Origin of the sequence: Chromobacterium vaccinii (genome assembly GCF_000971335.1) — a bacterium.
Classification (GTDB): Bacteria; Pseudomonadota; Gammaproteobacteria; order Burkholderiales; family Chromobacteriaceae; genus Chromobacterium; species Chromobacterium vaccinii.
Genome location: NZ_JZJL01000023.1, coordinates 1 through 56,406 on the forward strand (window position 1 = coordinate 1; position 56,406 = coordinate 56,406).

Sequence of the window (56,406 nt, forward strand, 5' to 3'; positions counted from 1 at the left end):
CGCGCCGGCGGCGCCAGGCCCGGGATATTGTGCGGCCGCCACGGCTCGCCCGACAGCACCGCCGCCTCCGCCGGCTCCACCGCGTAAACCGGCACGCCGGCCGGCGCCAGCGCTTCGGCGATGCCCATCAGCGACGCGCAGGTGCCGGCCGACACCGTCACCGCCGCCAGCCCGGGCGCCTGGCGCAACAGCTCTTCCCCCACCTCCCGGTAATGGCCGATCAATTCCGGATCGCTCAATTGCTCGACCACATGGCTGCCCGGCATGCCGCGATGGGCGTCCAGCAGCTCCTGCAACTGCGGATGCGGGCGGCGCTCCACTTCCGCGCCCAGCCAGCGCGCGTAATTGACCACGCTGTCCGGCGCGCCGTCCGGCATCAGCAACAGCGCCTTGCAGCCTATCTGGCTGGCCGCCCAGGCGACGCTGACGCCGGCGCTGCCGGCGGTCATGATCACCAGCGTCGCGTCGCGGCTTATCCGGCCGGCGCTCGCGCGTTCAAGCAGAGTCTTGGGCAGCGAGCGATGCTTGATCGACAAGGAGGGGTTCAGGTATTCGAGCTTCAAGCTCAGGCCGGGCAGCAGGCCCGGCGCCGGCAGCAATGGCGTCATGGAAAATCCCTCACAGATAGGCATGGACGGGCAGCGGCAGGTCGATGAAGCGCGGCACCTTGACGCCGTTGCCGCTGGCCATCTTGTCCCGTTTCAGCTTCTGGATCAGCTCCGACGGCACCAGGCGCAGTGAAGGCGCCACCGCCAGCCGCTGCAATAGCAACTCTCCGACCCGGCGGACGATGTCCGCGCCGCTGCCCGGCCCGGCGGACAGCCACACCTCCACCCGCTGGCCGCCCTGCTCGTCCGGACAGCGGACCACCAGTTCGTTGGTGATCCCATCCACCCGGCCCAGCACGTCGAAGATCAGGTCCGGGTAAACGGTCTGGCCCTGGATCTTCAGCTGGTGATCGACCCGGCCGATGATGGCGCCCAGCCGCGGGCTGCGGCGGCCGCAGTCGCAGGGGCTGTCGTCCAGCCAGCTGGCGATGTCGCCGGTGCCGTAGCGCACCGCGATGAAGCCCCGCGGCAGGGTCAGCGAAGTGACCACCACCTCGCCCGGCTGGCCCGGCGCGGCCGGCAGGCCGGTTTCGGGATCGATCAGCTCGACGTGGACCGCGTCGTCGTTGATGTGGAAGCCGCGATGCTGCAGGCACTCGTGGCCGACCGAGCCCAGCTCGCTGCAGCCGTATTCGTTGAGCGCGTCCTTCAGCCCCCACAGCTCCATCACCTTCTGCGCCACCGGCGTCGGCCGGTTGTCGGCGTCGAAAGCGCCGCAGGCGCCGAAATAGGCGTAGTCGGGCAGGCACTCCGGCGCCGGGAAGTCCGCGCCCATGGTCTGCGCCAGCTCCAGCATCACCACCGGATTGCCGACCACGAAGGCCGGCTGGTGGTAATGCACCACGTCCAGAATGCGCCGCGTGCGCTGCGGCGAGCAGCGGAACGGCCCCAGCCCCACTTTCTTGGCCGCCTGCAGCACCAGCGGCCCCAGCGTGAACATGTCGTTGTTGCTGAGCAGATGCAGCATGCGGTCGCCGGGCTTCGCGCCCAGCTCGGTCAGCACCCGCGCCACGCAATCCACCCACACCATCTCTTGCAGCCGATGCACCGGCAGTTCCACCGGCCGGCCGGTGGTCCCGGATGAGCTGACGACATCGGTGAAGTCGCCGTACTCCATCAGTTCGTCCCAATGATTGGACAGGTCCTGCTTGCGGATCACCGGCACCCGGTGATACTCGCCGTCGCGCAGCCATTGCATGATCTGGCCGCGCTCCGCGCCCCAATGGCGCGGATAGAACGGACGCAGCGACGCCTGCTCGACGACGCGAGCAATCCTTGCTACAGGCAACATGGTTCGTTTCCTCGTTGGACTTGCAATCAGACGCCGGCCGCGCGGGCCGGCCACGACGCCGCAGCGGCCGCTAAGTCATGGCGGGCCCCAGGCGGCTGTTCAGATAGCGCTCGCTGACGCGGCGCAGCGGCGTCGGCACGCAGGCCAGCCACTGGTTGAAATGGATGCCCAGCAGGGTGTTGTTGCCGGCCCGGCTGGCCACGGCCTCGGCCAGCGTGGAAAACCGGGGGTTGTCCGGCGCGAGATTTCCCGGCTCGGCCTGGGAGAACGCGTCGCCGCGGCCGTTCCAATCGCAGGCCGCGCCCTGCCCCAGGCCGAAGCCGCGCTCCAAGCCGGCCGCGCGCAAGCGCGCCCGCTGCTGGCGAAAGCCCGAGCGGTCGAAGATATAGCTGTCGATATTGAGCTTCTGGCCGCCCAGCCTGACCTGGGTGACTGCGTGGAACAGCTTGGACGGCAGGCAGAACAGCACCGGCGCCGGCACCGCGTGGCGCAGGATGCGCTTGTCCAAGGCGACGAAGCGCAGGCCGGCCTCGAAACCGGCGCCGCGCAGCAGCGCGCACAACAGGTCGGCCTGGGCGTTGCAATGCCCCCGCCCCAGCGCAAGCGTCTGCTCAGGCGTCACGCTTTCGAAACCGGTGGTGAAGCCGAAGCGCACCTGATCACGCACATAGTCGTGCAGGGCGACGCAGTACTCGCGGTCGTCGGCCGGCAGGGCCTGACGGCGCACCGTTTCCAGCACGCCGGCTATCGTTTTTCCGCTCATGCCCAAGCCCTTCTTCCGATGGCGACGGCGCGCCGTTTTAGCAGCAAGGCCGCGGCGGCCAGCAGCGCGGGAAGAGACAGCAGCGCGAAAAACAGCGGCAGGCTCAGATGGAACTTCAGCAGCGTCGCGCCCAGCAGGGCGCCGGCGATGCCGCCGAAGCGGCCTATCCCCATCATCCACGCCACGCCGCTGGCGCGGCCCGCGGTCGGATAGTAGGCGGCCGCCAGCGACGGCATCGACGCCTGCGCGCCGTTCATCGCGATGCCGGCCAGACAGATGGTCAATGCCAGCAGGCCGTGGTTGTCCAGCGCCTGGCCGATGCAGAACACCAGCGCGCCGGTCAGCAGATAAGCCAGCGCCAGCACCCGGTGCGCGTCGTAGCGGTCCATCAGCCAGCCGGTCAGCGTGCTGCCCAGCAGGCCGCCGAACGGGAACAGCGCGGTCAGCAGCGCCGCCTGCCGCAGGTCCATGCCGCTGTCGCTGATCAAGATGGGCAGCCAGCTGGTCAGCAGGTAGAAGATCAGCAGCCCCATGAAATAGGCCGCCGCCAGCAGCAGCGTGCCAGTCCGGTAATCGGCGGACCAGACCAGCCGCAAGCCCGGCGTCCGGTCTGCCTCGCGCAGCACCAGCCTGTCGCCGTCACCCAGCCGCACGCCGGGCAGCAGCCGCTTCAGGATGCGGCGGGCTTCGCCGTTACCGCCGCGCAGCAGCAGGAAGCGCAGCGACTCCGGCAGCAGCAGCCACATCGCCGGCAGCAGCAGCAAGGGCGCGACGCCGCCCAGCAGCAACACGCTGCGCCAGCCAGCGTGAGGCACCAGCCACGAAGCCAGCAGCCCGCCGCAAGCCGCGCCCAACGGAAAGCCGCAGAACATGGCGCTGACGATGAAGGCCCGCCGCGGCTCCGGAGAATACTCGGACATCAGCGTCACCGCGTTGGCCATCGCCGCCCCCAGGCCCAAGCCGGTGGCGAAGCGCAGCCAGGCCAGCGCCGACAGGTCGGCGGCGCCGGCCGCCGCGATGCTCATCGCGCCGAACAGCGACACCGCCCCCAGCAGCACGCGCTTGCGGCCGATCCGGTCGGCCAGCGGCCCCGCCAGCAGGGCGCCGGCGGCCAGTCCCCACAGCGCGGCGCTCATCACCGGCCCCAGCTGGGTGCGCGCCACGCCCCAGTCGCGGATCACGGCCGGCGCGATATAGCCGATGGCGGCGGTATCGAAGCCGTCGCACAGCACGATCAGGAAGCAGAGGATCAGGATGCGCCATTGCCGCGCGGAAAAGCGCTCGCGATTGATCAATTCGCCGACATCCAGTTGCCTGGCCGACATCAATTCCTCTCCCATATAATTTTAATTCATAAAAATATATTGATTTCAAATATATGGTGCGCAACAATGCCCGCCGAAGTCAAACGAAATATTCATTTTGGGAATAAGTTAATTGTTTATTTCCTTATGTCATTGATGTCGATCAAACCATAACTCAACCAGGACGCGGCCTACCGCGCAGCTCTGCCATGTCGCCAACAGGAAACAGACCATTTGAAAACCATATCGGCATCCTGACTTTCCCTGAGCCGCTGCGCGCCGAGCTGAAACCCATCGCCCTGGTCCGCGACGGCGAATGCCTGGGCCGGAGCCTGGATCTTGCCCGCCACCCTCTGGCCGATTGGCTGTCGCGGCAGCGCCACAGCGGCTGGCTGCTGGAGTCGATGCTGCCCGAGATCCGCACGTTGGCGATGCTGCTGGCCGCCCGACGCCCGCGCGTCAAGCCGACGCCGGCCCGCCTGAGCGACGAGGCCGATTGGCTGGCCGCCCGCATCTATCTGCTGCGGCTGGAAAAAGTGGAAATGGCGGAAGCTGAAAAAGACATCCTGGCGCGAGCCAACGATAGGCTGCGCGAACTGTGCGGCGCCGGCGCGCCCGCGGCGGCGGCCTGCCCGGCCCCTTCGCCCCAGCCGGCGTGGCTGCTGGCCGGCTGGGCGCCGTTCCAGCAAGCGGTGCGGGACATCGGCGGCGCCGCCGCGATGGCGTCCAACAGCCGCCGGCTGCGCCCGCAATGCCGGCAGCGGCTGGACGCCTTGCTGCCCATGCTGCGGACCGAAGCCGGCCGCTCAGGCCTCCAGCCGCGATAGGCCGGGCAAGGTCGCGAAGCTGCTGTCCCGCACCGTCTGCACGAAATCCTGCATATAGGCCCGATCGGCGTCGTCCTCGCGCAGCGCCGCGTACAACTCGCTGCGCAGCTTCTCCTCCCCCACCTGGCGGGCTACCACGTAGCCGCGCTCCAGATACGGCTGCACCGCCCAGTACGGCAGCACCGCCACCCCGCGCCGGCTGGCCACCAGCTGGATGATGGCGATGGTCAGCTCGGCGGTGCGGCGCGCGGGATTGACGCCGGCGGGCAGCAGCAGCTTGCGCAGCAGGTCCAGCATCTCGTCCGCCACTGGATAGTGGATCAGCGTCTCGGCGGCGAAATCCTCCGCCTTCCACGCCGTTTTCGCCGCCAATGGATGCTCGCGCGCGGCGATGCCCACCATCTCATAGGAAAACAACGGCAGATGGACCACCCCGGCCTGCGGCTCCGCCTCCGACACGATGGCGAGATCGGCGCGGTCGCTGAGCAACAGGCCGACAGGATCGGCGTGAAAGCCGGACACGATGTCCAGTTCCACCGCCGGCCAGTTGCGCCGGAACTGGTCCATCGCCGGCATCAGCCAGTCGAAGCAGGTATGGCACTCCACCGCCACCCTCACCTCGCCCGCCTCCCCCTGGCGGATGCGCGCCAGATCTCGCTCCGCCGCCGCCACCTGGGCCAGCAGATCCCGCGCCAGCCGCAGCAGCCGCTCGCCGGCCGGCGTGAAGCGCAAGGGCTGGGTCTTGCGCTCGAACAGCGTCAGGCCATAGGCGGCCTCCAGCTGCTTGAGCTGATGCGACAGCGCCGATTGCGTCAGGAATACCCGCTGCGCCGCCTGCGACACGCTGCCGGTTTCCGCCAATGCCAGCAGGCTCTTCAAATGCCTCAGCTCCAGCACGCTCATCATCGATTTCATTCATGTTGAACAGCAAAATAATGAGTTTGAATCATACACCTCAATGACAGATGCTTGTTCCATCACGACAAGACAAAACAGGAACGCACGCATGAGCCACCCCACCCACCTGCTAGGCTTCCCCCGCGTCGGCGCCAAGCGCGAACTGAAAACCCTGCTGGAAAACCATTGGAAGGGCGAGCTGGACGAGGCTTCGCTGCTACAGGGCGCGAAGGAGCTGCGCCAGAAGCACTGGCTGCTGCAGAAAGGCGCCGGCGTCGAACTGAGCCCGGTCGGCGATTTCTCGCTGTACGACCACGTGCTGGACGCCCAGCTCCTGGTCGGCGCCGCGCCGCCGCGCTTCGGCTTCGACGCGGCGACGCTCACCACCGCGCAATATTTCGAACTGGCGCGCGGCAACGCCGCCCAGCCGGCGCTGGAAATGACCAAGTGGTTCGACACCAACTACCACTACCTGGTGCCGGAATGGCGAGCCGACACCGCCTTCGCCGCGCAGCCCGAGCGCCTGCTGTCCCAGATCCGCGAAGCGCGCGCGCTGGGCGTGGCCGCCAAGCCCGCGCTGCTGGGGCCGCTCAGCCTGCTGTGGCTGGGCAAGGCCAAGGGCGAGCCTTTCGACAAGCTGTCGCTGCTGCCCGGCCTGGTGGCCGCCTACCGCGAACTGCTGGCCGCGCTGCGCGCCGCCGGCGCGGAATGGGCGCAGATCGACGAACCCATCCTGGCGCTGGACCTGGAGCCGGAATGGCTGGACGCCTTCGCGCCGGCCTACGCGCAATTGAGCCAGAGCGCACCCAAGCTGCTGCTGGCCACTTACTTCGGCGACGTGTCCGCGCACTCGGCGCTGCTGAAGTCGCTGCCGGTGGCCGGCCTGCACCTTGACCTGGTCCGGGCGCCGGAACAGATTTCCGCCTTCCTGCCGGACTATCCGGCCGACAAGATACTGTCCGCGGGCATCATAGACGGCCGCAACATCTGGCGCGCCGACCTGTCCGCCCTGTTCGCCCGCCTGCGGCCGCTGGCGGAAACGCTGGGAGACCGGCTGTGGCTGGCCCCCAGTTGCTCGCTGCTGCACAGCCCCTTCGACGCCGCCGCGGAAACCGCGCTCGATCCCGAATTGAAAACCTGGCTGGCTTTCGCCGTGCAGAAGCTGAACGAGCTGAAAACGCTGAAACGGGGGCTGGAGGAAGGGCGCGCCGCCATCTCGGACGAGCTGGCCGGCAGCGATTTCGCCCGCTCGCAGCGCCAAACCAGCCCGCGCATCCACAACCCGGCGGTGGCCGAACGGCTGGCGGCGTTGCCGGCGAACGCCGACCGCCGCGCCAGCGCCTACCCGGTCCGCGCCGAGCGGCAACAGGCCTGGCTCAAGCTGCCGCCGCTGCCCACCACCACCATCGGCTCCTTCCCGCAGACGCCAACCATCCGCGCCAGCCGCGCCGCGTTCAAGAAGGGCGAGCTGTCCGCCGCCGGCTACCGGCAGGCGATGGAGAAGGAAATCGAGCTGGCGATCCGCCGCCAGGAAGCGCTGGGCCTGGACGTGCTGGTGCACGGCGAGGCCGAGCGCAACGACATGGTGGAGTACTTCGGCGAACAGCTGGCCGGCTTCGCCTTCACCGCCGGCGGCTGGGTGCAAAGCTACGGCAGCCGCTGCGTGAAGCCGCCCATCATCTTCGGCGACGTCGGCCGCCCGGCGCCGATGACCGTCGACTGGGCGCGCTACGCGCAAAGCCTGACCGCCAAGCCGGTGAAGGGCATGCTGACCGGCCCGGTCACCATCCTGCAGTGGAGCTTCGTCCGCGACGATCTGCCCAGAAGCGAAGTCTGCCGCCAGATCGCGCTGGCGCTGAACGACGAGGTGCTGGATCTCGAGGCCGCCGGCATCCGCGTGATCCAGATCGACGAACCTGCGATACGCGAAGGTCTGCCGCTGCGGCGCGCCGACCGCGACGGCTACCTGGCCTGGGCCGGCGAGGCCTTCCGCCTGTCCAGCCGCGGCGTGGACGACGCGACGCAGATCCACACCCATATGTGCTACTCGGAATTCGGCGACATCCTGCCGGCCATCGCAGCCTTGGACGCCGACGTGATCACCATCGAAACCTCGCGCTCCGACATGGAGCTGCTGACGGACTTCGGCCGCTTCCGCTACCCCAACGCCATCGGCCCCGGCGTCTACGACATCCACAGCCCGCGCGTGCCGTCCGCCGGCGAAATCCGGGCTCTGCTGGACAAGGCGCTGAAGGTGATCCCGGCCGAGAGGCTGTGGGTGAATCCGGACTGCGGCCTGAAAACCCGCGGCTGGCCGGAGGTGGACGCCGCGCTGACGGCGATGGTGCGGGTCAGCCAGGAGTTGAGGGAACAGCTGGCGCAAACCGCGTAGGCCGCGGCGCGAAAGACGACGCCCCGGCAAAGCGGGGCGTCGGACAGGGACTGGGGCAAGGTTCGGGGTTCACGGCTCGAGCATCCCCGGCGTCAGCATCAGCTTCAGCCTGATCTGCTCATAGCCGCCGCGCTCGCGGCGGTTCAGCCACCATACCGAGCCCTTCTTCACGCTCCACATCTGCTGCTGCTCCGACAGCAGCCGCGCCGCCAGCCAGCCGATATAGGGCTGATGGCCGGCCACCACCACTGTGCGTCCCGCCTCGGGCCAGCCCACGGCCTGCAATACCTCGTCCACGCTCGCGCCGGGGTTCAGTTCCGGCATCACTTCGTAGCTCTTGGCCAGATAGGCGGCCGTCTGCTGCGAACGCCGGGCCTCGGAGGCCAGCAGCAGGTAATCGTCCGGCAGCCTGTCGCGCAGCCAGGACGCCATGCGGCTGGCCTGCTGCTGTCCGCGCCGGGTCAGCGCGCGCGCCAGATCGTCGATGCCGTCCTCGGCCTCGGCGTGGCGCCACAAAATCAGATCCATATCGTTCTCCTTATGACTGCGCGCCGGTCTGTTCCGATGCCGGGCCCTGCGCGCCCCCGCATGCTAACCGAGCCCGAGCGCCCGCACCAGCCATGGCAGCGCCAGCGCGGTGAACACGCCGTTCAGCCCCATCGCCAACCCGGCGAAGGCGCCGGCGGTCTCGGATAGCTGGAACAGCCGGGCGGTGCCGATGCCGTGGGCGGAAACGCCGGTGGCCACCCCCAGCAGCATGTCGTCGTCCCAGCCCAGCAGCTTGAACAGCGGCGGCGCCATCACCGCGCCGACGATGCCCGACACAATGACGAACATCGCCGCCAGCTCGGGCGAGCCGCCCAGGCCGCCGGCCAGGCTCATCGCGATCGGCGTGGTCACCGCGCGGGTGGCCAGCGCCACCAGCACCGGCTGATCGAAGCCCAGCCACCAGCCCAGGCCGGCCGCGCTGATCATGCCGACCAGGCCGCCGGCGGCGATGCTGGCCAGCAAGGGAAACGCCGCCTTCTTCAAGCGCGCCAGATTGCCGTACAAAGGCACCGCCAGCGCCACCGTCGCCGGCCCCAACAACAACTGGATGAAACGGGCGCCGTTCATGTATTGCGGATAGGTGCTGCCGCTCAGCAGCAGCCAGGCCAGCACGAACAGCACGCCCAGCAACACCGGATTGGCCAGCGGATGGCCATGCCCGCGCCGATGGCCGGCCAACGCCAGCCGGTAAGCCAGCAAGGTGACGAAAACGCCGGTCAGCGGCGAGTCCAGCCAGGCCGCCGTCAATGCCGCCTCCCCCGCAGCAGCAGTTTCAGGACCAGCCCGGTGGCCAATAGCGTGGCCAACGAGGAAGCCAGCATGATCAGCGCCAGCTCCCAGCCATGCGCGCGCAGCATCGGCGCGTAGGCCAGCAGCGCGCCGCCGGCCGGGATGAACAACAGCGACATGTGGCTGAGAAAGCGAGGCGCCTCGCGCTGCAGGGTCTCAGGCACCGCGCGGCGCAGCCACAATGTGGCGAACAGCAGCAACAGGCCCATCACCGGGCCCGGCATCGGCCAGCCCATCCAGCGCACCAGCACCTCTCCGGCCAGTTGGTAGCCCAGCAGCCATAACAGCAGATCCAGCATATGCCCTCCCGTCCAACGCGCTGCCAGCATGATAACGGCAAGTCTGCGCGCCGGGTATCGCCGCAGGCGACAAGCCCCCGCGGCTTTTGGCATAATGCGCGCCATGGTAAACGATGCCCTGTGGCGCGCCGCGCCCCCCGCCCTGCCCGACTCCCTTCTGGACTGCCTGACCGAGCCCGCCTCGCTGAGCCTGCGGCTGCAGGCCGGCGGCCGTCGCTTCGCGGTGACCGTGCTGAACCAGGGCGAGGACCGCGTCCAGGCCGACGAAGCCGAAGCGCTGGATTTGGCCGAAGGCGAGCCGGCATACGCCCGCCACGTGCTGCTGACCCTGGATGGCTCGCCGGTGGTGTTCGCCCGCAGCGCCGCCCGTCCCGACTGCCCGGCCTGGCTGCCGGTGCTGCGGCGCGGCAGCCGCTCCCTGGGCCTGACGCTGTTCGGCGAACTGCCCGAGCTCGTCCGCGAGCCGCTGCGCTACGCGCGGCTGGCCGACGGCCATCCGCTGGCCGCCGCCGCAGGCCGCGTCCAGCCGGCGGCCGGCTACCCGGCCCGCCGCTGCCGATTCCAGCTGGGCGGCTCCCCGCTGCTGCTGACCGAGCTGTTCCTGCCCGCCTTGGAGGATTTCCTGTGATCTCGATCGCCGCCGTCCGCGACCGCTACGAAAACTACCGGCAACTGATGCGCTGGGACAAGCCGATCGGCACCCTGCTGCTGCTATGGCCGACGCTGTGGGCGCTGTGGATCGCCACCCATGGCGCGCCCCACCTGTCCATCATCGCCATCTTCTGCCTGGGCACCTTCCTGATGCGCTCGGCCGGCTGCGTGATCAACGACTATGCCGACCGCGACTACGACGCCCACGTCGCCCGCACCAGCCAGCGCCCGTTCGCCCGCGGCGCGGTCAGCAAGAAGGAGGCGCTGCTGCTGGCCGCCCTGCTGGCCATCCTGTCTTTCCTGCTGGTGCTGCCGCTGAACAATCTGACCAAGCTCCTGAGCGTGCCGGCGGTGCTGATCGCGGCCAGCTATCCGTTCACCAAGCGCTTCTTCCCGATGCCGCAGGCCTATCTGGGCGTGGCGTTCTCCTTCGGCATCCCGATGGGCTTCGCCGCCGAAACCGGCGAAGTGCCGCTGCTCGCCTGGCTGCTGCTGCTGGCCAACCTGTTCTGGGTGGTGGCCTACGACACCGCTTACGCCATCGCCGACAAGCCGGACGATTTGAAGATCGGCATCAAGACCTCGGCCATCACCATGGGCGAGTACGACGTCGCCGGCGTGATGCTGTGCCACGCCGCCTTCCTGGCCCTGATGTGCGGCATCGGCATCCACCTGGAGCTGGCCTGGCCCTACTACCTGGGCCTCGCCGCCGCCGTCGGCCTGATCGCGCAGCAATACTTCGAGATCAAGAACCGCGACCGCGCCAAGTGCTTCAAGGCCTTTCTCGACAACAACCGCGTCGGCGCGGCGGTGTTCGCCGGCGTGGTATTGAGCTACTGGCTGGGCTGACAGACTGGCCCATATGCCATTTACAATAAATTACGCATCCGTCAGCATCATGGGATGAACTTCGCCAGCCGGCGCGGCTCATAGCAAGGCCGGGCGTCAGCCCGGCGCCATAGCTTGGCTTTCCAATACCAATAAGCGTCTTCCTGGAAGGTAAATACCATGAAAAAACTGCTGACCGCTCTGATCGCTGCCGCTTTCGCCACTTCCGCCTTCGCCGCGCCGGCCGCTTCCGCCCCGGCCGCCGAGAAGAAAATGGAACACAAGGCCGAGCACAAGAAGCACCACAAGAAAAAAGCGCACAAGAAACACGCCTCCGGCGCCGCGCATCAAAAACACAAGGCAGCCTCCGCCGCCAAGTAAACCGCCCCTGGCGCGAAAAAGCTCCCGAAAGGGAGCTTTTTTCATGGGGCCGGCCAGCGCCTTCAGCGCACGCGGAACGGCAACAGATACGCCGCCTTGCCCGCCTTCAACTCCACCTGCCAGTCGCGGCTGCCGCTGACGCACATCGGCAGGATCGCCCGGGCCTTCCATCCCCCGCCGTCGCGAACGAAGGTGTAGCGGTTGAAGCCCATGTCCATGTCCGGCATCGTGAAGTCGGCGGTCGGCGCCGCCTCCGCCGCCACGCCGTCCAGCCGGATCTCGAAAGGCTGGCCGTGGGACGGGCGGGCGGAAAAACGCAGCGCGCCGCCGCCCGGCAGCGCGCAGGCGCCGCGCTCGATGTCGCATGACAGCGCCTGCGCCGCCGGAGCGGCCGGCTGCCTGTTATGCAGATACCAGTAGTAGATCAGGCCGAATTTGACGGCCCCGAAGGCCAGCAGCGCCGCGCCCAGGATCAGCAGCTTGCGCTGCTTGGCCGTCACCGCCACGCCCCCCGCATCAGCGCCACGCCATGGGCGCCGCGCAGGCGGGCCAGATCCAGATCCTCGACGCTCATGCCGCCCAAGGCGTACACCGGCAGCGGCACGCCGTCGGCCAGGCAGGCGGCGAAACCGTCCCAACCCAGCAGCGCAGCGCCGGGATGCGTGACGGTGGGCGCCACCGGACTCAACAACGCGTAGTCCAGACCCAGCTCGCCGGCGCGCGCCAACTCGTCCGCGCCGTGTATCGACGCGCCCACCCAGTCGAACGCAGGCCGCTCCGTCAATGCGGCCAGGCGCGCGCCTGTCAGGTGCACGCCGTCCACCGGCCAGCCGGCCAGCCAGGCCGGATCGGCGTTGACCACCAGCTTGCCGCCGCGCGGACGGACGATGGCGGCGGCGCGGGCGACGAAATCGGCCAGTTCCTCGCTCCCCATCCCATGCTCGCGCACCTGCACCATGCCCCAGTCGCGCTCGGCCAGCCTAGCCAGCTGCGCCTTGACGCCGATCTCGGCGGCGCAGGTGATCGCATAGCAGGCCGGCAGCTCCAACGATTTCAGTATTGGCCCGTTGGCCGGCAGCATCGGCGCCACCGTGTAGCGGCCCGGCCGCTGCCAGGCGAAGGACTGCGCCTCGCGCGGCTGCGGCTCGCCCTGCCAGTCCCAGATGCGGAAAAATCGCAGGTGGACCGAGGCGTGCTCGTAATGGTGGATCTTGGTCAGCCACGGCGTCGCGGCGGTGACGACGATGCCCATTTCCTCGTGGAACTCGCGCTTCAACGCCTCCAGCGGCGTCTCGCCCGGTTCCACCTTGCCGCCGGGAAACTCCCAGTAACCGGCGTAGGGCTTGCCCTCCGGGCGGCTGCCCAGCATGAAACTGCCGTCCGGCCGCATCAGCGCGCCGGCTACCACGTCTATGATCTTGTCGCTCGTCATGTCTTCAATCTGTGTATGGGCGCATGCCGCCCGGGTCATTTCCTGCCGGTCTTCTTGGCCAGTTTCTGGCTGCCCGCCCAGTGGCAGGCGAACTGCCAGGCCACCCGGCCGGAGCGGCTGCCGCGCGACAGGCTCCACTGCAGCGCCGCCCGCTCGGCCTTGTCGCCGCACTTCAGGCCGAAATGGCTCAGCCATTCCTTGACCGCCGCCAGGTAGGCGTCCTGGTCGAACGGATAAAACGACAGCCACAGGCCGAAGCGGTCGGACAGCGACACCTTCTCCTCCACCGCCTCGCCGGGATGGATCTCGCCGTCATGCAGCCAGCCCTCGCGATTCTCGCTCATCTGCTCCGGCAGCAGGTGGCGGCGGTTGGATGTCGCGTACACCAGCAGATTGTCGCAGCGGCGGGAGAGGCCGCCGTCCAACGCGCTCTTCAGCGCCTTGTAGCCGGCGTCGCCGTGCTCGAACGACAAGTCGTCGCAAAACAGGATGAAACGCTCCCGCCGTCCGACCAGCAGTTCCACCAGTTGCGGCAGATCGGCCAGATGTTCGCGGTCGATCTCGATCAAGCGCAGGCCGTCGCGGCCGAACTCCGGCAGCAGCGCCTTGACCAGCGATGACTTGCCGGTGCCGCGCGCGCCGGTCAACAACACATTGTTGGCCGGCAGGCCTTCGACGAACTGGCGGGTGTTGGCCAGCAGTTGCTCGCGCTGGACGTCCACGCTGGCCAGCCGGCCCATCTCCACCGAATGCGGCTCATGCACCGCCTCCAGCCAGCCCGCAAGGCCCTGGCGATGCCAGCGGAAGGCCTGCGCGCTCCAGTCCGGCTCGCGCCGCGGCGGCGGCAGCATCGGCTCCAGTCGGGACAGCACCGCCTCGGCGCGGCACAGAAAATCCTGCAGGGCGTCCATCATGCGTTCCTTTCTGCCGATAAGAAAACAGCCTGCCACAAAGGCGGCAGGCCGTTAAAACATTACATAAGCCAGGCGTTTTGTCGGCCGCGCCCCAATCAATCGCGCAACGAGATCACCGGCCAGCCATGCTCCTCGGCATAAGCCCGCAGCTTGTCGTCGGCGTCCACCGCCACCGGATTGTCCACCAGCTTCATCAGCGGCAGGTCGTTGTGCGAATCGCTGTAGAAGAAGCTCTCGGCATAGCTGTCCCAGCTCTCGCCGCGCTCGGCCAGCCACTGTTCGATGCGGGTGATCTTGCCTTCCTTGAAGCTCAAGACGCCGGTCGGGCGGCCGGTGTAGTTGCCGTCGCCATCCTGCTCCAGCTCGATCGCGATCAGGTGCTCGACGCCCAGCTCGCGGGCGATCGGTCCGGTGATGAAGCGGTTGGTCGCGGTGATGATGACGATCTGGTCGCCCTCGGCGCGGTGGGCGGCCAGGCGTTCGCGCGCCCTGTTGGGGATCAGCGGCTTGATGTGGTTTTCCAGATAGTCGGCGTGCAGCTCGTCCAGCTGATGGCGCGAGAAGCGCGTCAGCGGCGCCAGGATGAACGCCAGATACTCGTGCATGTCCAACGTGCCGTTCTGATACTGGCGGTAAAAATAGCTGTTGCGCTCGTCGTACTGGGCGGCGTCCAGAATGCCGCGCTTGATCAGGAAGCGCGGCCATTCGAAATCGGAGTCGCCAGCGATCAGAGTGTGGTCGAGGTCGAACAGGGCGAGCCTGCGTTTGGCGGGAGTGGCTGTCGTCATGATTCCGGAGTGGCGGTTTGCAAAACGTTTTTCACCAGCGGCACGGTGATCGGGCGCCTCAGCGCCAGCGAGTAGCGGTCCAGCATGTCTATCATCGAGATCAGGCTGGTCAGGTCGCGCCGCCAGTGGGTGAGCAAGTAGCGGTAGACGTCGTCGGGTATCGACAGCTGGCGGTTGGCGGCGTGGCTGCGCAAGGCGGCCAGCTTGTCGTCGTCGGACAAGGCTTTCACCTCCAGCACCAGGCCCCAGCCCAGGCGGGTGCGCAGGTCGTCGCGCACCGACAACGCCACCGGCGGCTTGCGCCCTGCCATCAACAGCCGCCCCTCCCCGCCCTCCTTCAAGGAGTTGTAGAAGGAGAACAGCATGATCTGGTCGTCCGGCGCCAGGTCGTCGACGTGGTCCACCGCGATGAAGCTGGCCTCGCGCGCGAAATCCGGCAAGTGGTCGCCCTTGCCGTCCAGATAGATGGCGGCGCGCCCCAGCCGCTCGGCGTGGGCGATCCAGGCCTGCAGCAGATGGGTTTTGCCGCAACCGGGCTCGCCCCATAAATAGATGAAGCGTTCGCCTTCGGTGGCGGTCAGTGCGGTGATCACTTCACGGTTGCGCTCGGCCAGGAAATTATCGAAGGCCGGCAGCGGCGTAGGCGTGAGATCGAGTACGAGCTGGTCCAAAGTTTGCTGTGCTGCGTTGCGTGCTGACATCAATAAGCACGATTTTACGACGATACGGCCCGCCGTTGGAACCGCCATTTTCCCGGACAAGATTGATGACATCGGCAAATCGTGGCCGCAAAGGAAAAAGCCTGTCCGCCGCATCAGCCTTTTTGCCGATTTTCAGTTAAAATACAGTGCTTTCGCACCGGCGAAAGCTTGATGTAAAAATATTTCAAGTTTGCAGAAAGCGAGATTATCTTGAACACCACGTCCCTCAGTTACCGTGATGCCGGCGTAGACATCGACGCCGGCGACGCGCTGGTCGAAAACATCAAGCCTTTTGCCAAGCGCACCATGCGCCCGGAAGTTCTCGGCGGCATCGGCGGTTTCGGCGCACTGGTGGAAATCTCCAAGAAGTACAAGGAGCCGGTGCTGGTTTCCGGCACCGACGGCGTGGGCACCAAGCTCAAGCTGGCTTTCGACTGGAACCGCCATGACACCGTCGGCATCGATCTGGTGGCGATGAGCGTCAACGACATCCTGGTGCAGGGCGCCGAGCCGCTGTTCTTCCTCGACTACTTCGCCTGCGGCAAGCTGGACGTGGCCCAGGCCACCGAGGTGATCAAGGGCGTCGCCGCCGGCTGCGAACAGGCCGGCTGCGCGCTGACCGGCGGCGAAACCGCCGAGATGCCGGGCATGTACCCGGCCGGCGAGTACGACCTGGCCGGCTTCGCCGTCGGCGTGGTGGAGAAGAGCAAGGTGATCAGCGGCCGCGACATCGTCGCCGGCGACGTCGTGCTGGGTCTGGCCTCCAACGGCGTGCACTCCAACGGCTACAGCCTGGTGCGCAAGATCATCGACCGCGCGCAGCCGGAGCTGGACGCGCCGTTCGACGGCGACAAGACGCTGCGCGACGCGGTAATCGCCCCGACCCGCATCTACGTCAAGCCGCTGCTCAAGCTGATGGAGACGCTGCCGGTCAAGGGCATGGCCCACATCACCGGCGGCGGCATCACAGAGAACACCCCGCGCGTATTGCCGGACAACACCGTCGCCCAGATCGACGCCGCCAGTTGGCAGCTGCCGAAACTGTTCCAGTGGCTGCAGCGCGAAGGCAATGTGGACATCCAGGAGATGTACCGCACCTTCAACTGCGGCATCGGCATGGTGGTGGTGGTGGCGCCGGAACACGCCGAACAGGCGATGGCGCTGCTGCGCGAAGCCGGCGAAACCGTCTACCGCATCGGCCAGGTGCGCGAGCGCGTGGGCGACGAGCACCAGACCCAGATAGCCTGAGGCTTTTCCGCAAGTAGCGCCCCGCGCCGCTGGCCCCGCCGGCGGCGCTTGTCGTTTATCGCCGGGCGGATTGAACCAAGCCGGCGCAATCGCAACGAACAGGAATGGCAAGCCATTCCGGACAAGAGCCATGAAAAACATCGTCATCCTGATTTCCGGCCGAGGCTCCAATATGCAGGCCATCGTCGACGCCGGCATTCCAGGCGCCCGCGTCGCGGCGGTGATCGCCAACCGCCCGGACGCGGCCGGCCTGGCCTGGGCGGCCGAACGCGGCATCGCCACCGCGGCGCTGGACCACAAGGCCTACGCCAGCCGCGAGGCCTTCGACGCCGCGCTGGCCGAGGCCATCGACGCCCATGCGCCCGATCTGGTGGTGCTGGCCGGCTTCATGCGCATCCTGACCGAAGGCTTCACCCGCCGCTACGAAGGCCGGATGCTCAACATCCACCCGTCGCTGCTGCCGGCCTTTCCCGGCCTGCATACCCATGAGCGGGCATTGGAAATGGGCTGCAAACTGGCCGGATGCACGGTACACTTCGTCACCGCCGAGCTGGATCACGGCCCCATCGTCGCCCAGGGCGCGGTGAGCGTGCTGGACGGCGACACGCCGGACAGCCTGGCCGCGCGCGTGCTGAAACTGGAACACCAGCTGTACCCGGAAGCGGTGCGCCGCTTCGCCGCCGGCGAGATCGCCGTCGTGGACGGCAAGGTGGCCGGCGGCCCGGGAGCCGCCGCCAGCCTGCTGTCGCCCGTACCCTCAAGCAAGGCCTAAATGACCCGTCGCCGTCTGCTGCTGATCGCTCTTGCCCTGTCGTTGCTGCTGCACCTCGCGTTGCTCGGCTCCGACTTGCTGCCTGCGATCAGCGCGCCGCCGGCGGACGAGCCCAGGCTCGAGAAGATAGACGTCAAGATGCAGGCGATGCGGCTGGACGAGACGCCGCCGCCGCGCGATCCGGCCGCCGCCGGCGTGAGCCTGCAACCGGCTGAGACGGCGAAGCCAAAACCGAAACCCAGGCCGGCCCGCAAGCGCGAAGCCTCCAAGCCGGCGGAGCAGGCCAAAACGGATGCCTCTGCCCCGGCGGCCAAAACCGCCTCGGCGCCCCAAGCCAGCTCCGAACCCGCGGCGAAAGCCTCGCGGCAAGCAGCGGCGGAGCAGGCCTCCAGCGCGCCGGTCGCGGAAAGCGCGCCGCGCGAGAACAGCGCGGACAAGGCCGGCCTTATCCACCCGGACGCTCCGCTGCGGCAGCTCCCCGCCGCCGCCAAGATCCGCTACCAAGGGTACTGGAACAGCGCGATGCTCGGCTTCGGCGATCTGGACTGGCAGCGCAGCCAGGGCCGTTACCAACTGGACATCACGGTCAGTCCTTTCATCGGCCCCAAGCTGCGCTATCTTGCACTAGGGACGATAGGCAAGTCGGGGCTGCGGCCGGACAGCATGCAGTCATTCCGCGGCGGGGATCTGAAAGAGGCCGCCCGCTTCGACTACGACGCCGGCCTGCTGCGTTACGGCAGCGGCGAAGACAAGCAACTGCCGCTGAAGCCCGGCGCGCAGGACGCGTTCAGCCTGGCTTTCCAGCTGGCGCTGAAGGGCGGCGATCTGGGCCATGCGGCGATACAGATCACCACCGCCAAGAAGGTTTACGAATACCCGATGGCGCCGAACGGCGCCTTCGACTACGACACCGGCGCCGGCAAGATGCGCGTGATCGTGTTCCGCGCCCAGGGCGACGGAGACTTCACCGAATTTTGGCTGGCCCCGGATTTCGCCAATTTGCCGGTGCGCATCATTCGCGCCGACAAGGACAAGCGGATCGAGCTAAAAGCGATCCGCGTGGATGTGAACGGCAAGCGGCAGTGGGAATTGCCGCCGCAACCGACGATACGGAACAAGAATGCACATTAGCCATAGCCAACTGAAACACCTGGAAACCGTCATCGGCCAGATGACCCGCTTCGACCGCCCGGCCGACGCCGTGCTGTCCGCCTATTTCCGCGAGCACAACAAGCTGGGCAGCGCCGACCGCCACCTGATCGCCGAGACCGCGTTCGGCGCGTTGCGCCGCCTGATCCAGCTGCGCGCGCTGATCGCGCCGGAAAAGGCCACGCCGCGCCGCCTGGCGCTGGTGGCGCTGATGAAGTTCAACAAGCTGAACGTCAAGGAGCTGACCGAGGCCACCAGCGCCGGCGAGCGCGAATGGCTGGGCACGGTCAAGGGCAAGACGCTGGAAGACAGCCTGGAAATCCGCGCCGAGCTGCCGCAGTGGGTGATCGAGCGCCTGGGCGAGCAAACGCCGGAAGCGGTGGAGGCCCTGGGCCAGGGCCTGATGTCGATGGCGCCGCTGGATCTGCGCGTCAACACGCTGAAAATGAAGCGCGAGGAACTGCTGGACCGCCTGAACGCCGACGGCATCGCCTGCGAAGCCACGCCGTACTCGCCGCTGGGCATCCGCCTGAAAGACAAGCCGGCGCTGTCCAAGCACGAGCTGTTCAAGGCCGGCGCCTTCGAGGTGCAGGACGAAGGCAGCCAGCTCTTGGGTCTGATCACCGGCGCGCGCCGCGGCGAAATGGTGGTGGACTTCTGCGCCGGCGCCGGCGGCAAAACGCTGCTGCTGGGCGCGCAGATGTCATCCAGCGGCCGCCTGTACGCGTTTGATGTTTCTGAGAAGCGTCTGGCCAACTTCAAGCCGCGCCAGGCCCGCTCCGGCCTGTCCAACGTGCACCCGCAGCTGTTGGCGCACGAGAACGACTCCAAGGTGAAGCGCCTGGCCGGCAAGGCCGACCGCGTGCTGGTGGACGCGCCCTGCTCCGGCCTGGGCACCCTGCGCCGCAACCCGGACCTGAAATTCCGCCAGAACCCGGACAGCGTGGCCGAGCTGAACGCCAAGCAGACATCCATCCTCGCCTCCGCCGCGCGGCTGGTGAAGAGCGGCGGCCGCCTGGTCTACGCCACCTGCAGTCTGCTGCCGCAGGAGAACCAGGCCATCGTCGAAGCCTTCCTGGCCGAGCACGCCGATTTCAGGCTGGTGAAGATGGACGAGGTGCTGGCCGAGCAGAAGATCCCGCTGCAATGCGGCGACTACCTGGAGCTGAAACCGCATCTGCATAACACCGACGGCTTCTTCGCCGCAGTCCTGGAACGCAGCCAGGCCTAAGCGAAACAAGGGCTCTGAACCGCGGCCCGCTTGCCCTGCGCAGGCGGGCCGCGCTCGTATTCGAGGCTCGTTCGGAGTACATTAGACAAGAATGATTTTAAAACCGGCATTTCATGCCGCCCAGGAGCCGCCCGCCCGATGCAGGACCACCTACCCCGCCGTTCCAGGCGCCAGCGCGTCAACCGCCGCCTGCGCTATCTCTACCTGTCCGCCGCGCAATGGCGGCGCCAGGTGCCGGTCTGGATCGCGGCCATCCTGATCGGCCTGGTGGCCTATGTCTTCGCCCAGGGCAGCCACTGGTCGCACGACCTGTTCTTCAAGGCCTACGACGCGTCGCCGTACTGGAGCCTGCTGATCACCCCGGCCGGCCTGGCGCTGGCGATCTGGATCATGCACCGCTTCTTCCCCAGCTCCGCCGGCGGCGGCATTCCGCAGTCCATCGCGGCGCTGGAGCCCGGCATGCACAAGCTGCGCGAATACTGCTTCACGCTGAAAGCCGCCTTCGGCAAGGTGCTGCTGACCCTGATAGGCATCAGCTCCGGCGCCACCTTCGGCTACGAGGGGCCCATCGTCCAGGTGGGCGCGGCGATCAAGTACTCATTGAACCGCAAGGCCGCGCAGCGCCACGACGGCGCCGCCCGCAGCTTCATCCTGGCCGGCGCCGCCGCCGGCGTGGCCGCGGCCTTCAACGCGCCGCTGGCCGGCATCGTGTTCGCCATAGAGGAAATGGGCCGCACTTTCGACATGCGCGCCAGCTCCACCATCCTGCTGTCGGTGATCGTCGCCGGCCTCACCACTTTCGCCATCAACGGCAACTACAACTACTTCGGCATCGTCCACGTGGCGATGGACAGCAAGCAGGCCTGGCTGGCCATTCCCGTTTGCGGCGTCGTCGGCGGGCTGATCGGCGGGCTGGCCTGCCGCGTGCTGCTGACGCTGTCGCAACGGCTGCCCGGCCCGCTGCACGGCTGGCGCATCCGCTACCCGGTGCGCTTCGCCGCAGGCTGCGGCCTGGCGCTGGCCGTGATCGGCATCATCAGCCACGGCAGCACCTTCGGCACCGGCTACTTCCGCGCCCGCGACATCATCGAGGGCCACGGCGCGGCGCTGCAGGACTACGGCGTGCTGAAGCTGATCAGCATGTTCGTCAGCCACATCAGCGCGGTGCCCGGCGGCATGTTCGCGCCGTCGCTGGCCGTCGGCGCCGGCTTCGGCCTGAACATGTCGCAACTGATGCCCTTCCTGCCGCAGGCCATGGTGGTGCTGCTAGGGATGGTGGGCTTCTTCGCCGGCATGACGCGCGCGCCGATGACCGGCTTCGTCATCGTGATGGAGATGACCGACACTTCGGGCATGATCATCCCGCTGATGGCCACCGCGCTGGTGGCGGCCTCGGTGTCGCGGCTGGTGACCCGGCGCGCGCTGTACGAGGGCCAGGTGCGGCTGTTCCTGCCGCAGTGGCAGACCAAGGCCGGCCAAATTGACCAGCCTGCCGCCCGCACGTAAAATAACTTATTGAAATGATCGGGTATTTCCGGCGGAAATAGCGCCGGCCAACAGCAAGGATTCAATACATGTCGATTCAACAAGATATCCAGCAGACCGTCGCCGACAACTCGGTGGTGCTGTTCATGAAGGGTTCCGCCCAGTTCCCGCAGTGCGGCTTCTCCTCGCGCGCGGTGCAGATCCTGAAGGCCTGTGGCGTGGAAAACTTCCTGACCGTGGACGTGCTGCGCGATCCCGACATCCGCCAGGGCGTCAAGGATTTCTCCAACTGGCCGACCATCCCCCAGCTGTACGTGAAGGGCGAATTCGTCGGCGGTTCGGACATCATGTACGAGATGTTCCAGAACGGCGAACTGCAGGACCTGCTGAAAGACCTGTAAGCTTTTCCAGCAGCCCGGCCCTGGCCGGGTTTTGCGTTTTGGAGGCCATCCGCGTTAGAATGATGCCCCATACCATCCACGGCAGCCTTGCGGCTGCCGCTGTCATATGTATTGAAAGCTGTTTGCCGCGCCCGGCAAGCAGCTTTTTGCCAAGGTAGGGAGCCGAAATTGAACATCACCATCGTTGATCATCCGCTGGTACAGCACAAGCTGGGCCTGTTGCGCGAAGCCGATACCAGCACCATGAAGTTCCGCCAGCTGACCCAGGAACTGGCCCGCCTGCTCGCCTACGAAGCCACCCGCGACTTCGAGCTGGAAGCCGTCACCATCGACGGCTGGTGCGGCAAGATCGACGTCAAGCAGATCAAGGGCAAGAAAGTCACCGTGGTCCCCATCCTGCGCGCCGGCATCGGCATGCTGGACGGCGTGCTTGACCTGGTGCCCTCGGCCAAGATCAGCGTGGTGGGCCTGGCCCGCAACGAGGAGACGCTGGAGCCGGTGTCCTACTTTGAAAAATTCGTCGGCAACCTGGACGAGCGCATCGCCATCATCATCGACCCGATGCTGGCCACCGGCGGCTCGCTGATCGCCACCATCGACCTTCTGAAGCGCAATGGCTGCAAAACCATCAAAGCCGTGGTGATGGTGGCCGCGCCGGAAGGCGTGAAGATCGTCAACGACGCCCACCCGGACGTGCAGCTCTACGCCGCCTCGCTGGACAGCCACCTGAACGAGCACGGCTACATCATCCCCGGCCTCGGCGACGCCGGCGACAAGATCTTCGGCACCAAGCAGGCCTGAGCGCCATGCATCCCGATCAGCCGCCCGTTGCTCCCGCAGCCGGCGGCTTTTTTGCAAGCCCGCAAGGATGAAGGATGAACGTCATGGATGACCGCTACGCCGCGATAGACGCTGACTTCCTCGCCCGCTTCCCGGGCGGCTTCCAGGACCCGGACTGGCAGACGCTGGCGCGCAGGCACAAGAGCTACGCCAAGGCCGAGGCGCTGTGCCAGAGCGAGCTGGCCCGCGACAAGCTGGACGCGGCGCTCGCCAGCGGCAAGCTGGCGGATACCACGCACGCCTGCCGCCAGATCGTCTCGCTGGCCACCACGGTCAGCACCTTCGAGAAAATCGCCTTCCGCAACTACATGGACAACCGCGACCTGAACCTGCCCTTCATCCAGGCCTTGCGCGATGTGCTGCACGATTTCGGCCCGGACAGCTTCGCCGCCTATGTGGACACGCTGGCGATGGCGCGGATGGACCCCAAGGCCAATGCCGCCAAGTGGCCGATCGTCAGCTGTTTTCTGGCCTGCTTCGATCCGCAGCTGCACGTCTGCGTCAAGCCGACAACGGTGAAGAAAGTGGCGGCGCGGCTGGGCGTGGACATCCATTACCAAGCCAAGCCCAACTACGAATGCTATCAAGCGGTACAGCGGATGGTGCTGGATTTCCGCAGCCGCAGCATGGTGGCCGCCGATGTGGACAACACGCTGGCGCAGGCGGTGATGTATTGCGCCGTGTGAAGCCGACAAGATTACAAAACGAAAACAAGGAAGAATGATGATGCAACAACTCAAGCTGGCGGTGTCCGGCGCCCAGATCCTGTTCGTCGCCTTCGGCGCGCTGGTTCTGGTGCCGCTGCTCACCGGCCTGAATCCGGCGATGGCGCTGCTCGGCGCCGGCCTCGGCACCCTGCTGTTCCAGGCCTGCACCGGCCGCCAGGTGCCGATTTTCCTCGGTTCCTCCTTCGCCTTCATCGGCCCCATCATCTACTCCATCCATACCTGGGGCCAGGGCGCGACCATGTTCGGCCTGTTCGCCGCCGGCTTCATGTACTTCGTGTTCGCCGCGGTGGTGCGCTGGCGCGGCATGGCGCTGGTCAACAAGCTGCTGCCGCCGGTGGTGATCGGCCCGGTGATCATGATCATCGGCCTGTCGGTCGCCACCGCAGCCTCCGGCATGGCGATGGGCCAGGCCGGCGGCAAACAGGTGCTGCCGTATGAAACCTCGCTGCTGCTGGCGGCCATCTCGCTGGCCACCACCATCGTGGTATCCATCTACGCCCGCGGCATGTTCAAGCTGGTGCCGATTCTGGCCGGCGTCGTCGTCGGCTACATCGCCGCCGCCTTCCTCGGCGCGGTGGACTTCGCCAAGCTGGCCGCCGCGCCGTGGTTCGCCGCGCCCGCCTTCCACAGCCCGGAAGTCAACTGGGCGGCGGCGGCCTTCATGCTGCCGGTGGCCATCGCCCCGGCCATCGAGCACATCGGCGGCGTGATGGCCATCGGTGGCGTCACCGGCAAGGACTACACCCGCAGCCCTGGCCTGCACCGCACGCTGGCCGGCGACGGCCTGGGCGTGTGCGTGGCCGGCCTGATCGGCGGCCCGCCGGTGACCACCTACGCCGAAGTGACCGGCGCGGTGATGATCACCCGCAACTTCAACCCGGTGACCATGACCTGGGCGGCGGTGTTCGCCATCTGCATGGCCTTCTTCGGCAAGTTCAACGCGCTGCTGCAGTCCATCCCGATGCCGGTGATGGGCGGCATCATGGTGCTCTTGTTCGGCACCATCGCCTCCATCGGCCTGAAGACGCTGATCGAGGCCAAGGTGGACCTGATGGAGCCGCGCAACCTGGTGATCATCTCGGTGGTTCTGACCGCCGGCATCGGCGGCCTGACGCTGAAACTGGGCGACTTCGCGCTGGCCGGCGTCGGCCTGTGCTCGCTGCTGGCCATCATCCTGAACCTGATTTTGCCGCGCCAGGCGGCCAGCCACGACGGCATCGTCGAAGGGCAAGACATCTAGCGCAGTCTCAACACATCAACATAAACTATTGGATTTAAAAATCTTTCACAACTGATCACACGTCAAAGTGTCTGACAAGGTCTACACTGCAAATCAGCGTCGCGGCCTCATGCCGCGGCGCGGTAGACCGTAGCCAAACTGCTGCCCAAACCAGCCTCACCTGCCCACAGCGGCTTGACGCGGCCTGATTCCAAGCCAAGAACAAGGAAGAAAGCCATGTTGAAAACCCTCGTTGTCACCGCTCTCGCGCTTTTGACGCTTTCCGGCTCCGTGATGGCCGGCGATGGCCTGTCCGTGATGTGGGCGATGCGCGGCAGGATGGACGCCCAGCTGCACGGCCAGCCCGCGCCGATGATTCCGCAGAACAATTCCATCCCGTCCAACAGCTGATCGCAGTCCCGCCGCCGGCCCGCCGGCGGCATCCTCAAACGTACAGCTCGCCCCGCTCCACCGCCAGCTCCAAGCGCTGGATGAACCACTGCATCGCCCGCCCCGGCTGTTCCTGCTTCCAGGCGAAGCACATCGGCGGGAAGCTTCCGTTTTCCTCCTCGGTTTTTTCCACCAGCTCGCCGCTGTCCAGATGGGCTCGCACGTGCGAACGCGGCAGGTGGCCGGTGCCCAGTCCCGCGACGATGGCCTTCAGTTTGGCCTGGCTGCTGTGCACCGTCAGCACCTGCTGTCCTTCCAGCAGCCCGCCGGTCCGCGCCGGCAAGCGGCGCGAGGTATCGCCCACCGCCACTGCCCGATAGCGCCTCAGCGCGTGCGGCGGCACCGGCTCCGGCTCCGCGGCCAGCGGATGGCCGGCCGCGGCCACCAGCACGAAATCGTAGTCGCCGATATTGCGGGTGAAGTAGTCGCCGGGCGGCGGCTGGTTGGGCGCGCCTATCACCAGGTCGGCGCGGTCGTCGTACAACGCGTCCCAGATGCCGCCGAAGCTTTCGCGGATGAAATGCAGGCGGGTGTCGGACTGCAGCCGGTCGAAATCGACGATGGACGGCAGCAGCTGCTCGAAGCCGATCAAGTCGCCCACCACGATGCGCAGCCGGTCCTCCCAGCCCTGTGCCTGCTTGCTGACCCTGAGTTCCAGTTGGCGCGCCGCATCCAGCAGGTGGCGGCCGTCCTTCAGCAGCCGCTCGCCGGCCGGCGTCAGCCGCGCCCTATGGCCGCTGCGGTCGTAAATGGCCACGCCCAGGCCCTGCTCCAGCTTCTGCACGGTGTACGTCAGCGCCGACGGCACTTTGAACAACGCCTCGGCCGCCGCGGCGAAGCTGCCGTGCTGTTCGATCGCATCCAGCACCTGGATCGCTTCCAGAGTCAGTTTCATTGCCATACCTGATTCAATTTTTTTGAACGTATTGTTCGGTTCTTTCCGATTTTATCGCAGAGATGTCCGTCCTAGAATGGGATCCGTAACAAGAAGCCAGCGATACTCGAAATAAGACATCAATATTTTTGATGCATAAGCGAAAGCTGGCAATCCACACACTGAAAGGAAACCACCATGCTGAAGCAAACCGCCATCGCCGCCCTGTCCCTGATCCTGCTGTCCGGCGCCGCCATCGCCGGCGAAGGCAACGACAATATGAAAGCCATGCGCGACCGCATGGATGCCCAGCTGCAAGGCCAGTCCCAACAGCAAGTGCAGCAACAGGCTCCGGCCCAGAAGTAATCGCCGCCTGCCGGCAAGAAAAAAACGCCGCGGACCTTCTGGTCCACGGCGCTTTTTTTATTTCAGCTCAGGTTCGGTCGCCTCGTAAGCGCCCCATCAGCAAGGCATCGTGGTAGGCGCCGTTGCGGAACGAGTGCGCGCGCAACCGCCCCTCCTCGACAAAGCCGAAACGGCGGTACAAGGCCTGCGCCGCCAGGTTGTCGGGATAGACCGTCAATTCGACCCGCTCGAAGCCTATCCAGTTGTCGGCCAGGTCGAGCAAAGCCGCCATCAGCAGCTTGCCGACGCCGCGCCCCTGCCAGCCGCGGTGAACGACGATGCCGAGGCCGGCGATATGCGACAGACGCTCATCATCGAGACGCCACAACCCGGCGCTGCCGACCATCTTGTCCCCGTCCGCTTCGCAAACCAGTTGATAGCGGCCGGCTCGCAGCAGGCCATCCATTCTCGCCCCCAGCTTCCACTCCGATGGATAGGGCAGTTGCAGCGTATTGCCGTAGACGCTGGCGTCTCCGTAAAGCTCGCTCAGGTCCGCCGCGTCGCCTGGCTCCAGGTGGCGGATTCGGAATTCGCTCATCGCTCCCCCTCCCCTCGCAAGCGCGCCATCGCCAACACGTCGTGGTAGGCGCCGTCGCGCAGCGCGTAGGCGCGCATCCTGGCTTCCTCGACGAAGCCGAACTTGCGGTACAGACGCTGGGCGCGGGCATTGTCGGAAAACACCGTCAGCTCGACGCGGCGCAGGCCCAGCCAGTCGTCGGCCTGCTCCAGCGCCGCCGCCATCAGCAACGAGCCTATGCCCTGGCCATGCAGGCCGGCGTCGACGCCTATGCCCAGCTCCGCCGCGCGCAGCCGGCGCTCGCGGCCCGACGGTATCAATCCGGCCCAGCCCCGCGCCCGGCCGTCGCCGTCGACCGCCACCAGCACGACCCTGCCATGCTCGTTTTTCTGCAGCCACTCGCGCCGCTTGCTCCAGGATGGCCAAGGCAGGCCCAACAGGGTGCCGAACACGGCGGGATCGCCGAACATCGCGTTCAAGGCCTCGGCGTCGGACGGTTCCGCATGGCGGATTCGATAGCCGTTCATGCCTCAGCCCTCCGCGGCCAGTTCAGCCGGCCCATCACCAGCACGTCCTCCAGCTTGCCGGCGCGCAGCTGCTCCTGGCGCAGCCGGCCCTCGTACTCGAAGCCGAACTTCTCGTACAGCGCGATGGCGCGGGCGTTGTCGTGAATCACCTTCAACTCGATGCGGATCAGGCCCAGCCAGTTGTCGGCCAGATCGACGACGGCGCGCATCAAGGCCCCGCCTACGCCCTTGCCCTGCCAATCGTCGCGCACCACCAGGAACAGGTCTGCGCTGTGGCGCACCCGCATGCCTTCGTTGACGATCAGTCCGGCCGAGCCGACCACCTCGCCATCGGCACAGGCCACCAGTTGATGGATGTTGGCCGGCCGCTCATTCAGCTGCTTCTCGGTGACGGACAGCGGCTGGTGCGGCAACTGCAAAGTATCGGGATAAACGCCCGGCGCGGTCTTGATGCGGTGGATGGCGGCGGCGTCGGACGGCTCGACGGAACGGATCAGGTAGGACTGGGACATGATGGTCTCCTGGGAGCCATGGCGGGCAGGCTCTGAGTTGATGGGCACAGGCGGGATCGCCGCCAGGCTGTAGGGAGGCAAAGTTAGTGAAAACTACTGCCCTTGCCAAGTAAGGCTTTTCTCCCTTTTGGGTGCCTGTCACGAAGCTGAAGAGGTGCAGAGTTCCTGAAAAAATCTGACTTTTCTTCAAAGTTGTTGAATAGATCCTGCGGAAGTCGCTACATCTGGCTGGTTCGTTCGTTTCCCTTGGCATCAGTCCCGAGGCCTTTGAGCGGGCCTCGGCGTGAGGCGGGAGTTTGTCTACGGTACCCGGGACAGTCCAGAATCGGCGCCAATCATCACTGCCATATTGCGAGCCCTGATCTGAATGGACCAGCATGCGACCAGTAGACTTGCGCCTCCACAGCGCCATCAGCAGGGCATCCAACGCCAGTTCGCGGTTCAACCTAGGCTTCATTGACCAGCCCACCACCTTGCGTGAGAACAAGTCGATCACCACCGCCAAGTAAAGCCAGCCCTGCCAGGTGCGGATGTAGGTAATGTCCGTTACCCAGGCTTGGTCAGGCTGTGATGTCGTGAATTCGCGGTTCAGATGGTTGGGGGCCAACAAGGAAGGGCGACCAGCAATAGGCCGTGGTGCCTTATAACCGCGCTGAGCCTTGATACTGTGTTGCCGCATGATTCGGGCAACACGGTGTTTGCCGCATGCCTCACCGATCTCGCGCAGGTCACCCAGAACTCGACGCGACCCATACACCCCACCACTGGCTCGCCAGGAGTCGCGAATCAACGCCAGCAATCTGGCATCTTCCTTGGCGTGATCAGATTCGGGGCGGTGTAGCCATTGATAGAAGCCGGCACGCGCAACTTGCAACAAACGGCACATGGTCGTCAGCGGCCAGGTATGTCGATGCTCGTTCATGAAGCGGTACCTTACTCGGACTCCCTGGCAAAGTACCGCGTGGCTTTTTTTAGAATATCGCGCTCTTCTTCCGTGTGACGCAGTTGCGCCTTCAGGCGAAGGATTTCGCTCTTGGCTTCGATCAGTTCAGCAGCTTGCTTCTCAGAGTTGTCCGGGGTGACAGCTTTCACCCACTTGTACAGGCTATGGCTAGAAACCCCAAGCCGAGCGGCAACCTCGGCCACGGAGTGGCCACGCTCAGTGACTTGTTTGACGGCTTCCTCTTTGAATTCTGGGGTGAAACGCGGTGTGCTCATGGACATCCTCCTATGCTAAAATCATAAGACAGGAATGCCTACAGGAGCCGGGTCAGTCCATTGTCTCGACCGAAATGTCTCCAACTTCAGGGGCACCATTGTCTCCACCATTCTTTGGAGGCTTTAGTAGAGTCCTGCAGGTGGAGTGCCAATTGGGCCAAACTGAGTGGGAAACAAGGCGAGAAATGTCAAAGGGCTATGCGAATGTTGTTTGGGTTAACTCGCGAGAAGCTAATCTAAAAAGAAAATTGCGGGAGCACCTGCAATCCCTCGGTTTTACTAAATCCGAAGATGGGGCTTTGCAGGCCCCAGGAAATTGTAAAGATACGATCCGTTCTCTCCATCGTGCACAACGAGAAGAACGGCTTACGGCAAACCAAAAATTTGTGTCTCTTAAGGGGGCAAAACTGATGCGATTCTTTGCATCAGGTAGGGATATTGAACCAGAAAAAATATCGCCCGTTCTTGAGCGCGTTTCCTCTGGAACCTTACACGGAGACCTCTTCAGACTTGCAACGTTATCGTGGTCTGTTCCCGTTTCAAACGGATTCGGTAGGCGTCTTCGTTACCTTGTCTGGGATGAAAATAATGGGAAGCTAATGGGGCTTATTGCCATTGGAGATCCTGTCTTCAATCTTGCCGTACGAGACAACTTTATTGGTTGGGATTCGCAAGAGAGGAGTGCTCGACTCGTTAATGTAATGGATGCATATGTCCTGGGGGCTCTTCCCCCTTACAATGCTCTTCTTGGTGGGAAGTTGATAGCCTCTTTGCTTCGCAGTCGCGATCTTTATGATGATTTTGCAAATACTTATGGCAATACGACTGGGGTTATCTCTCAGGAACAGAAAAAAGCACGTCTACTAGCAATTACGACAACATCGTCGATGGGAAGGTCATCAGTTTATAACCGATTGAATCTCGACGGAATTCAATATCTCAAATCCATCGGTTACACGGGGGGGTGGGGACATTTCCACATTCCAGACCACTTATTCGTGGAACTGCGTGACTACCTGCGCGATATTGATCATAACTATGCAGACCAGCATGGGTTCGGACAGGGGCCGAACTGGCGCTTACGAACTACTCGGGCAGCGCTATCTGCACTCGGGTTTAAGCAGGATATGATGCGGCATGGTATTCAGCGCGAGGTTTTTATCTGTCAACTCGCTACCAATGCGACCAAGATCCTACAGATGGGGAAAGGTCAACCAGACCTTACTTCACTGTTGCCAGCAAAGGATATTGCTGCTCAGGCAATGGAGAGGTGGATGATTCCTCGTTCGAAACGTATGCCTGATTATCGAGACTGGAAGTCAGAGAACCTTATTCGCTTGTTTGGAGATCAAGCTCAGATCCTGCGTACTCAGATTGAGAGGGCAGAGATATCACAGAGAGCTTGCCAACTCTAAGAATTCGGGGGTCGGTTGGAATACGCCATCAATAAGGTGACAGGCAAGTTGGAATCGGCGACTGAGGCCACGAGGTGGAGCCAATATGTGTGCCCGGTCTGCAAGACAATAGTCAGTCACCGCTCCGGGATAATCAATAAGCCGCACTTTGCCCATTGGCGTGGATGGGGGACGCCTGAATGCGAGAATTTTGTTCCCAGCCATTACGGACAGCATGCCCAAGGCCAAGCCTCCGTTTCGTCGGAAAAGCAGAAGATGGAACTCCGTCTGCTGATTCCTACGGGGTCAGACCGCGATGGGTGGTCGATTGAATTGGCGCTTCCCCCTTGCCGTAAATGTCCAGCCACTCTCTCGCTGGACGTGGGGGGAAGGATCCAAACGCTCAATATGCGCGGTATGCAGAATAGCCGCCGTGTTTCTGCCGAGCTTTCGGTGGCCCCTTACCGTATCATTTCTTTTAGCGGTAAACCCGACCCCTCGTTTGTTGCGGGGGTGGAGAGAGTGTGTCCGGGTCTACCCGCTTTAGGCGCTGCTGCCTTTGCTTTAGGGAGTGGTGGGCTCAGGGGCTTCCCCAGGGCAATTGAACTGAGGTGCTCTGAGACTTTCGCCATGCTGTGGAAGAAGCCCGTTGACCCTGATTTTCCCGATGAACTGGTGTTAAGTAGGTTACGCAGCCGGCATGGATGGAGCTTGGCCCTAATGACCATTCCCGATGAACCATCTCCGGAATGTACCGCTTGGCTCCACTCATTTACCGGGCTGCCCATAGCGCCTCCCGTACCATCTATCATTCCCATTTGGCCGTTTCTGACAAGAAACTCAAGTATCAATGTGGTCGAGTGTGTTAGGTCTGGCATGGTTCTGCTGTCAGCGAAGATGGTTCCAGTGGGACCACTGGACCAAGGACCGACCATGCAGGTCCAAGGCGCATCTGTAAAACTTACAGCCGTAGGAGTAGAACGGTCGCCAGCGTTGTTTGCACTCAAGCCTGATGGTGCGGATTTCGTCAAGGTGGCAGATGCGAACAACCCTGACCTTAAGGAGTTTCTCTCCTTTTCCATCCGCCCAGCGCGCTCCCAGGAGCATCCATCTGTTGAGCTTGCATTCGTGACTCCGGAAGGTGTATGTCGCGTTGTTTCCCTGCACCAGCGTAGGTGTGCTGAGATTGCCGCAGAGGCTAGGACGCAAGGGCTATTGCTGGAATACCTGTCGATGCCACCGGGTGCGTCGGGGAAACTCCTCGTTAATGGACCGTCTGGACGCAGTGTAACTACGCTCTCCTCCGGGGGCGATGCGTCTCCTCACAATCGGTACATGAGACTGCCTCCTCCAGACGTGTTGGCCAAACTGACATCTGTCCTAGCCGACCCAGTATGCTATGTGGAAATTGAATTCGGCGGCTTTGGACGTTTGCATCTTGCAAGCTCCTCGAAATGTGTCACCACGGGGGGAGTCCAGAGGAAACTCCCCCCGGCGCTGCGGTCCAGGCTGCTCAGTTTCATGCTCCAACTGCGGCTCGCCGTGCCCAACGCCATGCATGTGGACGACGTCGCGCTGGTTGGGGCGTTGGCTGTAACCAGACCAGAACCACCGCTCATCCCGCATTACCGCTCGCTGGTGAAGGAGGTCCTCGCCTGCGGCTTCGAACTTAAACACTTTGGGGAAGGGACCCCGCCATGAGTTACCAATACAGCCAGGAGGCCAAAGAGCGGATCTCCGCATTGGGACAAGCCGCAGTCGTTGAATTCATCGAGGAGATTCCTCAGGACTTGCGTAGGATTGTTTATGACGGCCTACCACGGGTCCAGGGTTTCAGGCCGGGTACGCCGGCCGAGTTGAAGGAGAAGCAGAAGCGTCTAATCGGGCACCTAATCCATCCGCAGCCAAGCCAAACGTTCGACTGGAAGAGTTTCTCCCTCCTTTGGGATGCTTGGGCTAGGTATCGGTTCGGCAAATCGTTTCCACAACTCGACAACTCTACGCCGCCCCCCGACGCAGTCCCCACCTTCTTGAAGGGGCTAGCCGACAGCTTCCCAAACATCGCCAGGGAAGACATGGAGCGCTTGTTCATTTTTAGCGGCTTTCCAGACCATCCTGATGCTGCGGAGGTGCTCGAACGTTTTCGCCCTGCCTCGGTTCTTGTGCGTGACCAGATGATTGACGGGCTGCCAGTCCGTCTTGGAGAAATCGAGAGTCACCTTGGAGTTACCAAAGAGGCTGTTGCGGATATAGCCGAGCGCATTGGACGGCTTGAGGTTACCTCGGTCTCCCTAGCCAGAAGTGTGGAGGACGCAGTTGGGAGCATTACCCGAAGTTCCAATGCGATTGCCGAACTGTGGGCTGCGCTAGATGCAGAATCGGTACGTTCTGGGACAATCAAGAAGGCCGCCGATGAACTCGACACTGCCAGCAAGAAGGTCGCTGAAGCCATCATCGCCACCGAAGCTCGGACTGATGCCCTTGAGAAAAGTGTGCGGGCTCTGGTAGCACGCGGAGAAGGATGGGATGGGGGCGCAGTTGAGTTGGCAGCGCTGAAGGCGACCGTCGCTGGCATTTCGGCTCGAGAAGCCGATTGGACCGGGGCCGCCGAGGCCATTGGAGACCTGATGGCACGAGTGGCTGCCTTGGAGTGCATCCTGACTGGAAGCAAGACGGGGGCAGAAACAAAGAAGCAGATCAGACTGCTTGCGAACAAGCTGGAAGGTCCGTTCGTCGGCATTCTTTCCGTCGGGGAGTGCTGCGCTATGGTCGCATCGAATCTTCTTTCAGCCGGTGTTGCGAAAGGAGCCGCGGTAGCCACGGCACGACAGACGGTTGCCGCCCTTATCGCTGGCCAGATGGTTCAGTTCTCAGGTTCGCTAGCTGACGTGGTGGCTGATGCCGTGGCAGCGGCCATCGGCGGTCCGGTTTACCATGAGTGGCGGGTGCCAGTCGGGCTAGTTTCCGACGAGGCTGCCTCTGACTGCATCAAAACCGTCTCGGAGTCGTCGGGTTGCTTACTGTTGAAGGGGGCGAATCTTTCGGCTTTTGAGGTCTACGGCGCCGCATTTCGGGATGTCGTCGTTCGTCGCCAGTTCTCTAGGTCTAGCTACGGATGCCTATCGCTAATCGCCTCCTGGGCGCAGGGGCCAGCCGCATTCCCTAATGGTGGCATGCTTGCCGAGCTAGGGCCCGTATTTGATACGGATGTGCTTCCGATGCGAGGGGTGTCTGCCAAACTACCCCAATTGATGTTTGGCCGCCTTGAAAAGGATGCCTGGGAGCAGCTCGAAGGCCTAGATACCAATCCGCCCATGCCAGCAGCAGGGGAATTGGGTGAGCTTCTGGAGGAGACCGGCTTCAAGGGGGGCGAGTTGTGGAGGCGCGTGGCCAACCGCGTATATGCGATCCTCAGAGCGATGCCTGGCGGGACTCCAGAAGATGATCTCCATTCGCTGCTGGTCTCGTGGGCTATTCCCTGGGCCAAGGCGATGGGCGGACCCGCCGAGGAGATCGCTCGCATCACTGACCGCGAGTTGGCCGCACGGCGGGCCGAAGTGGCGATTTGAGGGGGGTGAGGATGGAGTGGGAGGCGGCGTCCTGTGAACGGGCGCGAAAGATCGTCGCGGCGGGAATGCGCTGCAGGCTGGTAGGGGAGGGCCTCCGGATCTCGGCCATATCAGAGTGCCTGCGGGCGGTGTCGCATCTGAGCTCCGCCCCTGCGGGCGGACATGGCGCCTGGGAGCCCTCCGCCTCTGTCCGCCTTACCAGCATGGTGCGACGCAGGCTGGCGTCGCTGTGGCCAGACCTTGTCGGCGACGAGGAGGAAACGCGCTCAGGAGTGATGACCGTACTGGATAGCTTGGCCGAACTGGGAGACATGGTCAGGCTCGAAGGTGGGAGGTGGCTTGCGGCGCCGGCACATGCAGTGCGGGCAGGCGACGATCTGGCCGTGTTGCTGGGAGGTGGCCCGATGGAAGTTCTCCCTCAAACGATAGCGGTGTCGGCTAGGGCCGCGGGGAGGGGCCGGCTCGTGGAGCCGATCACCTGCGTAGACTGGGCTGATCTGTGGAACGCAGACGAATGGATCGGAGCGCCTGCTGAAGGCCTTGAAGCATGGTCCGTGCGGCTACTGGCCGAAACCGCTGCTCGGTTAGCAGACGCGCCAAATGACATGGGCGAGGCCTCCGCCTACTTGCTCCGTGAATGGGTCAGTCTTGTAGATCTACCTGTGGACAAGAGTGGACTTCTCCTCTGTAAGTCGCGCATTGGGCAGGCGTCTTCATATTTCATAGGTGAATTTATTCGTGGGCGTCTTTGGAGGCTGGCCGACATTGGACCCCAGGATGCAAGGCGTCTTCGCTTCCACCTGGATGCTCAGATAAATCGCCCCATCAGAGTTAAGGCTTCCATATCGCAAGGCTTAGTCAAATTCCGGTTAGTACGCCGCTTGCCCGAAAGGGAAGCCCGAGTACTCCTTCTCGGCTGGCAGGTTCCGGCTCCAGAAGGAGAGCATCCTGGAGTGACTTATCACGTATTCCCCTCGGAAATGTTGCCGATCGTGCGCAGAGCGTTCGAGGGGCTTGGGATCGTGTTGGACGAGCGCATTGATTGATGAGAGAAAAGGGAAAAGATGAGCGTGACGTCGAAGAGGGTTGAGGCGGTGGGGGTCCACGAAACAGCGAAGAGTCTTGCTGAGAGTCTTAGGCAATACATCGAAGCCCAGTATCACATCCGCGACGAGGCCCTTGTCAGGGAGCGCCATGCGCTTTTGCGGAAGGATGCTACTATCGCCCAGACCCCCTATGTGGAGGCCACTCCGGTCTACAAGGTGGGAGATCCCTACGGTAGCCTACCAATTCCCAAGGCGGCAGCCGATGTGCTGACCCAACTTGCGGGGATGGGTGTTGGTCTTTACCCCCGCCCCTACGAACACCAGTCGCAAGCACTCGCATCCTTCCTAGGCGATGAAGCAGCCGACCTGGTTGTGGCCACAGGCACCGGCTCGGGCAAGACGGAAAGCTTCCTTATGCCGGTCATCGGTAAGCTGGCGATCGAGGGTGCGGAAAGGCCCAAGTCTGCAGCGCTTCCGGGCTGCAGGGCGATGCTGTTGTATCCAATGAATGCCCTGGTCAACGATCAGCTTGCACGTATCCGGCGATTGCTCGGCAATCCCAAGGCAGCACAGGTTCTTTCAAAGGGAAGGTCGAAGCCTATCCGTTTCGGAAGCTATACGGGTCGGACTCCATACCCAGGACGCAGGACCTCCGTACGAGATGAACACTTCATCAAGCCACTTTTCGAGGAGTTTTATCGCAAGGTTGCAGAGAGGCCGGTCGTCCAGACGGAACTGGAGCGCATCGGTCGTTGGCCCAGCAAGGATCTTGATGCCTTCTATGGGCACGGGTTGGCCCAGACCAAAACATACTCCTCGGGGAAGAAAGCTGGAAAACAGTACATCGCAAACAACTGGGGCGGCCGGCTGAATACGCAACCCGGCGACCGCGAACTCATGACCCGGTACGAGATGCAGCAGAATTGTCCCGAACTGCTCATCACCAACTACTCCATGCTCGAATACATGCTCATGCGCCCCATCGAACGCGGCATCTTCGAGCAGACCAGAGACTGGCTCAAGGCAGATCATCGAAACGAGTTTATTCTCGTCCTCGACGAGGCGCATATGTACAGGGGTGCAGGCGGCGCGGAGGTTGCGCTCCTCATCCGGCGCCTCTGTGCACGCCTAGAGATTCCGCGCGAGCGTATGCGCTGCATCCTTACCAGCGCGAGCCTTGGCTCAGGTCCGACCTCCGTTGAAGACGGCGAGCGTTTCGCCCGTGATCTGACCGGGCTGTCGGAAACATCCCCGAGGTGTATTAGGGTGATCCAAGGCACTCCGGAACCGCGTCATCCCTCGCGCTTAGCCACGTGCGAGGAAGCTGAGGTGCTGGCCACCTTCGATCTGGGCTCCTTCCAGAACGCTGCCAACGACCTGGACTCTGCGCGCGCGGCGGTGACGGACCTCGCTGCCGGCTTAGGATGGAGTGTACCGTCCGAAGGCGACCATGAATCGTTCCGGAACTGGCTCTTTGAGAGCCTGATGGGCTTCGGCCCCCTTGAGGAACTGATCACGAAGGTATCAGGCAGGGCTGCCAGGCTAGACGCTCTAAGCGAAGCACTCTTCCACGGATGCTCGCCGGACACAGCGGCGCGGGCGGCCGACACATTACTTGCCCTTGGCAGCTATGCCCGGCGGAGTTCCGACGGTCGCGTTTTGGTCCCAGCCCGCTTGCATCTTTTCCATAGGGGCCTGCCGGGCCTCCACGCCTGTGTGGATCCCAAATGCTCGGAGAGGCTTGGCGGGCACGCTGCCCCCACCATCCTGGGCCGCCTTCACACAAAGCCCCTGGATCAGTGTGGCTGCGTGTCGAAGGGAAGGGTTTACGAATTGCTCACCCATCGTGACTGCGGAGCCGCTTTCATCCGCGGATACGTGAGTACAGACATGGACTTTGTCTGGCACCAGCCGAGCGGTCCATTGTCTGAGGGAGGGACCGTCGACCTCATTCCCATTGAAATCCTAGTCGAGGAAAGTGTCCACCCACGCAGCCGCAACAAGGAAATGTGGCTGCACATCCCTACTGGGCGTCTTTCTCCAATGTGTCCCCCGGGTGCCTCGGGCTATCGCAAGGTGTGCGTGCCCGACAAGGTCACAGCCGGTTCAGAGATATCCTTCGACGAATGCCCTGTCTGCATGCGTAGAACCAGAAGCTCCAAGGACGAGCCCTCCAAAGTAATGGACCACGTGACTAAAGGCGAGGCTCCGTTCACCACTCTGGTCCGCTCGCAGATGGCCCGCCAGCCGGCCAGTCGAGCCATCGATGCCAGACATCCCAACGGCGGTCGGAAGGTGCTTATATTCTCCGATGGCCGCCAGAAGGCGGCCCGGCTGGCACGTGACATCCCTAGGGACATCGAACTCGACGTATTCAGGCAGGCTGTGGCACTAGCGTGTGCGCGATTGGAGGCGATTTCACAGGAGCCGCGGCCGAACCAGAATCTCTATCTCGCTTTCCTGTCCGTTCTCTCTGACCACGACCTCCCTATTTTCGACGGCCAGGATGCGAAGAAGGTGGCCACCGACCGCGCCGAGTTCGAACGCGATTGTGGCAGTGACCTAAGACAAGCTTTTGACGACGAGTTTGCTCCGTCGGAGGCTCCCGCGCGATACCGGATCGCATTACTTAAACTTCTATGCAGCAACTACTACTCGCTTTCGGGGACGACAGTAGGCTTCGTCGAGCCCGCACGGTCAAAGCTCAAGAAACTGAAGGGCGACGTAAAGATGGCAGGTATCGACCTCGTGGACGAGGACGTTCGCGCCCTCGCAGTCGCTTGGATCGACGCGTTGCTTCGGGAGTTCGCGTTTGACTCATCCTTCGACCTAACACTTCGCCGTAAAGCGGCCGGTTACTTCAAGCCAGGCTGGGGGAGCAAAGGTCAGTTTGACCGCACCTTCAGAGAAGCCCTTGCACATCGCCCCGGCTGGGGGAAGCCCGTCGTCGAGGCCGTCGAGGCAGCGTTTCGCAGCCAGTTAGCGTCCGAGAAGGACGGCGCTTGGTTCCTTTCCCCAAACTCCCTCCGTCTGCGGCTCGACCTCTCCCATGTCTGGGCTCAGTGTCCGGACTGTACCGCCCTCATGCCACTCACATTCGGTGAGAGCACCTGCCTTGCCTGTGGGGACGAAGGCGTCAGGCCAGTTGATCCTGCTACGAGTGATTATATTGCTGCTCGTAAGGGCTTCTGGCGCCTGCCGGTACAAGAGGCCCTCGCCCCTGGCTCCCGGCTCTCAAACCTCAGCGTTGAGGAGCACACGGCTCAGCTTTCAAATCGTGACCGTAGTAGCGTCCACGCCACAACAGAGCTTTATGAACTAAGATTCCAAGATGTCCTCATCGAGGAGTCCGATAGACCGATCGATGTGCTCAGTTGCACCACCACCATGGAGGTAGGCGTCGACATCGGCTCCCTCGTCGCGGTGGCTCTAAGAAACGTACCTCCCCAGCGAGAGAACTACCAGCAGAGGGCTGGCCGCGCGGGCCGCCGCGGCGCCTCTGTTTCGACCGTGGTGACATACTCCCAGACCGGACCACACGACAGCCATTACTTCCTGAACCCCGAGCACATAGTGGCTGGACCGCCGCGTACGCCCGAGGTCAAGGTGGGTAACGCTAAGATCGCCCGCCGGCATGTGCATGCCTACTTGATCCAAACGTTCTTCCACGAACTCATGGAGCAAGGCGTTCAGGGTCCAGGCGAGAAAACGTCAATGTTGGAAAAGGCGCTCGGCCCGACCCGAGAGTTCTTCCACGGCGCACTGGACACCGGGCTTAACCTTGAAGGCTTTGAGGACTGGGTGTCGTGCCGAGTTCTAGATGCAGGAGGTGACCTTCGGGCCTCCATCGCAGCCTGGCTTCCCCCATCCCTTGACACTGGTGGGCGCACTCCAGGGGAGTGGCTTGCAGAGATAGTAGAGGAGTTCCTAGCGACTCTGCGCCAACTCGGTGCGGACGTTCCACCACCTATCACCTTGGATAACGGTGGAGAGGATGACGAAGCTGAGGTTACCGAGAACGTAGGAGCGAAATTGGAGCAGGAGGAATTCCTGGAATTCCTTTTCTTTTACGGCCTCCTGCCGAGCTATGCATTTCCCACAAGCCTTTGCAGCTTCCTGGTGGAAAAGAATGAGAAGAACTCCAAAGGCATCTGGGAGATCCGCACCGTCCAGCGACCGCAGCAGTCGATTTCACAGGCACTAAGCGAATATGCTCCAGGGCGGCTGATCGTCATCGACAAGAAGACCTACCGGTCTGGAGGCGTGTTCGCCGACCTCCCGGCTGGGGAGGTTAACCGAGCTAGGCCGCTTTTTGAGAAACCCAAAAAGCTTATCCATTGCGAGGCGTGCTCTTTCGTCCGCGATCCCCATAAGGCCTTGGGTGGGAGCGACAGCACGTGCCCAGTATGCGGAGGAGTGCTGAGGGAAGAGACGATGATCCAACCTGAGGTCTTTGGCCCCGAAGGCGCTAGGGAACTTCCTGAGGACGACCGCGAGCAGGAGATCACGTTCGCTACGATGGCCCAATTCCCACAGCCCGTCGACCCGGAGGCATTCACCTTCAGACGGTGCGGGCCGAACGCGAGCTTTACCCACGCAACCAACCAAAGACTCGTGACTGTCAACTGGGGCAAGGAGGGAGGTCAGGGCGGCGGGTTCTCTGTTTGCGTTGAATGCGGGGCCGCCTCGGTTTTCGATCCATCCTCACCGGTCGGGGGGGGGCACAAACGCCCATACAGACACCTTGGCCCGTTGGGTACACCAGAGCAATGCTCTGGGGAGTTCCGGCGCGTACTTCTTGGCCATGACTTCCGTACTGACCTATTGCTGCTGAGGCTGAAGGTTGCAACCCCACTCGTCACCGACACTGCTGACATTGTGGCTCTGCGAATACTTGAGGACGCACTTCATACGATCGCTGAGGCGCTCCGGCTTGCCGCGAGCCGCCACAGGCAATTGGACCTCGACCCCGCAGAGTTCGGTTCCGGTTTCCGGGTCGTCCCAGCCCTCCAGGACGAAGCTCGGATGTTGGACCTCTTTCTGTATGACACCCTTTCGGGTGGTGCGGGCTATGCTGAAGTCGCGGCCCGCAACCTACCGGAGATACTAGAGGCCACGCTCGCACTGCTGGAAGGCTGCACATGTGACACTTCATGTACCGAATGCCTCAATCACTTCCACAATCAGCACATCCAGGACCGATTGGATAGGAAGCTCGGCGCATCTCTTCTCCGTTATGCAGTACACGGTGAGGAACCGCATTGCTCTCCACCCGACGTACAGACTGCTACATTATCGCAACTGCGTGCCAGCCTTGAGTTGGACGGTTTCTACTGCTCTGAAGGAGGAGTACCCGAAAATCCCATGCTTGTCGAAAGAGATGGCCGCCGCATGGCCCTGGGGTGCTACCCGGGGCTCATCGGCAGAACGGAGTTGACCCACGCTGTCAAGGATGCGTGCAATGTCCACGGTTATTTGGCGCTGAACGAGTATTTGCTCAGGTCCAACCTCCCGGATGCCCATCAGCGGGTCAGGGCTCTATTCCGTTAGGCTGCAGAGAGGGGGTTCTTGGGAGGATATCCCAGGGACCCTCGTTCGTCTGAGTTGAACGGTACTTGGCGAGGTTTCGTGAGCGACTTATTTGGGTGCCGCGCGCTGCAGCAGAGTGGCGCGTTTGAGGGCAAAGTAGCGCTTGGCCTCTTCATGTGGAATATCGAGGCGGGGATCATTCAGAGCCGCCTGGACGGCTTGGCGAACGTACTCGTTATAAGCAGTCGCAGACTTGAGCGTGGGAAAGATGGGTTCAAGTTTGGGCATGGCGTCTTCTCATTACTCTCCATTTTGAGTGTATTCCAAAAGGGGTTTTGCATGGCAACGTAAATCAAATTTACAGCGCATCGCAGAGCTTGTGGCGTAGATACTGAGCATATATGTCATTTTTGATTGGACTGTTCTAGCTCAAGTGGGAAGACCATTGCCCACTTGAGTTGGGCTGGTCGAACTCGTGCAATCGCGTGCCTATGGAAAATTATGGGAATCCCATAATTATTGGTTTCCCATAATTTTCATAATTTGCTCAAGCCAGGCTTGTAGCTACATCCGCGCGCCAAAACACATACTCGTCCCCGCAATTCTCCATTGGCCCATAGAGGGGACATAGTCCTTGTTTAACCAAGTGTCTGGCGGCCTGTCGCACCGGTTTGTTGACCATTTCCGCCAAGTGTTCGCCCCAGATGTAGTCGTTGGTCAACCGTTCCAGCTCCTTGGCCTCGATACCCAGCAGCATCCGCTTCTCATAGCCATACTGCTGCTGGGTAGCGTGGGCATGTCCGGCGCCAATCAGGTGATAGAGCAAGTTGATGTCCATCTGGATGGCGGCTGCCGCCTCTCTGACCGTGAAGAAGCCGCGGGAGCGGCGGTATTGCTCATGCCAGAGCATGAATTGCTGTCGGGAAACCAGCAGCGCGCGGAGGCCATGGTCGGCCGGGGTGCGGCCTACAACCTCCAGCGAGCCATCTTGCAGGGCGCGGATCACCGCCAAGAAGGGCTGGCTGCCTTGCATCCAGCGTTTGGTGATTTCCCACACCGATAGCAGTTCTGGATTGTTCGGTTCTGGGCTGATCCGGCCATGGTTCAACTGCTCCAGGAAGGCGTTGATGGTTTCCAGTTGAAAGCACCATCGAGTACGTTTCTTATCGTGGGGCAGGGGTTGCAGCAGGCGGCTTTCGATCAGCAAGCGGATTCGTTTGGGGGTGATGCGCAGCATGCGTTCCACCTCCGAAATGGTCAGTGTGCCATGCTCACTGCGGGCGTAGGCATCCAGTGAGCTTCGCTCCACCATCCAAATGGTTTTCCCTTTAGCCGATGAGGATTGACAGCCTTTGAGCGTGCCGCTTTCGATCAGCTTGTGTACGGCGCCTCTCGAGAGATTGAGCTGTTCCGCTGCCTTGGCCAAGCTGATGATGGGATGGGCCTGACGCAGATCCTGCTGCAGGATCAGTTTGTCCGGCCAGCGTGCATGGACATAACGCTCGAATTCTTCCCGTACAAATAGCAGTTCTGGATGGACCAGCAGCCGGTAGAGGGCCTGATGCATTTCCCGCAAGTACACCCGCAGCGATGCCGTGTTGCCGGAAATGGGTAGTGTGTATTCCTCCAGTAGTTGATGGAAGCGTTGCGGCCAGTGCTGGGCAATCTGCATGGCCAACTGCAGATAGGGCTGAATGATTTCGATTCGGCCATGATCGGCTATTTTTTGCGGCCGGGTATTGGGTCGGTGCGAGGCATAGGCACCAAAGAACCAGAGCAGGTCGCATAGTTGTACCGGGTATAGATGATCTAATTCCGGCGGCGTGGGAATGTTGCTGACGGAGAGGTAGGGCAGGCCGACCAGCGGCCGGATAGTCTGGGTAATCAGTTTGGCGAGTGCCAGCTCGGAAGCGGTGCCTGGGCGTGTGCCGGCATGGCGCAAGTCGGCGCCGCAGCTGCAAGTAAACATGGTGCCTTGATGCCAGCGGATGAGTTTGTCGCAGCCGGGGCATTTTTCTCGCAGCAGCAGGCGATGAATCGGGCAGGCTATTTGCAGGGTCAGCAGCCACTCCGTTTGCCAGATGCCGTGTTCAGCCAGGCAGACGGGGCACCAGCGGCGATGATGGTGATTCCAGTACGTCACCTTGAGACCGAGCCGATGGTAGCTGTGACGGCCCAGGCTGGCCGGCGCCGGGCCTGTCAGGCAAGCCAGGCTAGTCTGATCGTGGCCTGTCAGCCGGGTTAGATTCTGCCCGGCGGTGTCGTGCTTTTTGACGAATAACGGTAGCCAAGTCTGTCCGGGGTAGCCGTTGGCGTGTCCCAGGCGTAGGCAATAGCCCAGCAGACTTTCACCCGCCTGCGGCTTGGGGCGGATCTGCAGTAGTGGGGAGGTCATGGTGTGTTCCATTGGAGGATCGCCAGCGCGGCGATCCTCATGGGTTTACAACGCAGGGATGGCGGATTTGGGAGCATTCCTCCGGGAGAACCGGGTAGGTTCGAATGGCTCGTCAGGCTGATTCAGGCGTCGGAATACAAAGTTGGCATCGAAGGGATTCAGCTCGGATGGGCTGTCTCGCCAAACATAGTTGGAGAAGGCTATGGCCAAGACGCTTTGGTCGAGATCGTGCCGCTCCTGTTCGATTAAGCACTCCAGCGCTCCCAGAATTACTTTGGAGAGATAGCCGAGCAGGCCATTGCTGGCATAGTGCAGGCGTCTGACGCAGTCCCACTCGGCGAGCCCCCAGAGTGGGCGCCCTTGGTTGATCTGCATGTCCCAGGCATGGACGACGTCGCGGAACAAAGACTTGTCTGCGTTGCAAGAGAAACCGATCGGCGTTAGCGCCACGCGGGCGGCAAAGCGACGGCGCAACTGCTCGTTGGAGCGCAGGATCCACTCACACTCTGGCAGGCCGGACAGCACAGTGGGAATGGCGATCTGATCGATCAGGGTTTTCAGCCACTCGGTGACCTCCTCGAAGGTTCTACGGCCGGCGTCGACGAAGTGATGGAACTCATCCAGTAGCAAGGCTTCGGTTTTGCCGTTGCGGATCAGTTGCACGATCTGGTTGGTCTTCTCCGCGGTGCTGCTCCGAAGCTGAACGCCGGCCCCTAGCGCGATCAGAATGGCTTCCGCCAGACCACGGATGGTTGGGTGGGCGGGCACTTGGACATACACCACCGGGCGTATCGTCGCCTCCTCCGTTTCGTAGTTGGGGTACTGCTTGGCAAAGCTGTGCAGCACCGAGGTCTTGCCGGTGCCGGATGCGCCAATCAGCAGCAGATGCCTGGCAGCGGCGCCTTGGCGCGACAGGGTATGGCTGTGCGACAGCCTTTCCAGCGCCGTGCTGAATTGTGGATGCAGGATCTGGATCCGCTCCGCCCGTCGAAGATCTGCCAGCGTATAGCGCTCACTCATGGCGATCTCCTTCGAGGTCGTGCGCGAGCACGGGCAAAGTGCTGGGCGGTGACCAGCTATCTGTTGGAGGGAGATCAGTGTCCTCTGAAATTGCAGGAGGCAGTTTGCTGGTGGTCATCACCTTGCTTGAGTGTGCCCCTTTGGCTCGCGCGGCACGTTTGCGATCGGCCAATTTACGGCTTTGCAGCAATTGTCCAACCACCTCCTGCATGCGTACCTTGGCCCGAGCCAGCGATAGCGGATCGGCGGATGCCAGGCCTTCCTTGCGCAGTGCCGCCTGAATCAACTTGTGCTGGTGCAGTTGCAGGCCTTCGGCGTAGTCCGGGGTGAGGCAGGGCACGGGCATGGCTTCTTTGGTCTGCGGGTGGAGGGCGAATATCGAACCCAGGTTGTCCGGGTCGAAGCGGACCTGCACTTTTATGCGGTCGCCGAGCTGTTTGCGCCAAGGGAGTAGATCTTTGCAGTTGTAGCGCAAGCCATGCAGCTCAATGCCGGCATGGCCCAGTACCCGTTCAGCCTGCTTGGAGAGCACCAACCGCAAGCGATCAGGATCGATGGTGCGAGGCGTGACAATTTCCGCCGCGCGCTGCCATGCGGTATACGGCGTCTGCTTCAGGCCTCGATGGTACGTCTGGGAGTAGATGTCGATGATCCAGATGTGCAGGGCGTGGACCAGCTCCGACAAGGTGACGATCGACTCTTTCAGTGGGTCATAGCCATAACGGTCAAACCAGTTGGCAAAGCTGGTGCCGGGCAACTGATGGGCGAACTGTTCCGCCAGCGTCCGCAGCGATCGCTCGACCATGGGTTTGAACCAGGGCGTGCGGGGCGGGCAGAACTGGTAGTTGATGCCCAGTTCGAACGTCGCGCGCAGCAGGTCTTGGGAGTGAAATTCCAATCCGTTGTCGACGACAGCAGTGGTGGGAATGCCATGGCATGGCCAGTCATGCTGGATGTCGGGATACCGCTCTTTCACATAGTCTTTGCTGCCGATGGCGTGCTGCAAGCAACGCAGCACTGCCTCGATGCTGGGCGGCGAGAACGACAAGTAGAAGCCCAGGATCATGCGCGTGTGGCAATCAATGATTACCGTGATGTACGGGCGCCCCAGCACCAGCATCGACTCCTCATCGATGACGAAGATGTTGAACGGTGTATGGTCAATTTCGACGCGTTCCAGCAGGTACATCGTGGCGGGCGTGATGCTGCTATGCCGGTACTTTTTGCGGGCGTACTCGCGCCCGTAGCGGGCAAGGTCGACCTCATAGCAGGGAAGCGAGCGGATATAGCGCCGTACTGTTGCATATGAGGGTGGCGCGATGAGGCTCTCGCCTGCTCGTTGAGAGTTTTCATAGGCGATTGAGCTTAATAGGGCTTCATAAGTTGAAGAAATCGACTTCCGTTGCAAGCTAAGGAAAGTCTGGTCGACAGCTTTCTCCAGCAACGCTAGCTGTTCTGCTTGGAGTCGCTGGCCGCTGCCGCCGCGGGCATGAAATTTAGGGATGAGCGCACGCAGATCATGACCGCTGGTCACAAAGCTCTTGTGCCAGCGATAGATGGATATGGCCGATGGCGGTGACACATCCCCGATCCTTGTCGCAACCCGTTGGACTAACTCCTTCAGCATGTCCTGCGTTTGACGAACTGGGTGCTGTGCTGCAAGCGCATCGATGTAGGCACGGCGTCGTAGTGCCTCTTGTTGAGCACCTGCAGGATACGATTCAAAAGTTCGCCCCAATTGCGGTGGAGTGTCGAGAGGTGCAGGGACGAGTTGTCCCGCAAGATTCAGGCTGGTGGCTTGATCGAGAGTAGCCATGCTCATACCCTCCTGATCTTGGTTTCGTTAGTCAGTGGGTGGCGTAGGTCTATGGCAAGAATACCTTGCCCGATGGCTGCTAGGACGAGATTTTGGCAGCCTATGCTATCGGTAAGCTGTCCCAGGAGTTGATCGCCGTGACGCAGGCTGCTCAAGATCTTGCTGATGATGTCAGTCGATAGCTGGAGGTGCTTGTGGCTTTCTATCAACGACATGTTCTTCTGTAAGACTGGATCGCGTAGTTGTCTTTCAGTTAGAACGGCGAACATGGCATTGGCACGTGCCATCTGCTTGCCAATGACGTCGAAGCGGAGTTGGTTTGCTGTCTGATCTGCCTCCGCTTGCCATTTGACTTCAGTAACAGCACGACGCCCGTCGCGCAGAAACAACAAGTAGTCAGGGGTGTAGTTTCGGATTAACCCGTCCATTTCATAATGAAAAGTGAACGGTTCCGGGACGATCATGGTCACTTCGGGGGCAAGTTCAAATGTTCGAAGAGCATCTCTGGCGAGTCCTGACTCGAAAGGGATAGCTCCTGCGAAAGCCTTTGTTGACTGGAAGAAGCCGCGATATGAACATCCGTGTCGATGAACTACATCGCGAGCGGGGGTGGTGGAGTTCAGTAGCTCTCTTAGTATTGAAATGGATACTTCTCTGCTAGTATGCGACATGACAAGCTCCTGCCTCAGCTTGAGAAAGGCGCGTGGGTGCCTCTCAAAAGTCGAGTTCTAGAAAAAAGGCGTATAGGGAGCTTGACCAGTGGAGGGGACTTGACGATACTGGCTTTGTGATAGTTGTACCGTGTAGTCACCTACACTAGCAAGCGGGGCACTTCTGAAAAGGGGTGTCCTGTTTTGTTATCTGCGCTTGGTTCTCCTTCCTCTCCTCTTCTTTACAATGTTCTGCAGCCCCAAGTGTGGGGCTGGCATGGCATGTATCTCTTTGTTCAGTAGATGAACGTTGCCATCTTTCAGATTAGTCAAAAGATGTCATGACTTCTACATCGTATTAGCTAGCTATGTGATTTGCAAATTGGCAAGGCGGTTTTGAAAAACGGCTCATCAAAATGGTAGGTTTTGATAGGTCGATATTATATATTTTGACTTAAAAAACCCAAATGACATGCTTGGATTTTTATTAAAATCATGCGCTTTCATCATTGTTGTTTTTCTACAATAATTAAATTGACTGCAATTGGCATGTGTTGGCCATATTTAAAAAATAATGGCGACTGGAAGGATTTTAGAAGGGAAATAAGCAAGGGCATAACCAGTAAAGGTTATGCCCTATGTTGGTGCAATTTCAACTATGTGCACAGAGTTTTCAATAACTCTGAAAACCTACACAGGCCCGGCAGATCATCATGCCAAATAACTATTGTGCATTGCAATATAATTTTTATGCAGACAAGTAATGCCCCGGCGTCTCCCCGAAGCATCGACGGAAGGCGACGATGAAGGCGCTGCTGCCGGCATAACCCAACTCCGCCGCGCAGTAGCTGACCGACCGCCCCTCGGCCAGCAGCGCCCTGGCCCGCAGCATGCGCAGCCGCTCGCGCCACTCGGCCACCCCCATGCCGGTTTCGGCGCGGAAATGGCGGATCAGGCTGCGCCGCGACATGCCGATGCGGCCGGCCCAGCGTTCCAGATCCCAATCCAGAGACGGGTCATCCAGCAAGGCTTCCGCCAGTTTGCGCAGCGCCGGATGACGCGGCCAGGCCAGGCTGGCTGGATAGGGCTCGGCCCAGGCCAGCTCGTCCGCCAGCACGCCGATCAGCCGCCGGGCGGCGTCCGCGCCGGCCTGCTCCGGCCACGCGCCCAGCCGCTGGAACACGCCCTGCAGCAGCGGCGAGGCCCGCCACACGCGCAGGTCCGGCGGCAGATCCGGCAGCCAGGCGGCATCCAGTTGCAGGCTCCAGCCGCGCAACTCGCCATGATAATGCGCGCCATGCGGCATGCCGGGCGGAATCCAGCCGACGCAGCCGCCCGGCAGCAGGACCTGCCGGCTATCCGCCTCCAGCTCCAGCGCGCCTTCGCTGGCCCATGCCAGCTGCCCCTCGACGTGGGCATGGCCCGCGGTCTGATCGCCGGCGCCGCGCCGCAGCGCCGCCACCGTCAATCCCGGCAGAATGGCTCGCTCCATATTGGCCCTTTATAGATATCTATTGGCACTATATTGAAAGCAGGCCAATCCCGCCAGCGCGATACTGGGCGCTCATTCCACGCAAGGAGTTAGCCATGAAGCACGTACAACACACCGAAGCCCTGTCCGCGATCAATCGCAAAGTCATCGCCGACGGCGAAACGCTGCCGGCGGTGAAGCTGCGCGACGGCAGCACGGTGCAAACCGGCACCGTCGCGACCATGCTGGTCAACATCGCCGCCTACAACCAGGGCGAGCGCGGCGAAGTGGAGCGCCAGCTGGAACTGGCGGTGCCGACACTGTTCAAGGTGGGCCTGTTCGATCTGTTCCCGCCCGAAGAATGGATCCGCGCGGGCAATCCCGGCCGCCAGCTGGTCGGCGAAATGGCCAGCCGCTGGCAAGCTGGCCAATCTGACAACACATAAGCATATTTTCGCGCCGCTCCAGCCCCTCGCCTCCGCTTTGGCGTTAAGCTGTAGCCTCGAATCGACAGGAGCGGAACATGCTGATGCAAAGACAGGAAGCTGGCCTCTTGGTGGTGGACATCCAGGACAAGCTGCTGCCGGCGGTGCATGATGCGGAAGGGCTGCTGGCGCGCAGCCGCTGGCTGATAGGCGTGGCGCGCGACCACGGCCTGCCCATCGTGTTTTCCGAGCAATATCCACGCGGTCTGGGCGGCACGCTGGCCGCGCTGCTGGAGGCCGCGCCCGGCGCGCAGACGGTCGACAAGCTGCATTTCTCCTGCGTGGCTGCCGACTGCCTGCCGCCGGCATTGACGGAAAAGAAACAGATCATCGTCTGCGGCATGGAGGCGCACGTCTGCGTGCTGCAGACCGTGCTGCAGTTGTTGGCCGTCGGCAAGCGGGTCTTCGTCGTCGCCGACGCGATCTCCAGCCGCAAGCCCGCCGACATCGAACTGGCGACGGCGCGGATGCGCGCGGCCGGCGCGGTCATCGTCAGCCGCGAGATGGTGCTGTTCGAACTGCTGGAAAAATCGGGCGGCGACCATTTCAAGGCGATGAGCCAGCGCTACCTGCTGGGCGATCAGCCCTAACGTCTGCTCGCGCTCTTTTAAAACGGCCCCAAACGCAAAAGCCCGCCGGAAACGGCGGGCTTGCTCATGGAAAGCGCGGATCGCGCCAGCGGGCTTACCAGATGCCCTTTTCCACCTTGCCGGCCAGTTCCGGATACTTGTCCGCCTTGAACTCGGGCGCGGCGACGCCGGCCTTCAACTGGCGCTGGTAATCGCCCAGCACGGTGAAGAAGTAGCGCGACAGCAGCACGATGGCCACCAGGTTGATCAGCGCCATCAGGCCCATCGCCAGATCGGCCATGTCCCACACCAGCGGCAGGCTTGCCAGCGCGCCGAACAGCACCATGGCCAGCACCACCAGGCGGAAGCCCAGCAGCGCGCGCTTGTTGCTGCGGATGAACTCGACATTGCCCTCGGCGTAGGCGTAGTTGCCCAGGATCGACGAAAACGCGAACAGGAACATCGCCACCGCCAGGAAGGACACGCCTATCGGGCCAAACTGCGACTCGACCGCCTTCTGCGTCAGCGCCACGCCGCTCAAGCCCTGGTCGTGCACGCCGGACAACAGGATGATGGCCGCGGTGGCGGTGCACACCACCATGGTGTCGATGAAGACGCCGAACATCTGGATCGCGCCCTGGCTGGCAGGGTGCTTGGAAGTGGCCGTCGCGGCGGCGTTAGGCGCCGAGCCCATGCCGGCCTCGTTGGAGAACAGCCCGCGCTTGATGCCCAGCATCATCGCCTGGCTGACCGCGTAGCCGGCCACGCCGCCGGCGGCCTGCTCCAGGCCCAGGGCGCTCTTGACGATCAGCACCACCAGGCCCGGCAGCTCCGCCGCGTGGATGGCCAGCACGTAGAAGGCCATCAGCAGGTAGATCAGCGCCATCACCGGCACCAGCCATTCCGCCACGCGCGCCACCGAGCGCACGCCGCCGAAGATCACCGGCGCGGTCAACAGCACCAGGCCGATGCCCACCGCGTAGCGGTTCCAGCCCCAGGCGCCTTCCGTCGCGGCGACGATGGAGTTGGCCTGCACCGCGTTGAACACCAGGCCGAAAGCCAGGATCAGGCACAGCGCGAACAGCACGCCCAGCCAGCGCAGGCCCAGGCCTTTCTGGATGTAATAGGCGGGACCGCCGCGGAAGGTGTCGTCATGGTGGCTGGTCTTGAACAGCTGGGCCAGCGTCGACTCGACGAAGGCGCTGGACATGCCGAGCAAGGCGGTCAGCCACATCCAGAACACCGCGCCGGGTCCGCCGGCGGCGATGGCGATGGCGACGCCGGCGATGTTTCCGGTGCCCACCCGGCTGGCGAGGCCGGTGGCGAAAGCCTGGAACGGCGAGATGTCATTCTTGCTGACATGGCCGCCGCGGCCGCCCATCATTTCGCGCCAGCCGCGCGAGAACAGCCTCAGCTGCAGCAGGCCGGAGCGCAGCGAGAAATACAGGCCCACCGCCAACAGCAGGGCGATCAGCACCTTGCCCCACAGCACGTCGTTGACGGCATTGATCAAAGAATGAAGCAACTCCATGGTTTTCCTTGTTGTCCTGAGCGTATCGGCGTCCCCGGCGCGAAGCCGCGGGACAGTCTCCCGGTCTGACGCCGGGTGAAATCATTGCGAGCGGCCGCAGGGCCCCCGTTTCATGCTGCGCCTAATGAAGTGGAAGGACAGGCAGGCCGGCGAAGGGCAGCGCGCGGAATGGCTCGAGTGGGGGGAAAGTCACACTGGCAGGGATGTCAGCCGCATCATTCCGCCCTGGGCGGGCTGGAATGCGCAAAAATCTAGCAATAAAGTTCCCATGCTGACAATCAAAAATAAGTAAACGAATTGCAAACAGACTGCCTGAAAAATGTATTCGGGGGAACGCTTGGCCGCCCTATCCAACTGCTAAGCTGAAGCATTCGGCCCGAATCCGGCCTTCCGGATGGCCCGCCGACACAGGAATCGAGGCGCGGATGAAATCCCTGCTCTGGTGCGTGTTGCTATTGGCCGCCGCGGCCGCCCTTGCCGCCGACAAGCCGCCCTGGCGGCTGGCGGCGGACGCCAATTTCGAGCCATACAGCTATCTGTCCGACGATATGGAGCCCCAAGGGCTGGACGTGGAACTGGTCAGCGCGGTGATGCGCGAAACCGGCCAGCCTTTTCGCATCAGCCTGCTGCCCTGGGAACGGGTGAAACAGCAACTGGCGCTGAAGGAGGCCGACGCCGGCTTCGTGTTCACCGGCACCGCGGAACGCCGCGCGCAGTACGATCTGGCCGGCCCGCTGCGCAAGGGCCAGACGGTGTTCGTCGCCATGAAGCGCAACCCGCTGCCGGATTGGCGCGGCCTGGACGATCTCAAGCCCTATGTGATCGGCCAGGTGCGCGGCTACAGCTACGACACCGAATTCGACAAGGCCCCGCTCACCCGCGACGACCACGCCGGCTCGCCGCGCCAGCTGGTGGCGATGCTGCTGGCCGGCCGGGTGGACGTCATCGTCGGCGACAAGGTGCAGCTGATGTACTTCGTCCAGGAGCGCAGGGCGGGCGGCCTGGTGAAAGTGCTGCCCAGGCCGCTGGTGGAGATGCCGCGCTACGTGGCCTTCGCCAAGGGCGATCCGCGCGCCCGGCAGTTCGAGGCGGCGCTGAAGCGGCTGCAGCAAAGCGGCGCGCTGCAGCCGATATTCCAGCGCTGGGCGCAGTGAGCGCTAGCCGCGCGCCGGCAACAGATCCAGCCTGTCGGTGCACAGGCTGTCCACGCCCCAGGCCAGCAGGCGGAGGGCATCGGCCGGATCGTTGACCGTGTAGCACAACAGCTGGTAACCGGCGGCCTTGATGTCGCGGGCGAGCGCCTCGGTCAGGGTCTTGTGGTCGCAATGCAGCGCGACGCAATCCAGCTCCGCCAGGATGGCGCGCCAGTTCCCCGGAATCTCCTCGCACAGGAAGGCGCGCGGCAGCGCCGGCTCGACGGCCTGGGCCGCGCGCAGCGCGTCGATCTCGAACGAGGACAGCAGCGGCGGCGCCGGCGCGCCGGCCCACAGCCGCGCGGCTTCTTGCGCCACCAGCCGGCCGGTTTCCTCGAAGCGCCCCGGGCAGGGCTTGATCTCGATGTTCAGCAGCATGCGCTGCGCCCGGCAGTAGGCCGCCACATTGGCCAGCGTCGGCAGCGCCTCGCCGGCGAAGGCCGCGCCCTTCCAGCCGCCGGCATCCAGCTGCGACAGCTCGGCCATGGTCTTGGCCCGGGCAGCGCCCTTGCCGTTGCTGGTGCGGTCCACAGTGTCGTCGTGCAGCAGGAAGCAGACATTGTCGGCCGACAGCTTCACGTCGCATTCGGCGGCGCGGTAGCCGTAGCGGACGCCCTCCCGAAAGCCGGCGACGGTGTTTTCCGGCGCCAGCGTGCCGCCGCCGCGGTGGGCGACGACCTCAGGATACGGCCAGGCTTGCTTGGGATGCTGCGGCATGCTCGATTCTCCTCTGTGTTTCCGCGTCGAACAGGTGCAGCGATTCGGCGCGCACCGTCACCTCCAGCCGGCTGCCCGGCTCCGGCCGGTGGCCGTGAGCCAGCCGCGCCGCCACGTTCTGCCCGGCCAGCAGGCCGTAGACATAATTATCGGCGCCCAGCATCTCCACGCTGTCCACCCGCAGGCTCAGCGCCTCGCCGCCCTCGCCCGCCGCGCGCAGATGCTCGGGGCGGAGGCCGGCCTTCAGCCGGCGTCCCGCCAGCGCCGGATTCGCCGCCGGCAGGGGCAGCGACACGCCGTCGCCCAGCAGCAGCCGCTCGCCGCGCGCGTCAGCCTGCGCGTCGAACAGGTTCATCCCCGGCGAGCCCATGAAGGCGGCGACGAAGGCGGTGGCCGGCCGGTCGTAGATATCGTCCGGCGCGCCGATCTGCTCGATATGGCCCTTGTTCAGCACGATCACCCGGTCGGCCAGCGTCATCGCCTCCACTTGGTCGTGGGTCACGTACAGGCTGGTAGTGGCCAGCCGGCGGTGCAGGCGCTGGATTTCCAGCCGCATCTGGCCCCGCAGCTTGGCGTCCAGGTTGGACAGCGGCTCGTCGAACAGGAATACCGCCGGCTCGCGCACGATGGCGCGGCCCATCGCCACGCGCTGGCGCTGGCCGCCGGACAGCTCGCGCGGCCTGCGCTGCAACAGCTGCTCCAGCTCCAGCACCGCCGCCACCCTCAGCACCCGCTCCATCACCTCAGCCTTCTTCAGGCCCTTGAGCTTAAGCGCGTACCCCATGTTCTCCGCCACCGTCATGTGCGGATACAGCGCGTAGTTCTGGAACACCATCGCGATGTCGCGGTCCTTGGGCTCCAGCTGGTTCACCAGCCGCTCGCCGATGCGGATCTCGCCGTCCTCGGTGCTCTCCAGCCCGGCCACCATCCGCAGCAGCGTGGATTTGCCGCAACCGGACGGGCCGACGATGACCACGAACTCGCCGTCGGCGATCTCCGCCGAAATCTCTTCCAGCACCCGGCGCTCGGCGCCGGGATAGCGCTTGGCGATATTCTTCAGACTCAGTTTTGCCATTTGGCGCTCTTTCTCATTTCTCGTTGTCCACCAGGCCCTTGACGAACCAGCGCTGCATGCCGATCACCACCAGCAGCGGCGGCAGCAGGGTCAGCAACGCGGACGCCATCACCAGGTGCCACTGCACCGCGCCCTCGCCCAGCATGCCCTTGATCGCGATCACCGAGGTGGACATCGCCGGATCGTGGGTGACCAAGAGCGGCCACAGATACTGGTTCCAGCCGTAGATGAAGGTGATCACGAACAAGGCCGCGATATTGGTGCGCGACAAGGGCAGCACCACGTCCACCATGAAGCGGATCGGCCCCGCGCCGTCCACCCGCGACGCCTCCATCAATTCCTTGGGCAGCGTCATGAAGAACTGCCGCAGCAGGAAGGTGGCGGTGGCGGACGCGATCAAGGGCAGCGTCAAGCCGGTATAGCTGTTGATCAGCCCCATCTTGGTCACCACTTCCACTGTCGGGAAGATGCGCACCTCCACCGGCAGCATCAGCGTGGCGAAGATCAGCGCAAAGCCGGTCTTGCGGAAAGGGAAGCGGAAATAAACGATGGCGTAGGCCGACAGGAAGGAAATGACGATCTTGCCGACGGCGATCAGCATCGCCATCACGAAGCTGTTCCACAGCGTGCGCGCCAACGGCACCGCCAATCCGCCGCTGCCGTTCCACAGCACGGTGTAAAGGTTGGTCCACAGCTGGCTGCCGGGCAGCAGCGACAGCGGCACCCGCGTCACCTGATCGGCGTCCTGGCTGGCGGCGGCGAACATCAGATACAAGGGGAAGGCCACCACCAGCATGCCCGCGATCAGCATCGCGTGGCAGAACAGGTCCAGCCCTTTGCGGTTCTCCACCATCAGTACTGCACCTTTCTTTCCACGTAACGGAACTGGATCAGCGTCAACAGGCCGACCACCGCCATCAGCACCACCGACTGCGCGGCCGAGCTGCCCAGATCCAGGCCTTTGAAGCCTTCCAGGTATACCTTGAGGATCATGGTCTCGGTCGACTTGCCCGGCCCGCCGCCGGTGGCCGCGTCGATCACTGCGAAGGTATCGAAGAAGGCGTACACCAGGTTGACCACCAGCAGGAAGAAGCTGGTCGGCGACAACAGCGGGAACACCAGGTCGCGGAAACGGCGCAAGGGTCCGGCGCCGTCTATCGCGGCGGCTTCGATCAAGGACGCCGGTATCGCCTGCAGGCCGGCGTAGAAGAACAGGAAGTTGTAGCTGATCTGCTTCCAGGCCGAGGCCAGCACCACTAGCAGCAGCGCCTGGCCGCCATTCAATGCGTGGTTCCACTCGTAGCCGGCCTCGCGCAGCAGATAGCTGATCCAGCCCAGGCTGGGGTTGAACAGGAACAGCCACAGCACCGCCACCACCGACGGCGCGATGGCGTACGGCGCGATCAGCACCGTCTGGTAAATGCGGCGGCCGCGGACGATCTGGTTGGCCATCACCGCCAGGATCAGCGCGCTGCCGGTGCCCAGCAAGGTCACCAGCGCGCTGAACAGCAGCGTGGTCTGGATGGTGCCCAGATACAGCCGGTCATGAAACAGCAGGCTGAAATTGGCCAGGCCGACGAACTGGCTGTCCAGGCCGAACGGGTCCTGCTGCTGCACCGACTGCCACAAGGCTTCCAGCGCCGGCCACAGGAAGAAGATCAAGGTGATCGCCAGCTGCGGCGCCATCAAGGCGAAGCCCAGCCAGCGATTGGAAAAATGAATGCGATTCTGCATGCGTGGACTCTATCGAGAAAAACGGGCGGCCTCGCGGCGCGCCCGTTTCCGGAGGGATCAGTTGGCGGTTTTCTCGAAGCGGCGCAGCAGCTCGTTGCCGCGCAGCACGGCGCTGTCCAGCGCGGCCTTGGCGCTCTTCTTGCCGGTCCACACCTCCTCCAGCTCCTCGTCCATCACGGTGCGGATCTGCGGCATATAGCCCAGGCGCAGGCCGCGGGTATAGGACTTGGGCGGCTTGTTCTGCATCTGGCGGGTGGCGATGTCGGCGCCCGGGTTCTTGTCGTAGAAGCCCTGCTTGCGCGACAGATCGTAAGCCGCGGTCACCACCGGCAGGTAGCCGGTGTCCTGGTGCCACTTGGCCATCACCTCCGGCGACACCAGCATCTTGAAGAAGCGGGCCACGCCCTTGTACTCGGCCGGGGACTTGCCGGCCATCACCCACAGGCTGGCGCCGCCGATCAAGGCGTTCTGCGGCGCGCCCTTCACCGCCGGATCGTAGGGCATCATGCCCATGCCGAAGGCGAACTTGGCGTTCTTGCGGATATTGGCCAGCGAGCCGGAGCTGCCGGTCATGATGCCGCATTCGCCGCTATAGAACTTCAGCGTGGCCTCGTCCTTGCGGCCGGCATAGCTGAACGTGCCCTCCTTGGCCATCTTGGCCAGGAATTCGATGTGCTTGACCTGGACCGATCCGTTGAACTGCAGCGTGGCGTTGCTGCCGCCGAAGCCGTTGTCCTGGCTGGCGAACGGCAGGCTGTGCCAGGCGCTGAAGTTCTCCAGCTGCACCCAGCCCTGCCAGCCGGTGCTGTAGCCGCAGCGCATGCCGGAAGCCTTCAGCTTGGCGGCGGCGGCGGCCAGTTCGGGCCAGGTCTTGGGCGGCGCGTCCGGCAGGCCGGCCTTCTTGAACGCGTCCTTGTTGTAGTACAGCACCGGGGTGGAGCTGTTGAACGGCAAGGACAGCAGATGGCCGGTCTTGGCGTCGCTGTAATAGCTGGCCACCGCCGGGATGAAGGCTTTTTCGTCCAGCTTCTCGCCGGCGTCGGCCATCACCTGGTATACCGGCTTGACCGCTTTCTTGGCCTGGATCATGGTGGCGGTGCCCACTTCGAACACCTGGACGACGGCGGGCGCGTTGCCGCTGCGGTAGGCGGCGATGGCCGCGGCCAGAGACTCGTCGTACTGGCCCTTGTACACCGGCACCACCTTGTAGTCCTTCTGGCTG

General features: G+C 63.3%; 53 protein-coding genes and 2 pseudogenes (1 of these 55 only partly in view). 25 read left to right on the forward strand and 30 right to left on the reverse strand.

Features of this window, described 5'->3' with window-relative positions:
* The 4 genes from VL52_RS12495 to VL52_RS12510 all read right to left on the reverse strand — a co-directional run.
* On the reverse strand, window positions 1-608 hold a 608-nt coding region (locus VL52_RS12495; protein WP_046157345.1), incomplete at its 3' end, for a pyridoxal-phosphate dependent enzyme.
* Window positions 609-618: 10 nt separating this feature from the next.
* Window positions 619-1,899, reverse strand: a complete 1,281-nt coding sequence (locus VL52_RS12500) for a phenylacetate--CoA ligase family protein (protein WP_046157346.1) — start codon at window positions 1,897-1,899, stop codon at window positions 619-621.
* 70 nt (window positions 1,900-1,969) lie between these two features.
* Window positions 1,970-2,662, reverse strand: a complete 693-nt coding sequence (locus tag VL52_RS12505) for a transglutaminase-like domain-containing protein (RefSeq protein WP_144410237.1) — start codon at window positions 2,660-2,662, stop codon at window positions 1,970-1,972.
* A complete protein-coding gene (locus VL52_RS12510) occupies window positions 2,659-3,987 on the reverse strand; it encodes an MFS transporter (protein WP_046157401.1) in 1,329 nt (442 codons plus the stop codon). The genes VL52_RS12505 and VL52_RS12510 overlap by 4 nt, the downstream gene beginning before the upstream one ends.
* Window positions 3,988-4,175: 188 nt before the next feature.
* On the opposite strand from VL52_RS12510, the gene VL52_RS23305 reads away from it, so the two are divergent.
* The gene (locus VL52_RS23305; RefSeq protein ID WP_052729279.1) at window positions 4,176-4,793 is read left to right on the forward strand and encodes a hypothetical protein; all 618 of its coding nucleotides are present in this window, start codon (window positions 4,176-4,178) and stop codon (window positions 4,791-4,793) included.
* Here the strand turns inward: VL52_RS23305 and VL52_RS12520 are convergent.
* Window positions 4,773-5,699 carry a LysR family transcriptional regulator gene (locus VL52_RS12520; protein ID WP_046157348.1) on the reverse strand — a complete coding sequence of 309 codons (927 nt, stop codon included), beginning with the start codon at window positions 5,697-5,699 and terminating at the stop codon, window positions 4,773-4,775. The genes VL52_RS23305 and VL52_RS12520 overlap by 21 nt on opposite strands.
* A 100-nt stretch (window positions 5,700-5,799) precedes the next feature.
* Between VL52_RS12520 and metE the strand changes: the two genes are divergently transcribed.
* On the forward strand, window positions 5,800-8,082 hold the full coding sequence (metE, locus tag VL52_RS12525) for a 5-methyltetrahydropteroyltriglutamate--homocysteine S-methyltransferase (protein ID WP_046157349.1): 2,283 nt from the start codon (window positions 5,800-5,802) through the stop codon (window positions 8,080-8,082).
* A 69-nt stretch (window positions 8,083-8,151) separates the two neighbouring features.
* Here metE and VL52_RS12530 read toward each other — a convergent pair whose 3' ends face one another.
* The 3 genes from VL52_RS12530 to VL52_RS12540 form a co-directional block, all read right to left on the reverse strand.
* Entirely contained in the window at window positions 8,152-8,610 is a 459-nt protein-coding gene (locus VL52_RS12530) for a SixA phosphatase family protein (RefSeq protein ID WP_046157350.1), read from the reverse strand.
* Window positions 8,611-8,673: 63 nt separating this feature from the next.
* Window positions 8,674-9,378, reverse strand: coding sequence for an LrgB family protein (locus VL52_RS12535; protein ID WP_046157351.1), 705 nt, complete (start codon window positions 9,376-9,378; stop codon window positions 8,674-8,676).
* Window positions 9,375-9,719, reverse strand: coding sequence for a CidA/LrgA family protein (locus tag VL52_RS12540; RefSeq protein ID WP_046157352.1), 345 nt, complete (start codon window positions 9,717-9,719; stop codon window positions 9,375-9,377). The genes VL52_RS12535 and VL52_RS12540 overlap by 4 nt, the downstream gene beginning before the upstream one ends.
* A gap of 94 nt (window positions 9,720-9,813) precedes the next feature.
* Here VL52_RS12540 and VL52_RS24540 point away from each other — a divergent pair, with 94 nt between their 5' ends.
* The 3 genes from VL52_RS24540 to VL52_RS12555 all read left to right on the forward strand — a co-directional run bounded on the left by VL52_RS24540 (window position 9,814) and on the right by VL52_RS12555 (window position 11,579).
* Window positions 9,814-10,347: a chorismate--pyruvate lyase family protein gene (locus tag VL52_RS24540; protein ID WP_046157353.1), complete on the forward strand. Its 534-nt coding sequence runs from the start codon at window positions 9,814-9,816 to the stop codon at window positions 10,345-10,347.
* A complete protein-coding gene (gene ubiA / locus VL52_RS24545; protein WP_260799906.1) occupies window positions 10,344-11,219 on the forward strand; it encodes a 4-hydroxybenzoate octaprenyltransferase in 876 nt (291 codons plus the stop codon). The genes VL52_RS24540 and ubiA overlap by 4 nt, the downstream gene beginning before the upstream one ends.
* Window positions 11,220-11,378: 159 nt before the next feature.
* Window positions 11,379-11,579: a hypothetical protein gene (locus VL52_RS12555; RefSeq protein ID WP_021476637.1), complete on the forward strand. Its 201-nt coding sequence runs from the start codon at window positions 11,379-11,381 to the stop codon at window positions 11,577-11,579.
* Window positions 11,580-11,641: 62 nt separating this feature from the next.
* Here VL52_RS12555 and VL52_RS12560 read toward each other — a convergent pair whose 3' ends face one another.
* The 5 genes from VL52_RS12560 to hda form a co-directional block, all read right to left on the reverse strand.
* Entirely contained in the window at window positions 11,642-12,079 is a 438-nt protein-coding gene (locus VL52_RS12560; RefSeq protein ID WP_046157404.1) for a hypothetical protein, read from the reverse strand.
* Window positions 12,076-13,011 carry a Nudix family hydrolase gene (locus VL52_RS12565; protein ID WP_046157354.1) on the reverse strand — a complete coding sequence of 312 codons (936 nt, stop codon included), beginning with the start codon at window positions 13,009-13,011 and terminating at the stop codon, window positions 12,076-12,078. The genes VL52_RS12560 and VL52_RS12565 overlap by 4 nt, the downstream gene beginning before the upstream one ends.
* A gap of 35 nt (window positions 13,012-13,046) precedes the next feature.
* Window positions 13,047-13,922, reverse strand: coding sequence for an ATP-binding protein (locus VL52_RS12570; protein WP_046157355.1), 876 nt, complete (start codon window positions 13,920-13,922; stop codon window positions 13,047-13,049).
* 98 nt (window positions 13,923-14,020) lie between these two features.
* The gene (locus VL52_RS12575) at window positions 14,021-14,713 is read right to left on the reverse strand and encodes a histidinol-phosphatase (protein ID WP_046157356.1); all 693 of its coding nucleotides are present in this window, start codon (window positions 14,711-14,713) and stop codon (window positions 14,021-14,023) included.
* Window positions 14,710-15,384 (reverse strand): DnaA regulatory inactivator Hda, encoded by a 675-nt coding sequence (hda, locus tag VL52_RS12580; protein WP_011137161.1) that lies wholly within the window; start codon window positions 15,382-15,384, stop codon window positions 14,710-14,712. The genes VL52_RS12575 and hda overlap by 4 nt, the downstream gene beginning before the upstream one ends.
* 240 nt (window positions 15,385-15,624) lie before the next feature.
* Here hda and purM point away from each other — a divergent pair, with 240 nt between their 5' ends.
* The 10 genes from purM (at window position 15,625) to VL52_RS25225 (ending at window position 24,898) form a co-directional block, all read left to right on the forward strand.
* Window positions 15,625-16,662, forward strand: coding sequence for a phosphoribosylformylglycinamidine cyclo-ligase (purM, locus tag VL52_RS12585; protein WP_046157357.1), 1,038 nt, complete (start codon window positions 15,625-15,627; stop codon window positions 16,660-16,662).
* 130 nt (window positions 16,663-16,792) lie between these two features.
* Window positions 16,793-17,434 carry a phosphoribosylglycinamide formyltransferase gene (gene purN / locus VL52_RS12590; RefSeq protein WP_046157358.1) on the forward strand — a complete coding sequence of 214 codons (642 nt, stop codon included), beginning with the start codon at window positions 16,793-16,795 and terminating at the stop codon, window positions 17,432-17,434.
* Entirely contained in the window at window positions 17,435-18,565 is a 1,131-nt protein-coding gene (locus VL52_RS12595; protein ID WP_046157359.1) for a DUF3108 domain-containing protein, read from the forward strand.
* Window positions 18,561-19,814, forward strand: a complete 1,254-nt coding sequence (locus VL52_RS12600; RefSeq protein ID WP_200896014.1) for an RsmB/NOP family class I SAM-dependent RNA methyltransferase — start codon at window positions 18,561-18,563, stop codon at window positions 19,812-19,814. Before VL52_RS12595 ends, VL52_RS12600 begins: the two co-directional genes overlap by 5 nt.
* A 138-nt stretch (window positions 19,815-19,952) precedes the next feature.
* The gene (locus tag VL52_RS12605; protein ID WP_046157361.1) at window positions 19,953-21,320 is read left to right on the forward strand and encodes a chloride channel protein; all 1,368 of its coding nucleotides are present in this window, start codon (window positions 19,953-19,955) and stop codon (window positions 21,318-21,320) included.
* Between the two features lie 68 nt (window positions 21,321-21,388).
* On the forward strand, window positions 21,389-21,700 hold the full coding sequence (grxD, locus tag VL52_RS12610) for a Grx4 family monothiol glutaredoxin (protein WP_046157362.1): 312 nt from the start codon (window positions 21,389-21,391) through the stop codon (window positions 21,698-21,700).
* 168 nt (window positions 21,701-21,868) lie between these two features.
* Window positions 21,869-22,501, forward strand: coding sequence for a uracil phosphoribosyltransferase (gene upp / locus VL52_RS12615; RefSeq protein WP_021476648.1), 633 nt, complete (start codon window positions 21,869-21,871; stop codon window positions 22,499-22,501).
* A 74-nt stretch (window positions 22,502-22,575) separates the two neighbouring features.
* Window positions 22,576-23,226, forward strand: a complete 651-nt coding sequence (locus tag VL52_RS12620) for a hypothetical protein (protein WP_235429289.1) — start codon at window positions 22,576-22,578, stop codon at window positions 23,224-23,226.
* A 40-nt stretch (window positions 23,227-23,266) separates the two neighbouring features.
* A complete protein-coding gene (locus VL52_RS12625; protein ID WP_144410241.1) occupies window positions 23,267-24,508 on the forward strand; it encodes a uracil-xanthine permease family protein in 1,242 nt (413 codons plus the stop codon).
* A gap of 216 nt (window positions 24,509-24,724) precedes the next feature.
* Window positions 24,725-24,898 (forward strand): hypothetical protein, encoded by a 174-nt coding sequence (locus VL52_RS25225; RefSeq protein WP_186009512.1) that lies wholly within the window; start codon window positions 24,725-24,727, stop codon window positions 24,896-24,898.
* A gap of 34 nt (window positions 24,899-24,932) precedes the next feature.
* Here the strand turns inward: VL52_RS25225 and VL52_RS12630 are convergent, their stop codons facing one another.
* Window positions 24,933-25,832: a LysR family transcriptional regulator gene (locus tag VL52_RS12630; protein WP_052717357.1), complete on the reverse strand. Its 900-nt coding sequence runs from the start codon at window positions 25,830-25,832 to the stop codon at window positions 24,933-24,935.
* Window positions 25,833-26,009: 177 nt separating this feature from the next.
* On the opposite strand from VL52_RS12630, the gene VL52_RS25230 reads away from it, so the two are divergent.
* Window positions 26,010-26,177 carry a hypothetical protein gene (locus VL52_RS25230; protein WP_166440142.1) on the forward strand — a complete coding sequence of 56 codons (168 nt, stop codon included), beginning with the start codon at window positions 26,010-26,012 and terminating at the stop codon, window positions 26,175-26,177.
* A gap of 67 nt (window positions 26,178-26,244) precedes the next feature.
* Here the strand turns inward: VL52_RS25230 and VL52_RS12635 are convergent, their stop codons facing one another.
* The 4 genes and pseudogenes from VL52_RS12635 to VL52_RS24010 all read right to left on the reverse strand — a co-directional run.
* On the reverse strand, window positions 26,245-26,754 hold the full coding sequence (locus tag VL52_RS12635) for a GNAT family N-acetyltransferase (RefSeq protein ID WP_046157365.1): 510 nt from the start codon (window positions 26,752-26,754) through the stop codon (window positions 26,245-26,247).
* Window positions 26,751-27,260: a GNAT family N-acetyltransferase gene (locus tag VL52_RS12640; protein ID WP_046157366.1), complete on the reverse strand. Its 510-nt coding sequence runs from the start codon at window positions 27,258-27,260 to the stop codon at window positions 26,751-26,753. The genes VL52_RS12635 and VL52_RS12640 overlap by 4 nt, the downstream gene beginning before the upstream one ends.
* Complete coding sequence (locus VL52_RS12645; RefSeq protein WP_046157367.1) at window positions 27,257-27,772, reverse strand: GNAT family N-acetyltransferase; 516 nt, start codon at window positions 27,770-27,772, stop codon at window positions 27,257-27,259. The genes VL52_RS12640 and VL52_RS12645 overlap by 4 nt, the downstream gene beginning before the upstream one ends.
* A 322-nt stretch (window positions 27,773-28,094) precedes the next feature.
* Window positions 28,095-28,990, reverse strand: a pseudogene (locus tag VL52_RS24010) (IS3 family transposase); the annotation flags it as partial.
* A 152-nt stretch (window positions 28,991-29,142) separates the two neighbouring features.
* Here VL52_RS24010 and druA point away from each other — a divergent pair.
* The 6 genes and pseudogenes from druA to VL52_RS12675 all read left to right on the forward strand — a co-directional run bounded on the left by druA (window position 29,143) and on the right by VL52_RS12675 (window position 40,549).
* On the forward strand, window positions 29,143-30,405 hold the full coding sequence (druA, locus tag VL52_RS12655) for a Druantia anti-phage system protein DruA (protein WP_200896010.1): 1,263 nt from the start codon (window positions 29,143-29,145) through the stop codon (window positions 30,403-30,405).
* A gap of 36 nt (window positions 30,406-30,441) precedes the next feature.
* A pseudogene (locus VL52_RS25735) lies at window positions 30,442-30,552 on the forward strand (hypothetical protein); the annotation flags it as partial.
* A gap of 462 nt (window positions 30,553-31,014) precedes the next feature.
* The gene (locus VL52_RS25235; protein ID WP_200896011.1) at window positions 31,015-32,085 is read left to right on the forward strand and encodes a hypothetical protein; all 1,071 of its coding nucleotides are present in this window, start codon (window positions 31,015-31,017) and stop codon (window positions 32,083-32,085) included.
* Window positions 32,082-33,953: a hypothetical protein gene (locus VL52_RS12665; RefSeq protein ID WP_046157370.1), complete on the forward strand. Its 1,872-nt coding sequence runs from the start codon at window positions 32,082-32,084 to the stop codon at window positions 33,951-33,953. The genes VL52_RS25235 and VL52_RS12665 overlap by 4 nt, the downstream gene beginning before the upstream one ends.
* A gap of 203 nt (window positions 33,954-34,156) precedes the next feature.
* Window positions 34,157-34,999, forward strand: coding sequence for a Druantia-type antiviral defence protein DruD (gene druD, locus VL52_RS25760; protein ID WP_499679390.1), 843 nt, complete (start codon window positions 34,157-34,159; stop codon window positions 34,997-34,999).
* 18 nt (window positions 35,000-35,017) lie between these two features.
* A complete protein-coding gene (locus VL52_RS12675) occupies window positions 35,018-40,549 on the forward strand; it encodes a DEAD/DEAH box helicase (protein ID WP_046157372.1) in 5,532 nt (1,843 codons plus the stop codon).
* A gap of 87 nt (window positions 40,550-40,636) precedes the next feature.
* Here the strand turns inward: VL52_RS12675 and VL52_RS24550 are convergent, their stop codons facing one another.
* The 6 genes from VL52_RS24550 to VL52_RS12705 all read right to left on the reverse strand — a co-directional run bounded on the left by VL52_RS24550 (window position 40,637) and on the right by VL52_RS12705 (window position 47,901).
* Window positions 40,637-40,816: an antitoxin PaaA2 family protein gene (locus VL52_RS24550; protein WP_144410238.1), complete on the reverse strand. Its 180-nt coding sequence runs from the start codon at window positions 40,814-40,816 to the stop codon at window positions 40,637-40,639.
* 259 nt (window positions 40,817-41,075) lie between these two features.
* Window positions 41,076-42,923, reverse strand: a complete 1,848-nt coding sequence (locus tag VL52_RS12685) for a helix-turn-helix domain-containing protein (RefSeq protein ID WP_160298942.1) — start codon at window positions 42,921-42,923, stop codon at window positions 41,076-41,078.
* 45 nt (window positions 42,924-42,968) lie between these two features.
* Window positions 42,969-43,943 (reverse strand): TniB family NTP-binding protein, encoded by a 975-nt coding sequence (locus VL52_RS12690; RefSeq protein WP_052729280.1) that lies wholly within the window; start codon window positions 43,941-43,943, stop codon window positions 42,969-42,971.
* Window positions 43,936-45,759: a TnsB C-terminal domain-containing protein gene (locus tag VL52_RS12695; RefSeq protein ID WP_160298943.1), complete on the reverse strand. Its 1,824-nt coding sequence runs from the start codon at window positions 45,757-45,759 to the stop codon at window positions 43,936-43,938. Before VL52_RS12695 ends, VL52_RS12690 begins: the two co-directional genes overlap by 8 nt.
* 2 nt (window positions 45,760-45,761) lie before the next feature.
* Window positions 45,762-46,430 carry a hypothetical protein gene (locus VL52_RS12700; RefSeq protein ID WP_144410239.1) on the reverse strand — a complete coding sequence of 223 codons (669 nt, stop codon included), beginning with the start codon at window positions 46,428-46,430 and terminating at the stop codon, window positions 45,762-45,764.
* Window positions 46,431-47,157: 727 nt separating this feature from the next.
* Window positions 47,158-47,901, reverse strand: a complete 744-nt coding sequence (locus VL52_RS12705) for a helix-turn-helix transcriptional regulator (RefSeq protein WP_046157377.1) — start codon at window positions 47,899-47,901, stop codon at window positions 47,158-47,160.
* A gap of 95 nt (window positions 47,902-47,996) precedes the next feature.
* On the opposite strand from VL52_RS12705, the gene VL52_RS12710 reads away from it, so the two are divergent.
* Window positions 47,997-48,326, forward strand: coding sequence for a DUF7709 family protein (locus VL52_RS12710; protein WP_046157378.1), 330 nt, complete (start codon window positions 47,997-47,999; stop codon window positions 48,324-48,326).
* Between the two features lie 77 nt (window positions 48,327-48,403).
* Window positions 48,404-48,955: a hydrolase gene (locus tag VL52_RS12715; protein WP_046157379.1), complete on the forward strand. Its 552-nt coding sequence runs from the start codon at window positions 48,404-48,406 to the stop codon at window positions 48,953-48,955.
* A 94-nt stretch (window positions 48,956-49,049) separates the two neighbouring features.
* On the opposite strand, the gene VL52_RS12720 is transcribed toward VL52_RS12715, so the two are convergent.
* Window positions 49,050-50,465 (reverse strand): alanine/glycine:cation symporter family protein, encoded by a 1,416-nt coding sequence (locus VL52_RS12720; protein ID WP_046157380.1) that lies wholly within the window; start codon window positions 50,463-50,465, stop codon window positions 49,050-49,052.
* A gap of 425 nt (window positions 50,466-50,890) precedes the next feature.
* On the opposite strand from VL52_RS12720, the gene VL52_RS12730 reads away from it, so the two are divergent.
* Window positions 50,891-51,619, forward strand: a complete 729-nt coding sequence (locus tag VL52_RS12730; protein WP_046157382.1) for a substrate-binding periplasmic protein — start codon at window positions 50,891-50,893, stop codon at window positions 51,617-51,619.
* Between the two features lie 3 nt (window positions 51,620-51,622).
* On the opposite strand, the gene ugpQ is transcribed toward VL52_RS12730, so the two are convergent.
* The 5 genes in view from ugpQ to ugpB are tightly spaced (at most 57 nt apart) and all read right to left on the reverse strand, a layout consistent with a single transcriptional unit that may run on beyond the window.
* Window positions 51,623-52,375 (reverse strand): glycerophosphodiester phosphodiesterase, encoded by a 753-nt coding sequence (gene ugpQ / locus VL52_RS12735; RefSeq protein ID WP_046157383.1) that lies wholly within the window; start codon window positions 52,373-52,375, stop codon window positions 51,623-51,625.
* A complete protein-coding gene (locus tag VL52_RS12740) occupies window positions 52,338-53,450 on the reverse strand; it encodes a sn-glycerol-3-phosphate import ATP-binding protein UgpC (protein ID WP_046157384.1) in 1,113 nt (370 codons plus the stop codon). The genes ugpQ and VL52_RS12740 overlap by 38 nt, the downstream gene beginning before the upstream one ends.
* A gap of 13 nt (window positions 53,451-53,463) precedes the next feature.
* Window positions 53,464-54,303, reverse strand: coding sequence for a sn-glycerol-3-phosphate ABC transporter permease UgpE (gene ugpE / locus VL52_RS12745; RefSeq protein WP_046157385.1), 840 nt, complete (start codon window positions 54,301-54,303; stop codon window positions 53,464-53,466).
* Complete coding sequence (gene ugpA, locus VL52_RS12750) at window positions 54,303-55,184, reverse strand: sn-glycerol-3-phosphate ABC transporter permease UgpA (protein ID WP_046157386.1); 882 nt, start codon at window positions 55,182-55,184, stop codon at window positions 54,303-54,305. Before ugpA ends, ugpE begins: the two co-directional genes overlap by 1 nt.
* A 57-nt stretch (window positions 55,185-55,241) precedes the next feature.
* Window positions 55,242-56,406, reverse strand: partial view of a sn-glycerol-3-phosphate ABC transporter substrate-binding protein UgpB gene (ugpB, locus tag VL52_RS12755; protein ID WP_046157387.1) — the 3' portion only. It continues 164 nt past the right edge of the window; only the last 1,165 of its 1,329 coding nucleotides appear in the window; its start codon lies off the right edge, out of view; the stop codon is at window positions 55,242-55,244.

Bases quoted from the DNA above. Each gene is read 5' to 3' on its own strand.
- VL52_RS12500 (WP_046157346.1), bottom strand. From the start codon at position 1,899: ATGTTGCCTGTAGCAAGGATTGCTCGCGTCGTCGAGCAGGCGTCGCTG.
- VL52_RS12700 (WP_144410239.1), bottom strand. From the start codon at position 46,430: ATGTCGCATACTAGCAGAGAAGTATCCATTTCAATACTAAGAGAGCTA.
- VL52_RS12540 (WP_046157352.1), bottom strand. From the start codon at position 9,719: ATGCTGGATCTGCTGTTATGGCTGCTGGGCTACCAACTGGCCGGAGAG.
- VL52_RS25225 (WP_186009512.1), top strand. From the start codon at position 24,725: ATGTTGAAAACCCTCGTTGTCACCGCTCTCGCGCTTTTGACGCTTTCC.
- VL52_RS12595 (WP_046157359.1), top strand. From the start codon at position 17,435: ATGACCCGTCGCCGTCTGCTGCTGATCGCTCTTGCCCTGTCGTTGCTG.
- VL52_RS24540 (WP_046157353.1), top strand. From the start codon at position 9,814: ATGCGCGCCATGGTAAACGATGCCCTGTGGCGCGCCGCGCCCCCCGCC.
- VL52_RS23305 (WP_052729279.1), top strand. From the start codon at position 4,176: ATGTCGCCAACAGGAAACAGACCATTTGAAAACCATATCGGCATCCTG.
- VL52_RS12730 (WP_046157382.1), top strand. From the start codon at position 50,891: ATGAAATCCCTGCTCTGGTGCGTGTTGCTATTGGCCGCCGCGGCCGCC.
- VL52_RS12695 (WP_160298943.1), bottom strand. From the start codon at position 45,759: ATGGCTACTCTCGATCAAGCCACCAGCCTGAATCTTGCGGGACAACTC.
- VL52_RS25235 (WP_200896011.1), top strand. From the start codon at position 31,015: ATGCTGTGGAAGAAGCCCGTTGACCCTGATTTTCCCGATGAACTGGTG.
- VL52_RS12510 (WP_046157401.1), bottom strand. From the start codon at position 3,987: ATGTCGGCCAGGCAACTGGATGTCGGCGAATTGATCAATCGCGAGCGC.
- VL52_RS12625 (WP_144410241.1), top strand. From the start codon at position 23,267: ATGCAACAACTCAAGCTGGCGGTGTCCGGCGCCCAGATCCTGTTCGTC.
- ugpE (WP_046157385.1), bottom strand. From the start codon at position 54,303: ATGGTGGAGAACCGCAAAGGGCTGGACCTGTTCTGCCACGCGATGCTG.
- VL52_RS12620 (WP_235429289.1), top strand. From the start codon at position 22,576: ATGAACGTCATGGATGACCGCTACGCCGCGATAGACGCTGACTTCCTC.
- ugpA (WP_046157386.1), bottom strand. From the start codon at position 55,184: ATGCAGAATCGCATTCATTTTTCCAATCGCTGGCTGGGCTTCGCCTTG.
- VL52_RS12740 (WP_046157384.1), bottom strand. From the start codon at position 53,450: ATGGCAAAACTGAGTCTGAAGAATATCGCCAAGCGCTATCCCGGCGCC.
- ugpQ (WP_046157383.1), bottom strand. From the start codon at position 52,375: ATGCCGCAGCATCCCAAGCAAGCCTGGCCGTATCCTGAGGTCGTCGCC.
- VL52_RS12570 (WP_046157355.1), bottom strand. From the start codon at position 13,922: ATGGACGCCCTGCAGGATTTTCTGTGCCGCGCCGAGGCGGTGCTGTCC.
- VL52_RS12690 (WP_052729280.1), bottom strand. From the start codon at position 43,943: ATGAGTGAGCGCTATACGCTGGCAGATCTTCGACGGGCGGAGCGGATC.
- VL52_RS12530 (WP_046157350.1), bottom strand. From the start codon at position 8,610: ATGGATCTGATTTTGTGGCGCCACGCCGAGGCCGAGGACGGCATCGAC.
- druD (WP_499679390.1), top strand. From the start codon at position 34,157: ATGGTGCGACGCAGGCTGGCGTCGCTGTGGCCAGACCTTGTCGGCGAC.
- VL52_RS12505 (WP_144410237.1), bottom strand. From the start codon at position 2,662: ATGAGCGGAAAAACGATAGCCGGCGTGCTGGAAACGGTGCGCCGTCAG.
- VL52_RS12605 (WP_046157361.1), top strand. From the start codon at position 19,953: ATGCAGGACCACCTACCCCGCCGTTCCAGGCGCCAGCGCGTCAACCGC.
- VL52_RS12710 (WP_046157378.1), top strand. From the start codon at position 47,997: ATGAAGCACGTACAACACACCGAAGCCCTGTCCGCGATCAATCGCAAA.
- VL52_RS12630 (WP_052717357.1), bottom strand. From the start codon at position 25,832: ATGAAACTGACTCTGGAAGCGATCCAGGTGCTGGATGCGATCGAACAG.
- VL52_RS12555 (WP_021476637.1), top strand. From the start codon at position 11,379: ATGAAAAAACTGCTGACCGCTCTGATCGCTGCCGCTTTCGCCACTTCC.
- VL52_RS12715 (WP_046157379.1), top strand. From the start codon at position 48,404: ATGCTGATGCAAAGACAGGAAGCTGGCCTCTTGGTGGTGGACATCCAG.
- VL52_RS24550 (WP_144410238.1), bottom strand. From the start codon at position 40,816: ATGCCCAAACTTGAACCCATCTTTCCCACGCTCAAGTCTGCGACTGCT.
- purN (WP_046157358.1), top strand. From the start codon at position 16,793: ATGAAAAACATCGTCATCCTGATTTCCGGCCGAGGCTCCAATATGCAG.
- VL52_RS12635 (WP_046157365.1), bottom strand. From the start codon at position 26,754: ATGAGCGAATTCCGAATCCGCCACCTGGAGCCAGGCGACGCGGCGGAC.
- VL52_RS12675 (WP_046157372.1), top strand. From the start codon at position 35,018: ATGAGCGTGACGTCGAAGAGGGTTGAGGCGGTGGGGGTCCACGAAACA.
- VL52_RS25230 (WP_166440142.1), top strand. From the start codon at position 26,010: ATGCTGAAGCAAACCGCCATCGCCGCCCTGTCCCTGATCCTGCTGTCC.
- VL52_RS12575 (WP_046157356.1), bottom strand. From the start codon at position 14,713: ATGACGACAGCCACTCCCGCCAAACGCAGGCTCGCCCTGTTCGACCTC.
- VL52_RS12565 (WP_046157354.1), bottom strand. From the start codon at position 13,011: ATGACGAGCGACAAGATCATAGACGTGGTAGCCGGCGCGCTGATGCGG.
- VL52_RS12665 (WP_046157370.1), top strand. From the start codon at position 32,082: ATGAGTTACCAATACAGCCAGGAGGCCAAAGAGCGGATCTCCGCATTG.
- VL52_RS12705 (WP_046157377.1), bottom strand. From the start codon at position 47,901: ATGGAGCGAGCCATTCTGCCGGGATTGACGGTGGCGGCGCTGCGGCGC.
- VL52_RS12685 (WP_160298942.1), bottom strand. From the start codon at position 42,923: ATGACCTCCCCACTACTGCAGATCCGCCCCAAGCCGCAGGCGGGTGAA.
- VL52_RS12640 (WP_046157366.1), bottom strand. From the start codon at position 27,260: ATGAACGGCTATCGAATCCGCCATGCGGAACCGTCCGACGCCGAGGCC.
- VL52_RS12520 (WP_046157348.1), bottom strand. From the start codon at position 5,699: ATGATGAGCGTGCTGGAGCTGAGGCATTTGAAGAGCCTGCTGGCATTG.
- grxD (WP_046157362.1), top strand. From the start codon at position 21,389: ATGTCGATTCAACAAGATATCCAGCAGACCGTCGCCGACAACTCGGTG.
- metE (WP_046157349.1), top strand. From the start codon at position 5,800: ATGAGCCACCCCACCCACCTGCTAGGCTTCCCCCGCGTCGGCGCCAAG.
- VL52_RS12720 (WP_046157380.1), bottom strand. From the start codon at position 50,465: ATGGAGTTGCTTCATTCTTTGATCAATGCCGTCAACGACGTGCTGTGG.
- VL52_RS12645 (WP_046157367.1), bottom strand. From the start codon at position 27,772: ATGTCCCAGTCCTACCTGATCCGTTCCGTCGAGCCGTCCGACGCCGCC.